Annotated in this window: 54 protein-coding genes (2 of these 54 cut by a window edge); 27 read left to right on the plus strand and 27 right to left on the minus strand. The window is 33.4% G+C overall.

Features of this window, described 5'->3' with window-relative positions:
* Together Q1B37_RS17095 and Q1B37_RS17100 are read left to right on the plus strand one after the other, a co-directional pair.
* On the plus strand, positions 1–664 hold the 3' portion of the coding sequence (locus Q1B37_RS17095; protein ID WP_299900547.1) for a sulfite exporter TauE/SafE family protein. The gene continues 110 nt to the left of window position 1, outside the view; 664 of the gene's 774 nt are visible here — the last part of the coding sequence; the start codon falls outside the window, past its left edge; it ends in the stop codon at positions 662–664.
* A 235-nt stretch (positions 665–899) separates the two neighbouring features.
* Positions 900–2,240, plus strand: a complete 1,341-nt coding sequence (locus tag Q1B37_RS17100) for a T9SS type A sorting domain-containing protein (RefSeq protein ID WP_299900550.1) — start codon at positions 900–902, stop codon at positions 2,238–2,240.
* A gap of 68 nt (positions 2,241–2,308) precedes the next feature.
* Here Q1B37_RS17100 and Q1B37_RS17105 read toward each other — a convergent pair whose 3' ends face one another.
* Positions 2,309–2,818, minus strand: coding sequence for an acyl-CoA thioesterase (locus Q1B37_RS17105; protein ID WP_299900553.1), 510 nt, complete (start codon positions 2,816–2,818; stop codon positions 2,309–2,311).
* 204 nt (positions 2,819–3,022) lie between these two features.
* A complete protein-coding gene (locus tag Q1B37_RS17110) occupies positions 3,023–4,066 on the minus strand; it encodes an SPOR domain-containing protein (protein WP_299900555.1) in 1,044 nt (347 codons plus the stop codon).
* Between the two features lie 197 nt (positions 4,067–4,263).
* Between Q1B37_RS17110 and dprA the strand changes: the two genes are divergently transcribed.
* Positions 4,264–5,367, plus strand: coding sequence for a DNA-processing protein DprA (gene dprA / locus Q1B37_RS17115; protein WP_299900558.1), 1,104 nt, complete (start codon positions 4,264–4,266; stop codon positions 5,365–5,367).
* Positions 5,368–5,382: 15 nt separating this feature from the next.
* On the plus strand, positions 5,383–6,333 hold the full coding sequence (locus Q1B37_RS17120) for a hypothetical protein (RefSeq protein ID WP_299900560.1): 951 nt from the start codon (positions 5,383–5,385) through the stop codon (positions 6,331–6,333).
* Here Q1B37_RS17120 and Q1B37_RS17125 read toward each other — a convergent pair.
* From Q1B37_RS17125 to Q1B37_RS17150, 6 genes are all read right to left on the minus strand, one after another.
* Positions 6,330–7,040: an SGNH/GDSL hydrolase family protein gene (locus tag Q1B37_RS17125; RefSeq protein WP_299900561.1), complete on the minus strand. Its 711-nt coding sequence runs from the start codon at positions 7,038–7,040 to the stop codon at positions 6,330–6,332. The two genes, Q1B37_RS17120 and Q1B37_RS17125, sit on opposite strands and share 4 nt — an antisense overlap.
* A 61-nt stretch (positions 7,041–7,101) precedes the next feature.
* Positions 7,102–7,806, minus strand: a complete 705-nt coding sequence (locus Q1B37_RS17130) for a zinc ribbon domain-containing protein (RefSeq protein WP_299900563.1) — start codon at positions 7,804–7,806, stop codon at positions 7,102–7,104.
* Positions 7,807–7,832: 26 nt separating this feature from the next.
* A complete protein-coding gene (locus Q1B37_RS17135) occupies positions 7,833–8,930 on the minus strand; it encodes a glycoside hydrolase family 3 N-terminal domain-containing protein (protein ID WP_299900566.1) in 1,098 nt (365 codons plus the stop codon).
* A 20-nt stretch (positions 8,931–8,950) separates the two neighbouring features.
* Positions 8,951–9,799, minus strand: coding sequence for a sulfurtransferase (locus Q1B37_RS17140; protein ID WP_299900569.1), 849 nt, complete (start codon positions 9,797–9,799; stop codon positions 8,951–8,953).
* Between the two features lie 3 nt (positions 9,800–9,802).
* Positions 9,803–10,264 (minus strand): nuclear transport factor 2 family protein, encoded by a 462-nt coding sequence (locus Q1B37_RS17145; protein ID WP_299900572.1) that lies wholly within the window; start codon positions 10,262–10,264, stop codon positions 9,803–9,805.
* A gap of 16 nt (positions 10,265–10,280) precedes the next feature.
* Positions 10,281–11,276: an NAD(P)H-dependent glycerol-3-phosphate dehydrogenase gene (locus Q1B37_RS17150; protein WP_299900575.1), complete on the minus strand. Its 996-nt coding sequence runs from the start codon at positions 11,274–11,276 to the stop codon at positions 10,281–10,283.
* Positions 11,277–11,401: 125 nt separating this feature from the next.
* Here Q1B37_RS17150 and Q1B37_RS17155 point away from each other — a divergent pair, with 125 nt between their 5' ends.
* The 7 genes from Q1B37_RS17155 to Q1B37_RS17185 all read left to right on the plus strand — a co-directional run bounded on the left by Q1B37_RS17155 (position 11,402) and on the right by Q1B37_RS17185 (position 20,159).
* Positions 11,402–12,325, plus strand: coding sequence for a nicotinic acid mononucleotide adenyltransferase (locus Q1B37_RS17155; RefSeq protein WP_299900577.1), 924 nt, complete (start codon positions 11,402–11,404; stop codon positions 12,323–12,325).
* Positions 12,326–12,665: 340 nt separating this feature from the next.
* Positions 12,666–12,878 carry a hypothetical protein gene (locus Q1B37_RS17160; RefSeq protein ID WP_299608912.1) on the plus strand — a complete coding sequence of 71 codons (213 nt, stop codon included), beginning with the start codon at positions 12,666–12,668 and terminating at the stop codon, positions 12,876–12,878.
* A 125-nt stretch (positions 12,879–13,003) separates the two neighbouring features.
* Positions 13,004–13,540 carry a 3-hydroxyanthranilate 3,4-dioxygenase gene (locus tag Q1B37_RS17165; protein ID WP_299900580.1) on the plus strand — a complete coding sequence of 179 codons (537 nt, stop codon included), beginning with the start codon at positions 13,004–13,006 and terminating at the stop codon, positions 13,538–13,540.
* A 161-nt stretch (positions 13,541–13,701) separates the two neighbouring features.
* Positions 13,702–15,255 (plus strand): aldehyde dehydrogenase family protein, encoded by a 1,554-nt coding sequence (locus Q1B37_RS17170; protein ID WP_299900583.1) that lies wholly within the window; start codon positions 13,702–13,704, stop codon positions 15,253–15,255.
* Between the two features lie 182 nt (positions 15,256–15,437).
* A complete protein-coding gene (locus Q1B37_RS17175; RefSeq protein WP_299900585.1) occupies positions 15,438–15,812 on the plus strand; it encodes a hypothetical protein in 375 nt (124 codons plus the stop codon).
* An 88-nt stretch (positions 15,813–15,900) separates the two neighbouring features.
* A complete protein-coding gene (locus tag Q1B37_RS17180) occupies positions 15,901–19,587 on the plus strand; it encodes a T9SS type A sorting domain-containing protein (RefSeq protein ID WP_299900588.1) in 3,687 nt (1,228 codons plus the stop codon).
* A gap of 80 nt (positions 19,588–19,667) precedes the next feature.
* Positions 19,668–20,159, plus strand: coding sequence for a hypothetical protein (locus tag Q1B37_RS17185; RefSeq protein WP_299900589.1), 492 nt, complete (start codon positions 19,668–19,670; stop codon positions 20,157–20,159).
* On the opposite strand, the gene Q1B37_RS17190 is transcribed toward Q1B37_RS17185, so the two are convergent.
* From Q1B37_RS17190 to Q1B37_RS17205, 4 genes are all read right to left on the minus strand, one after another.
* A complete protein-coding gene (locus Q1B37_RS17190) occupies positions 20,156–21,283 on the minus strand; it encodes a DNA helicase PriA (RefSeq protein ID WP_299900593.1) in 1,128 nt (375 codons plus the stop codon). The two genes, Q1B37_RS17185 and Q1B37_RS17190, sit on opposite strands and share 4 nt — an antisense overlap.
* Positions 21,284–21,374: 91 nt before the next feature.
* Positions 21,375–22,511: an SPFH domain-containing protein gene (locus tag Q1B37_RS17195; protein ID WP_299900596.1), complete on the minus strand. Its 1,137-nt coding sequence runs from the start codon at positions 22,509–22,511 to the stop codon at positions 21,375–21,377.
* Between the two features lie 179 nt (positions 22,512–22,690).
* Positions 22,691–23,236 carry a hypothetical protein gene (locus tag Q1B37_RS17200; RefSeq protein WP_299900597.1) on the minus strand — a complete coding sequence of 182 codons (546 nt, stop codon included), beginning with the start codon at positions 23,234–23,236 and terminating at the stop codon, positions 22,691–22,693.
* A gap of 82 nt (positions 23,237–23,318) precedes the next feature.
* Positions 23,319–25,007: an ABC transporter ATP-binding protein gene (locus tag Q1B37_RS17205; RefSeq protein ID WP_299900600.1), complete on the minus strand. Its 1,689-nt coding sequence runs from the start codon at positions 25,005–25,007 to the stop codon at positions 23,319–23,321.
* Positions 25,008–25,177: 170 nt separating this feature from the next.
* On the opposite strand from Q1B37_RS17205, the gene Q1B37_RS17210 reads away from it, so the two are divergent.
* From Q1B37_RS17210 to Q1B37_RS17225, 4 genes are read left to right on the plus strand one after another with little or no spacing between them, the layout of a single operon-like run.
* Entirely contained in the window at positions 25,178–26,602 is a 1,425-nt protein-coding gene (locus tag Q1B37_RS17210) for a HAMP domain-containing sensor histidine kinase (protein ID WP_299900602.1), read from the plus strand.
* Between the two features lie 12 nt (positions 26,603–26,614).
* Positions 26,615–26,821: a DUF4177 domain-containing protein gene (locus Q1B37_RS17215; RefSeq protein WP_299900604.1), complete on the plus strand. Its 207-nt coding sequence runs from the start codon at positions 26,615–26,617 to the stop codon at positions 26,819–26,821.
* 15 nt (positions 26,822–26,836) lie between these two features.
* Positions 26,837–27,619 carry an enoyl-CoA hydratase-related protein gene (locus Q1B37_RS17220; protein ID WP_299609190.1) on the plus strand — a complete coding sequence of 261 codons (783 nt, stop codon included), beginning with the start codon at positions 26,837–26,839 and terminating at the stop codon, positions 27,617–27,619.
* A gap of 5 nt (positions 27,620–27,624) precedes the next feature.
* The gene (locus tag Q1B37_RS17225; RefSeq protein ID WP_299900607.1) at positions 27,625–28,182 is read left to right on the plus strand and encodes a hypothetical protein; all 558 of its coding nucleotides are present in this window, start codon (positions 27,625–27,627) and stop codon (positions 28,180–28,182) included.
* Here the strand turns inward: Q1B37_RS17225 and nadD are convergent.
* The 8 genes from nadD to hemH form a co-directional block, all read right to left on the minus strand.
* Positions 28,173–28,754, minus strand: coding sequence for a nicotinate (nicotinamide) nucleotide adenylyltransferase (nadD, locus tag Q1B37_RS17230; protein WP_299900610.1), 582 nt, complete (start codon positions 28,752–28,754; stop codon positions 28,173–28,175). The genes Q1B37_RS17225 and nadD overlap by 10 nt on opposite strands.
* Positions 28,755–28,808: 54 nt before the next feature.
* Entirely contained in the window at positions 28,809–29,381 is a 573-nt protein-coding gene (gmk, locus tag Q1B37_RS17235) for a guanylate kinase (protein WP_299608875.1), read from the minus strand.
* A gap of 76 nt (positions 29,382–29,457) precedes the next feature.
* Entirely contained in the window at positions 29,458–30,318 is an 861-nt protein-coding gene (locus Q1B37_RS17240; RefSeq protein WP_299900612.1) for a YicC/YloC family endoribonuclease, read from the minus strand.
* Between the two features lie 102 nt (positions 30,319–30,420).
* A complete protein-coding gene (locus tag Q1B37_RS17245; protein WP_299900614.1) occupies positions 30,421–30,990 on the minus strand; it encodes a GNAT family protein in 570 nt (189 codons plus the stop codon).
* Positions 30,991–31,542, minus strand: coding sequence for a CopD family protein (locus tag Q1B37_RS17250; protein WP_299900616.1), 552 nt, complete (start codon positions 31,540–31,542; stop codon positions 30,991–30,993).
* Between the two features lie 3 nt (positions 31,543–31,545).
* Positions 31,546–34,653: a glycosyl hydrolase gene (locus Q1B37_RS17255; RefSeq protein WP_299900618.1), complete on the minus strand. Its 3,108-nt coding sequence runs from the start codon at positions 34,651–34,653 to the stop codon at positions 31,546–31,548.
* Positions 34,654–34,811: 158 nt separating this feature from the next.
* Entirely contained in the window at positions 34,812–36,200 is a 1,389-nt protein-coding gene (locus tag Q1B37_RS17260; protein WP_299900621.1) for an MATE family efflux transporter, read from the minus strand.
* Positions 36,201–36,203: 3 nt separating this feature from the next.
* Entirely contained in the window at positions 36,204–37,238 is a 1,035-nt protein-coding gene (gene hemH / locus Q1B37_RS17265) for a ferrochelatase (protein ID WP_299900623.1), read from the minus strand.
* Between the two features lie 227 nt (positions 37,239–37,465).
* Between hemH and Q1B37_RS17270 the strand changes: the two genes are divergently transcribed.
* A complete protein-coding gene (locus tag Q1B37_RS17270; protein WP_299608858.1) occupies positions 37,466–37,639 on the plus strand; it encodes a hypothetical protein in 174 nt (57 codons plus the stop codon).
* A 10-nt stretch (positions 37,640–37,649) separates the two neighbouring features.
* Here Q1B37_RS17270 and Q1B37_RS17275 read toward each other — a convergent pair whose 3' ends face one another.
* Positions 37,650–38,540 (minus strand): AraC family transcriptional regulator, encoded by an 891-nt coding sequence (locus tag Q1B37_RS17275; RefSeq protein ID WP_299900626.1) that lies wholly within the window; start codon positions 38,538–38,540, stop codon positions 37,650–37,652.
* A 199-nt stretch (positions 38,541–38,739) separates the two neighbouring features.
* Between Q1B37_RS17275 and hemA the strand changes: the two genes are divergently transcribed.
* The 10 genes from hemA to Q1B37_RS17325 all read left to right on the plus strand — a co-directional run bounded on the left by hemA (position 38,740) and on the right by Q1B37_RS17325 (position 47,597).
* Entirely contained in the window at positions 38,740–39,990 is a 1,251-nt protein-coding gene (gene hemA / locus Q1B37_RS17280; protein ID WP_299900628.1) for a glutamyl-tRNA reductase, read from the plus strand.
* On the plus strand, positions 39,990–40,904 hold the full coding sequence (hemC, locus tag Q1B37_RS17285) for a hydroxymethylbilane synthase (RefSeq protein WP_299900630.1): 915 nt from the start codon (positions 39,990–39,992) through the stop codon (positions 40,902–40,904). The genes hemA and hemC overlap by 1 nt, the downstream gene beginning before the upstream one ends.
* Entirely contained in the window at positions 40,905–41,567 is a 663-nt protein-coding gene (locus Q1B37_RS17290; protein ID WP_299900637.1) for a uroporphyrinogen-III synthase, read from the plus strand.
* A complete protein-coding gene (gene hemE, locus Q1B37_RS17295; RefSeq protein WP_299900640.1) occupies positions 41,564–42,589 on the plus strand; it encodes a uroporphyrinogen decarboxylase in 1,026 nt (341 codons plus the stop codon). The genes Q1B37_RS17290 and hemE overlap by 4 nt, the downstream gene beginning before the upstream one ends.
* A gap of 2 nt (positions 42,590–42,591) precedes the next feature.
* Positions 42,592–43,083 carry a hypothetical protein gene (locus Q1B37_RS17300; RefSeq protein WP_299900642.1) on the plus strand — a complete coding sequence of 164 codons (492 nt, stop codon included), beginning with the start codon at positions 42,592–42,594 and terminating at the stop codon, positions 43,081–43,083.
* A 34-nt stretch (positions 43,084–43,117) separates the two neighbouring features.
* The gene (locus Q1B37_RS17305; RefSeq protein WP_299900721.1) at positions 43,118–44,473 is read left to right on the plus strand and encodes a potassium transporter TrkG; all 1,356 of its coding nucleotides are present in this window, start codon (positions 43,118–43,120) and stop codon (positions 44,471–44,473) included.
* A 59-nt stretch (positions 44,474–44,532) separates the two neighbouring features.
* Positions 44,533–45,324 (plus strand): EI24 domain-containing protein, encoded by a 792-nt coding sequence (locus tag Q1B37_RS17310; RefSeq protein WP_299900643.1) that lies wholly within the window; start codon positions 44,533–44,535, stop codon positions 45,322–45,324.
* A 92-nt stretch (positions 45,325–45,416) separates the two neighbouring features.
* Complete coding sequence (gene hemF / locus Q1B37_RS17315) at positions 45,417–46,319, plus strand: oxygen-dependent coproporphyrinogen oxidase (protein WP_299900645.1); 903 nt, start codon at positions 45,417–45,419, stop codon at positions 46,317–46,319.
* Positions 46,320–46,480: 161 nt separating this feature from the next.
* Positions 46,481–47,098 (plus strand): hypothetical protein, encoded by a 618-nt coding sequence (locus Q1B37_RS17320; RefSeq protein ID WP_299900647.1) that lies wholly within the window; start codon positions 46,481–46,483, stop codon positions 47,096–47,098.
* 103 nt (positions 47,099–47,201) lie between these two features.
* Positions 47,202–47,597, plus strand: coding sequence for a hypothetical protein (locus Q1B37_RS17325; protein ID WP_299900649.1), 396 nt, complete (start codon positions 47,202–47,204; stop codon positions 47,595–47,597).
* Here the strand turns inward: Q1B37_RS17325 and Q1B37_RS17330 are convergent.
* From Q1B37_RS17330 to Q1B37_RS17355, 6 genes are all read right to left on the minus strand, one after another.
* The gene (locus tag Q1B37_RS17330; protein ID WP_299608830.1) at positions 47,590–48,108 is read right to left on the minus strand and encodes a GNAT family N-acetyltransferase; all 519 of its coding nucleotides are present in this window, start codon (positions 48,106–48,108) and stop codon (positions 47,590–47,592) included. The genes Q1B37_RS17325 and Q1B37_RS17330 overlap by 8 nt on opposite strands.
* Positions 48,109–48,137: 29 nt before the next feature.
* Positions 48,138–49,646 carry a carboxypeptidase-like regulatory domain-containing protein gene (locus tag Q1B37_RS17335; RefSeq protein ID WP_299900651.1) on the minus strand — a complete coding sequence of 503 codons (1,509 nt, stop codon included), beginning with the start codon at positions 49,644–49,646 and terminating at the stop codon, positions 48,138–48,140.
* A 171-nt stretch (positions 49,647–49,817) separates the two neighbouring features.
* Positions 49,818–51,326 carry a carboxypeptidase-like regulatory domain-containing protein gene (locus tag Q1B37_RS17340; protein ID WP_299900653.1) on the minus strand — a complete coding sequence of 503 codons (1,509 nt, stop codon included), beginning with the start codon at positions 51,324–51,326 and terminating at the stop codon, positions 49,818–49,820.
* Positions 51,327–51,523: 197 nt separating this feature from the next.
* Positions 51,524–55,123 carry a M1 family aminopeptidase gene (locus tag Q1B37_RS17345; RefSeq protein ID WP_299900655.1) on the minus strand — a complete coding sequence of 1,200 codons (3,600 nt, stop codon included), beginning with the start codon at positions 55,121–55,123 and terminating at the stop codon, positions 51,524–51,526.
* Positions 55,124–55,125: 2 nt separating this feature from the next.
* Complete coding sequence (locus Q1B37_RS17350; protein ID WP_299608820.1) at positions 55,126–56,007, minus strand: ABC transporter ATP-binding protein; 882 nt, start codon at positions 56,005–56,007, stop codon at positions 55,126–55,128.
* A gap of 77 nt (positions 56,008–56,084) precedes the next feature.
* On the minus strand, positions 56,085–57,173 hold the full coding sequence (locus Q1B37_RS17355; protein WP_299900657.1) for a serine hydrolase: 1,089 nt from the start codon (positions 57,171–57,173) through the stop codon (positions 56,085–56,087).
* 150 nt (positions 57,174–57,323) lie between these two features.
* On the opposite strand from Q1B37_RS17355, the gene hemB reads away from it, so the two are divergent.
* Positions 57,324–57,671: the start of a porphobilinogen synthase gene (gene hemB, locus Q1B37_RS17360; RefSeq protein ID WP_299900659.1), read on the plus strand. It continues 627 nt past the right edge of the window; the window shows 348 of its 975 coding nt (coding positions 1–348); its start codon is at positions 57,324–57,326; the stop codon falls past the right edge of the window.

Consider the following 57,671-nt stretch of genomic DNA (forward strand, 5'->3'; position numbering starts at 1 on the left):
GGTAGAAATTGCCATCGCTTTGACCGGGATAGTACATTTTTTCAATAATGTATTTAAGTTGTTTTTAGTAGGAAAGAATGCCAATAAATCCGTTTTAGTACGTTTTGGAATACCCGCTGTAATAGCGGCATTCATAGGAGCTTGGGTATTGCTTCGAATTCCCGATGTAAAACCTCTTTTTATATATACACTATTTGGGAATACATTTGAAGTGTATCCTGTAAAATTTGTGATTTCCATCTTGCTCATCATTTTTGCTAGTATGGATTTAGTTCCCTTTTTCTCTAAGTTAAAATTTGGTGAGGAGAAATTGCCATTAGGAGGTTTTCTTAGTGGATTTTTTGGAGGCCTTTCTGGAAATCAGGGAGCATTGCGAACTGCCTTTCTCATTAAAGCTGGTCTTTCTAAAGAAGCTTTTATAGGAACAGCTGTAGTAGTTTCTACTTTTGTAGATTTTACTAGGTTGAGTGTATATGCCACTAATGTATCGCAATCTGGTATTAGTGATAATATTCAATTAGTGGTTTGTGCTACGGCATCTGCCATTGCAGGAGCTTTTTTAGGAAATAAACTACTCAAAAAAGTTACCTTAAAATTCTTGCAGGTGGTAGTCGCAGTTATGTTAATCCTAATTTCGGTAGCATTAGGCGCTGGCTTTCTTTAAAAACGATAAAGGTTCATTAGTATCGTTTTCCCTTAATGAATGCTTTAAAATATGATAAATAGTAAGCTAACTTTTAAGAGATTTTGGTATAAAATCAGTGTGAAAATTAAAAAAACGTAAAAAGTACATTTATTTTTTGAATGTGATTGAAAAAATAATTTCTTTTGTACAACTCAAGATTACTTTTTAAATAACAATTACTTATCACACGATGAAAAAGACCCAAATTTATTTTATGATGTTCTTAATTTCTGTGTCTACTGTAGCTCAGGATTGGAACGGTATTGATGTTCCTGCCGATGCAGGAGCTGGTATGGAATGGGAGTTGCAGACAGATGCTTCTGATGACTTCAATTATGTTTTTAATGAAACAAATCAACGTTCTAATTTTGGTAATGATAAATGGTATAATTTTTACCATAATAATTGGGATGGACCTGGAACTACATATTGGAAATACAATCATGTTTCTGTAGATGGAAATGATTTGGTGTTACGTGCTTCAAGATGGGGTCAGAATACTGAAACCGCGCTTCCAAGAACTGGTCTGCCAAATAAGATGGGAAGACCGTCAGATGGAGTAAACGCTGGATGTATTACGTCAAATACCAAAGTAGTGTATCCCGTATTTGTGGAATCCAATGTTAGTGTTGCAGATATCGTTTTGGCATCAGATGTCTGGTTATTAAGCCCAGATGACACACAGGAGATTGATATTATCGAATGTTATGGAGGCGATGAGCAAGGAAATGGTTTTTTTGCGGAGTTCATCCATTTAAGTCATCACTCTTTTATTCGTCAACCTTTCACAGATTACCAGCCTAGAGATTTTAATAGTTGGTGGAGCCGATCAGATGTGTCTGTCTGGGGTGAATATTGTTGGAATGGTGGAAATAGAAGATATGTAAGAATTGGAGTAAATTGGATTAGTCCAGTTCATTTCGAATATTATATAGATGGAGAATTGGTAAGAGTTTTGTATGATAAAGCTTTTGCCACAAAAAGAAATGGTACTTGGACATATACTTATCCTACAATGACCAATGGAAATCTTGACTTTGATACAAATGGATTCCAAACTGCTGTGGAATACGCAAGTGGAAGCGTATATTCTTTTCAAACCTTACAGGAAGCTAGTAATATATCTTCTGTAAGTGTAATAGATCCTTTTAATTACCAAGGAGGAAATGGATTTACAAAGGAAATGGATATTATTATCAATGTAGAATCTCAAAATTGGCATGTCGATGCTAATCGCACACCAACAGATGATCAGCTAAATGATTCAGCAAGAAATACTATGAAGGTAGACTGGATAAGAGTTTATAAACCTGTAGATAGAAGTTTATCTGTGCAAGATATAATATTGGATGATGAAGTTGCTATGTATCCTAACCCGGTAAAAGATGTTTTAACCTTACATGAAAAAATCACTTCCTGGAAGTTATATACAGTAACTGGCTCAATGTTAAAGAAAGGAACAGAATCTGTTGTTAATGTAGCAGACTTACCAAAAGGTGTTTATTTTCTTTTTGCTGAAGAACAATTACAGGCATTCAAGTTTATTAAAAAATAAATAGAAAAATCGTTTTCCCCAGAATGATAATAAGATGCTCTCTAGCTTTTTAGAGAGTGTCTTTTTTATTAAGTAAATAGAGCTTTTAATTCAGTAGCGTCATCAGGTTTCATCTTGCCCGCAAGAACTAAACTAAGCTGTTTACGACGTAGTGCCGCATCGTAACGTTGTTGTTCTAATTCCGTTTCAGGTTTGATGGGAGGGATAGGTACAGGAGCTCCACTTTCATTTACAGCTACAAAAGTATATATCGCTTCATTAGCCTTCGTTTTATCACCACTTTGTCTATCTTCTATCCAAACATCAATAACTACTTCCATAGACGATTTAAAAGCGCGAGAAACTTTTGCTTCCACGGTTACAACACTTCCTAATGGGATGGCCTTACTAAAAGCGACATGATTTACAGACGCGGTTACTACAATTCTTCTAGAATGTCTTCCTGCGGCGATACCTGCAGCGCGATCCATGCGAGCTAGTAATTCTCCTCCAAATAGATTATTTAAAGGATTTGTTTCTCCTGGTAAAACAAGATCAGTTAATACAGTTCGAGATTCTGAAGGATATCTAGCTTCCATGAAATTTGGTAATTTTTGACAAAGATAGCTAGGTAAGATTAACTTATGGTTATATCGATCTATAAAACTAATACTTTGGGATCCTATAAGGATTGACAAAATTTCAAAGTTTTTCTAAAAATAAATATACTTTATAAAAATAATCCGGTATTCAATCGCTATATATGCAATGGATTATTAGGAAAAGTGAAAACTAAAGAAAAATTATAAGTCTTGAACAAGCAACCAGGCACGGCGATCTTCCTGTTTTTTGATGTTTCGAAGGGCTTTTAATGCCTCTAAACGATTTTCGAAGCTATAATACACTACTTGATGAAGACCATACTTGTTTACACCGATCAAACGAGCATCAAAACCTTTTGATTTTAACTTGTTTACCTTTTTAGTAGCATTGGCCTTTATTCTATATGCACCAGCAACAATATGATATTTTGATGAAGAACTCGAAGTAGTTTCTTTAGTAGTTAAATCTTTAACGTCAGTATCTTCTTCAGCTTTTATAATATTTAAATTAATAGCAGGTAGTGGACTAGCAATTTCGAAAGTAGCTTCTTGAATTCTATTTTCAATCTCCTTTTCAGCATTAACAATAACACGATCATTTTCTAAATTGGTCTGGGTGTTAACCTGCTGTAACGCTAAAGAACCGATAACTGCACCAAAAACTAAAATAGCGGCGTATTTTAAATATGGGCGTTGACGTCTTTTTTCTGGTGTAAACGCGATAGGAGTAGTTTCTTCAATAGCTTCAACTTGCTCTTTATAAGTTTCTCTTACAACCTCAATAGTTGATGTTTCAGGAAGCGCAGCCTTGATTTTCTCTTCTCTAATAATCGAAGGAGATATGAAAGAATTTAAACCAAAAGCTTCTGCCAGATAATTTGTTTCTTGTGAAGGCTCAAATTGAACCGTATTTTCTACAGAAGTGTAAAAAGAACCGATTCCTTCTAAATCAATACGATTACCAGCGGACATTTTATCGTTTAACCATAAAACATAACGCTGAATTTTTGCTACAGCATCTGTATAGGATATGTTTTCGGCTGTAGCCATATAATTAGCTAAAAGACCGTCATTATTTCGTAATTGGCTATTAAAAGAAATTATTTTTTGAGGAGGAAAAAAAGCATGAGTAGCTTCTTGTATCATAGCAGGCTGACGCTTTGTTAAAAACGCACCAAAACCTGGTAAGATCACACATTCGTATCTATATAATAATTCACTTATGTATTTTGCCGTATTATTCATTATCCCCTCTCGTAAATGCTATCTATTTATTTTTGATAAATCCTATTCCGAAATTATTAGGAATTGAATCTTCAAAATTTGGTTGTTTTTGAGTATATCAAAATTAAAAAAAATAGACGTTACTAATAAGTAGAAGCTTTGATTTTATTAACATTTTTGATTTTTTTCGTTTCTTGTACTGACTTATAATAAATTAGATGACCGAAGAAAAAATTATTGCCTTATTAACGCTGAAGAAAACACCTAATCTTGGAGATAGTTCGATTAAAAAATTGATTAGAGAGATCGGTTCCGCTGAAGAAGTACTGAAAGAAAAGCGAACTAATTTGTTGAAGATTGATGGTATTGGAAGTGTAAAAATTAAGGAGATAAACAATAAAGAAAATAGAATAGCCGCAGAGAATGAATTACAGTTTATGCTGGATAATGACATTCGATACACCGCTTATGATGAAATTGAATATCCCGAAAAACTGAAGTATTGTTTAGATGGACCAGTAGTGCTTTTTAGCAGAGGTACTATTGATATTAACAATAGAAAAATTATCAGTATTGTCGGAACAAGAAAGGTGACAAGTTATGGAGTTCGTTTTTGTGAGGAGTTAATTGAAACACTCGTTCCGTTAAATCCAGTAATTATATCTGGTTTTGCTTATGGTGTGGATATTACAGCTCATAAGGCAGCGGTAAAGCATGGTTTACAAACAATAGGTTGCCTAGCTCATGGATTAAATCAGATATATCCCAAAGCACATAAAAAGTATGTGAAGCAAGTTGAAGAAAACGGTGGTTTTTATACTGATTTTTGGAGCACAGATACCTTTGACAGAAAGAATTTCTTAGGTCGTAATCGGGTGATAGCGGGTGTAAGTGAAGCTACTATTGTGATCGAAAGTGCTAATAAAGGCGGTTCTTTGGTAACAGCAGAAATTGCTAATTCTTATAATAGAGATGTTTTTGCAGTACCAGGACGAGCGGGAGATCCGTTAAGTGAAGGATGTAATACGCTTATTAAAACACAAAGAGCGCATATGTTAACCAGTGCTGCGGATTTAATTTATATGCTTAATTGGGAATTAGAAGAGAAAGTACAACCAGCTATACAAAGACAATTGTTTGTAGAACTAGAGGAAGATGAAAAGAAAATATATAATCTCTTAAAAAATAATGGGAAAGAGCTATTGGATGTGATTGCGTTACAGTGTGAAATTCCAACGTTTAAAGTAGCTTCTACCTTGTTAAATATGGAACTTAAAGGAGTAATCAGACCATTGCCAGGAAAATTGTTTGAAGCTGTTTGATTAAAATAACAAGAAATGAAGAAAAAATTAAGAGTAAATAAATCGACGATTCTTTATTCTTTGAGATTGATTTGTAGATACTTTGTTGCATTGATGATGTTTTCGTATGCTTCTGCAAAAATCTGGGGAACTCAGTTTTCTTCGGATTTGAGTATAGGAGAGAGTACAGTTGATAGTCTTAATGGATTTAGATTAACTTGGTACTTTTATGGATTTTCTAAAACATATGGAATGCTAATAGCTGCAGCCCAGATTATTGCAGCAATTCTATTGTTATTTAGGAAAACTGTCAGGATGGGAACAGTACTTTTATTGTCATTTATGGTTAATATCCTAATGTTGGATATTTTCTATGGAATAGATGCGGCAACACCGATGGCAATGCTATTAACTGCAATGGGAATATTTCTTTTACTAAGTGATTGGAGGGCTTTTAAGGCCTATTTTCTGAAAGAGGAATTAGAAGTTAATGCCTATAAAGAAGAGCTTCCTAAAAAACTTACAAGAATTCATTGGTTTAAATATATTTTAATCCCGATAATGTTTTTGACTATGTTTTTTGGGATATATGCATTAAAAGAAAACTTCATGAAAAAGAATGAATTTTTTGGAGAATGGAAAGTTGAGCATTCTTGGTCAACTCATAAGATCGACAAAATATATTTTGAATTAAATGATAAACTGGTAGTGGTTGATACATTGGGAAATGTATATAGAGGTAAAATAAATAAAGAAGAGAATGAAATAAACTTAAAGGCAACTCATTATTCTAAATCTCTAAACAATTTTATCAAAAGAAATACTAAGGCTACCAAGAGTAAGGAAGAGAGAATGAGATTAACCAAATTGTTCCATGAATATAACAATACCGAACGTTTCAAGATGAATTTGACGTATCAATTTATTGAAGATACTCTTTACATAAAAAATAAGGACATGAAACTAAAACTAGTTAAAGTTGATTAATTCATTACCAAAATTCCTTGAACTACGGGAAGTATTTCTTCTACCCATAAACGATATTGATTGGCACTTGGGTGCAGATTATCTGTAGCTAAAGCACCTTCAGAATCACCAAGATTTCTAGAAATTGAAGTAACATCTATAAAGGGTATTTCCTGAGCCTCACACTGTTGTTGAATGTATGTATTATAGATATCTATTTCTTCTGCAATGACATCACTATTATTAGATCCAAAAGGTGTTACTCCATAATCTGGTATAGACACAACAAAAACCTTTTTTTTATTTCCATTGGCTAATGAGATAGCTTTATTTAGTAGAAGATTAAATTCTGATTCAAATACAGTAAAGTCTATTCTTTGAAATTGATTATTTACTCCAATAAGTAGGGAAACAATATCATAGTTTCCAGGATCTTGTGTTTCTATAGCGGATAATAAATTACTAGTGGTCCATCCGGTTTGCGCAATAACCTTTACCTCTTCAATTTGTTGGGTTTCTGAAGTAAGAACATTTTGTAACTGAAAAGGCCAACTTTCACTTTCTGTAACTCCTTGTCCGATAGTGTAAGAATCTCCTAGCGCCAAAAATGAAAATCTCTGGATTTCTTCAGGCTGTTCTTCTTCCTCTATTGTAATCTGCAAAGTTTCATCAGAAGAACAACTGAAAATAGACACGAAAAGTAACAAGAAGAGAATATATTTATTCATAGAAAATTACTTTTTACTAAAGTTACCAACTCTCGGGCTCTTTAAGGAACTTTTGAAAATTTTATTTACTTATAAGTACTAGAATAAATGGAACCATGTAGAAAAGAATATACGAAAAAAATACTGAGAAAAACGCCGCTACAAATATCTCAAATCGTTCGCCTTTTTTCTGAAATATCATAAAATTAAGAATGATGAGATAAAGAAAAACAAACGGATCATAAACCACTGGTAATCTAAAAGGGATAAAAGTGAGAATCCCTAATAAAGTAGTGTGGCCATGAATAAAGCAGTTCATAGCTAGATGTTCCAGAAAACTAAACTTTTTAAAAAATAATCTTGAAAATATACTAAGGAACAAAATGTTTAGTAGCCAAAAGAATTTTGTGTAGGTACCAATGATTTTTCCTGCTTCAAAACTATTATTGTACGCAGCTCCTTTAAATTTCTCCAATTCTACTTTTTCTATCCAATGTATTTCGAACTGAGATGTGATTAACAAATACAAGGAGGTAGCAATTAATGCATAGCTTACAGGGTTAAGTACATTTTTTCTTTTACCCAATAAATAATTGAAAATTGTTTTTTTAGGATGTAGAGTGAGATGTTTGAGATTAAACAACATTCCTTTATCAATATCCATAAATCTGGACAGGAAATCATTAATTAAGAAAGGTAGTGTAATTTTATCTACAGTTCCTTTTTGTCCACAGTGCGGACAAAAGTTACCTTCATATTCTGTTCCACAGTTTAAACAACGAATCAATTTTACTTTTTATTTTGAATAATTTATTAAATGATCCCAGCACATACTTTTAAACGCAAAACTTTTTTTATAGATTGTGCGATTTGTTTCTTGTAAGCTGGATCTTCTTTCATGGCTGCAATAATAGCATTTATAGTAGCATTTTCATTTTGAGGCATTAGTATTAAATCACATCCTGCTTTAGAGGCCAAGAGTGGAGCATTGTCTAAAATAGTAACCGCCTTCATGATATTCAATGCATCAGAAATAATAATACCTTTAAAACCCATTTCTTCCTTCAGCAATCCTGTAATTATTTTTCGAGAACAGCTAGAAGGTAAACCGTCCGTTCCGTACTTTTCGTTATTTTGAATAGTAATATGAGCAATCATAATTGATAATACACCATCTTCTATGATCTTTTTGTAATTGGCAACTTCCTGCAATGGTCCATCGATATAAACGCTTTGCTTATGAGTGTCGCCCTTCACTAAACCATGACCAGGAAAATGCTTAGCAGTAGCAATAATTCCACCTTCTTGTGTACATTTAATAAATTGATTGGCTAAAGTGATAACAGAATCTTTATTACTACCATAACTTCTGGATTTTATGGCTTCATTACTAGCGCTAATATCCAAAACAGGAGCATAATTGTGATGCACACCAATGGCTCTAAGTTCGGTATTAATAGTATTTACAACCTTGTCGGATTGTGCTTCAGTTTTAATATCTATCGTTTTTCCAACATCTTTTGCTCCTTTTATTCTGCTAGCAAACAAACTTGGTTCTGCATCCATGCTAAATAACAGTGGAATTGATTTGTTTTTAGTAGAAATTGCATTTAAGGTGTTTATACTTTCGGTATGTGTTTTCTTACTTCCTTTTAGAAACACGACACCTCCTATCGAATTACTTTCGGCAAGTTTCTTAACTGTTGCCATAGGTTTGCCTAATTCTCCTGCCGAAGAAATAATCATTTGCGCTACCTGTTGTCGCTCCGAAAGAGAGCGGTATATAGAATCTACTTTATACTCTAATTCGGAATTATAAGAATAGAAGTCTTGTAGACTAAACTTTTTAGATTGGGCATTTGTTGTATTAAAAAATAATGTAGAAAAAAAGAGTAGGATAAGATATCGCATAGTATAAGTTTGGGTTGTGATTAAAATTCAATAGGAACGTCTGTGAGTTGTCCCCATTCTGTCCAGGAACCGTCATAAATCCATAGATTAGTATACCCAGCTAATTGAGCAGCCAGCAAAATAATACAGGCAGTAATTCCGGAACCGCAGCTAAAAATGAGTTTTTTATTGGCAATATCAAAACCATCAAATATGTTTTTAAGCTGCTCAACTGGAAGCATTTTTTCTTGCTGAAGAACTTTGGTGTATGGTAAGTTCTTTGAATTAGGAATATGACCACCTTTAAGATCAGATCTTGGTTCTGGTTCTATACCTAAATACCTTCCGGAAGAACGCGCATCCAATATCAATGTATCTGGATCGTTCATTTCAGATAGGATTTCTTTTGCGTTAACAGTACATTTGGAACGATCGTTTATTTCGAAATCTCCGATGTTAAACACAGTGTTAGTTGTCTTGTTTTCAGTGGGTAGCTGCTTTTTTTTCCATTCTGGGAAACCACCATTTAAAACTGCAACATTCATGTGACCCATTCTAGAAAACATCCACCAAGCTCTTGGGCTAGAGTAGATACCAATTGTATCATAAATGATGATTTTAGAATTAGCATTGATGCCTAGTTCTTGACAATTTTTTTCAAAAACTTCTGCAGATGGAAGCATATTTGGCAAATGAGAAGCTTGATCAGAAAAAGACTTTTTTATATCAAAGAATCGGGTTCCTGGTATCTGAAGATCCTGCGCTAAAGATTCTTTGGATGAAGTTACTTTTTTAATACTTGCATCCAGAATTACCAAATCAGGATGGTCTAAATGTTCATGTAACCATTCTACAGATACTATGAGTCCAGGAAGTTGTAATGTTTCCATACGTTAAGGTTGAAACTTATCTAATAATTTGTTGGTTTGTTGATGTAGTTTTTTCTTAAAGAAATTGGTACCACCTAACAATTTTCCTTTCCATCCGATAGCTTGTGATGCCCAACGATGCAGATTAAAATCATCAGTATGTTTTACGATTTTACCGTCTTTAAATTCAAATTTAGCATCTATGCTATTATGAACTTTTCTGCCTGTTTGACTAAAGGTATACCATGCTTCCCAATGTGCAGATCCACTTTCGTTATCAACTTGAATATTAGAAAATTCCACTTTTAGATCTTTACCATTCTTGCATAGCATTTGCCACATTTTTTTTGCGCGATCTCCATGAAGTTGTCCAAAACCAGGATCTTCAAAAACAATGTCAGGGTGATAACAAGATACCATCATATCAGCATTTTGCTGACTTAAACCAGTATAAAAAGTTTCAATAAGTTCTTTATAGTCTGCCATTGTTTCTTTAATTTGGTTAATCCAGTTTTTCGGCTAATTTCTTAAATACTTTTTTGGGATTCTTATTCTCATATAAGATTCCATGTACAGCATCAATGATTGGTGTTCGAGTATTTTTATTAGCATCCAGTTCATAGGCAGTTTTTGCAGCATAATATCCTTCGGCAACCATATTCATTTCCATTTGGGCACTTTTTACCGTATAGCCTTTTCCAATCATATTTCCGAACATTCGATTACGAGAAAAAATGGAGTAACCAGTTACTAACAAATCTCCTAAATATGCAGAATCATTGATATTCCGCTTCATCTTGTGAACCTTTTTAATAAATCGCTTCATTTCGCGAATCGCGTTACTCATTAAAACACTCTGAAAATTATCACCATAACCTAATCCATGTGCAATACCTGCAGCAACAGAATAAATATTTTTAAGAACTGCTGCATATTCAGTACCAATAATATCATCACTAACTTTGCATTTGATATATTCACTACTTAGGTTTTTCGCAACAATTTTTGCTTTTTCCTCGTCGTTAGAAGCGATTGTTAAATAAGAAAGTCTTTCCAGTGCTACTTCTTCGGCATGACAAGGTCCTGTAATAACTCCAATATCATCAAATGGGATTTGATATTTATCATGAAAATGTTCTCCTACAATTAATCCAGACTCAGGAACAATTCCTTTAATAGCAGAAAATATGACTTTGCCTTCCAGTGAAACTGTTAGTTTTTGTAATTCTGTATGTAAAAATGCAGAAGGAATAGCAAAAATCAAGTAATCAGCATATGCTACTGCTTCATTTATATCATTGGTAAGTTTAAGTTGATCCAGTTTGAATTCTACAGAACTAAGGTAATTTGGATTGTGTTGTTGGCGTTTTAGATGTTCTAATGCATATACACTTCGCATATACCAACCAACCTGAGGTAAGTTCTCAGTAAGCATTTTTACAATAGCAGTAGCCCAACTACCACCACCGATCACAGCAAATTTTAAATCTTTATCCATGTAAAATGATTGTGAGTTCAAAAATAAGGAAAATACAAGTCAAATTAAATATCTGATAATCAATTACCTGTGTTTTTGGCACATGTTTTGGTTCTATTATTATAGAATTGAAAAAGACATAGCTTATGAAGACTTTAAAATTACTTTCGGTTTTTATGTTAGGTTCCATCCTTCTAACTTCTTGTGTAGCAGAAGTAGTTGTAGAGGAAGATGTTTTTATAGAAGAGCCTACAATCTCATTAAATCAGTTGCTTAATTCTTATGAAATCTGGTATGTAGATATAGAGCGTACACAAGGTAATGGAGAAATCCCGTTTCTTCAAAAGGCTTTTACAGTGTCATTTAAAAATGGAACTTTTTATGCTAATAATAACTTGGTAGGTATAGGAAGTAATGGGAATGGTTTTGGATTAGATGTAGGATTTTATAACACTTTTGGTATGGAGGTAGATGTTAGTCATGATATTGATGGAACTTATAGCCTTGATGTAATACAATTGTCAAATAATGAAATACGATTGTATGATGGTGTAACCAATACGAGTTATTATCTCATCGGATATCAGAGAAGCACTTTTGATTACGATAAAGTGTTTTATGATAACATTCACTACTTTTTACATGAGTATACTGTATGGGAAAAGGTCTATACAAGTGAAATTGGGGCTTTGAATGAGTTTGATAATGAAAATTATCTTCAGTTTTTATACTATGGATCTGGAGATAACTTTAGAAGTTCAGAAGATGTTAATGTGTCTAATATCAACGATATATACTATGATTACAATGGATATTATGCTGTAGATGACGTGCCTAATAATTTCTATATGAAAAATTTAACACTTGATTACGATTATTTGGGCAATGAATATTTCGAATTAACCGTTATAAATGATAGTAGAATAGAATTATTACACCCTTCTTCTGGTACAATTTATGAATTTGTTGGTAGAGGATATCTACAATTTAAATCTTCTAAAGATGGTAAGCCATCGCAGAATGATAAAAAAAGATTAAAGAAAGCTGATTTTATGAAGCTTACAAAATAGAAAAGTCGCACTAGACGATATAAATTTTTTTGGTTGGTTATTTAGTTGGAAATCGTTCTACAAGAGAAATCTTGTCTGGGCGATTTCTTTTTAGTGAGAAAGTATTTTACAATAGCAAAATGCGTAATCGAACTAATCCCGATGTAAATCGGGATCCAATTAGTTTTTAATTCTTTACAAATAGAGGTTATTTCCCCGATTTTACTATTTAATTTATATTTTGTAATCAACTGATAATAAGAACTCAATTTGGATAAAATGAGGTTATATTTTGATAATAAATTGTGGAAAAGAAACAATATTTTCTAAATTTAAATTCAACAAATTAAATTATTTAGGTATGCTTAAGAAAATTTTAGACATTGATAACAGTAAAAAACTGAGTAAAACTGCACAAAAAGCAATACAAGGAGGAGATTTTCCTTTTTTTGATGAATGTTGTGCTTGTGTCTTTAGACCTGCAAATAGACCGTTCCCTATTTTGATTACACAATCTTGTTCTGACCCTTGTCCGGTAGACGGAAGTACCGAATATGAAGATACAGGATGCTAAAACTTACAAAGCGAACTTCGGTTCGCTTTTTTTACGCCAGAGATGGTATTACATAATAGATTTTCTGGTTTTAGAAAAGATATGCCATCATTTCCGTAATTTTATAATCAAAAATTTATTGAAATATGGCAATTCAAAAACCTTTTAATCTTACCCAATGGATAGAAGAAAATCGTAATCTTTTAAAACCTCCTGTAGGCAATAAGAATCTTTACAAAGATGCAGGTGATTATATAGTAATGATTGTTGCTGGGCCAAATGCTAGAAAAGACTATCACTATAACGAAACTGAGGAACTGTTTTACCAGTTAGAAGGAGAAATAGAAGTTCATATACAAGAGGAGGGTAAGAAGAAAACAATGAAATTAGGACCAGGAGATATGTATTTGCACCCCGCTAAAGTTCCGCACTCTCCAGTTAGGCATAAAGACTCAATAGGTCTTGTTATAGAAAGGAAAAGAGCCGACTTAGAAGCAGAAGATGGGTTATTATGGTTCTGCGATAATTGTAATAATAAGTTACACGAGGTATATTTTAAACTAAATAATATTGAGAAGGATTTCTTAAAACATTTTAAAGATTTCTATGGTAGTAAATCGCTAAGAACCTGTAGTAAATGTGGTACAGAGATGGCAGTAGATAAAAGATTTGTCGCTGATTAAGTAAGATCAATTTAGTTTAAAAAAGTTTATGAAAATGTGATTTTGGTTTTTTTGAAAGTAATTTTATGGAATTTTGTTTAAAATTAACAATAAACAGAGTCAAAATTTAATATATTTTCAAAACACAGTATCTTTACAACTTAAAAAATAATTTGTAATACATGGCAACTATAGCAACAGATTTTGGAATAGAAGAAGCCCTAAAGCAATTAGGTGTTTCTGATCTAAATAAAGGAACCTCTACAGGATCAGATTGGTTTTCTAATGGAGAAGAAATTTCATCTTTCTCACCAGTTGATGGTAATTTGATCGGAAAAGTTACTACAACCACGACAGAAGATTATGAGAAAGTAATTACCGCTGCTCAAACTGCATTTAAGTCTTGGAAATTAATGCCTGCTCCTCAACGAGGAGAAATTATGAGACAATTTGGAGAAGAACTAAGACGGTTAAAAGAACCACTCGGTAAATTGGTTTCTTATGAAATGGGTAAGTCGTATCAAGAAGGTTTGGGAGAGGTACAAGAAATGATAGATATCTGTGATTTTGCTGTTGGTTTATCAAGACAATTACACGGACTTACTATGCATTCCGAAAGACCTGGTCATAGAATGTATGAACAGTATCATCCTTTAGGAATCGTTGGAATTATTTCTGCTTTTAATTTTCCGGTTGCGGTTTGGTCGTGGAATACTGCTTTAGCATGGATTTGTGGAGATGTATGTGTTTGGAAACCAAGTGAAAAAACACCACTTTGTGGAGTAGCTTGTCAAAATATTATAGCCAAAGTTTTAAAAGATAATAACCTTCCGGAAGGAATATCTTGTTTAGTTAATGGCGATTATAAGGTAGGAGAGTTTATGACGACGGACAAACGTATTCCATTAATTTCTGCTACAGGATCTACCAGAATGGGTAAAATTGTGGCGGCTACAGTGGGACAACGTTTAGGGAAATCTTTGTTAGAACTGGGAGGTAATAATGCAATTATTGTTACACCTGATGCGGATATTAAAATGACAGTAATTGGAGCGGTTTTTGGAGCTGTAGGTACAGCGGGACAAAGATGTACATCAACCAGAAGATTGATAATACATGAATCAATTTATGATAAAGTAAAAAATGCTGTGGTAGATGCTTATAAACAATTAAGAATTGGAAATCCGTTAGATGAAAATAATCACGTTGGACCGTTAATTGATACTGATGCAGTAAAAGGATATCAGCAAGCGCTAGAAAAAGTAGTGCAGGAAGGCGGTAGTATCGTTGTAGAAGGAGGCGTTCTTTCTGGAGAAGGATATGAAAGTGGATGTTATGTAAAACCTGCAATTGCTGAGGCTGATAACTCTTTCGAAATAGTACAACACGAAACATTTGCACCAGTTTTATATCTATTAAAATATAGTGGAGATGTAGAGAATGCCATTGAAGTACAAAATGGAGTAGCCCAAGGATTATCTTCAGCGATAATGACTAATAATCTTCGTGAAGCTGAACGATTTTTATCGCATGCTGGTTCTGATTGCGGTATAGCGAATGTAAATATCGGTACTTCGGGAGCTGAAATCGGTGGTGCTTTTGGTGGAGAGAAAGAAACTGGAGGAGGAAGAGAATCCGGCTCTGATGCTTGGAAAGTATATATGAGAAGGCAAACTAATACTATAAATTACACAACCGAATTGCCTTTAGCTCAAGGAATTAAATTTGATTTATAAAAAAATTATTTTTTAAAAAAGCACCTAATTTTTAGGTGCTTTTTTGATTAGTGTTAAGTTAATAATCTTTGTTAAGTCACTTATTAAACGTATAAGAATACATTAGAATGTATATCTTCGCAGAAATAAAGACGCAACCATATACTTCTAAGCGCATCTTTATTACAAATATGAAAAGGATTATGAAGAAATTATTACTTATATTTTTAGTTGTCTGTTCTGCTTGTAATCTGGATGAACAAGAAACATTAGATCCAATTTTTTGCACAGATGAACTTAGGCCGGGATTAGAAATTACAGTTTTAAGCTCTGTTGATAATACTATTGTAACCTCTGGAATTACGGTAATTGCGAAGGACGGGGATTATACGGAGACATTAGTTAATTTTAATGAAACAACTAATTTTGTAGGCGCTTTCGAAAGAACAGGAACGTATCTTATAACGATTAGTGGAGAAGCCTTTCAGGAGTTTTCTTCCTCAACTCCAATTATGGTCGATAAAGACATTTGCCACGTAATTACTGAGAGTCGGGAACTAGTAATTCAATCAAATTAACAAGATAGTACCATATTTTGATAATATTTTAACAAATGTTTTGCATACATTAAGTTAGCTTTGGGACTCACACAAAATTAACTTAAATATGAATTCAACTCTACAACACCTCACTCGAGGTATTTGTGCTTGTGGATTAATGTTATCAACACTTACGATAACAGCACAAGTGCAACAACTCAAAACTACTCCAGATGAAAAACCGGCTAAGGGTCATCAGTTGTACAAGCAAACAAAGATGTTTGATAGTAAAAAAGGACCTACGGATCCTAGAACACCTATTCAAAGACAAGCGGATAATGCCATAGAAAGATCTCAATTTGATTTATTGAGATTGCAAGATCCAGCGACAGGAAGAATACCAGAAGGTATTAGAAAAGCCGAATTAAAATACTCAGGAAAGATTAGTCTTAGTGATGATTCACAAAAATCATTACAAACAGCTGCTAAATCAGGAAGGTTTTCTTTTTGGAAAAACAGAGGACCTTTCAATGTTGGTGGTAGAACACGTGCATTAGCGATAGACAGAAGAAACGAGAATGTTATTTTAGCCGGAGGAGTTTCTGGTGGATTATGGAGAACAGAAAATGGAGGAGAAACTTGGAGAAAAATAACAAGATCTTTCCAAAATCCTAGTATTACTGGAATAATTCAAGATCCAAGACCTAGACATAGCTTTACTTGGTATTATATTTCTGGTGAGCGTTGGGGTAACTCTGCTAGTGCTGGAGGAGCATTTTATCAAGGTAGTGGAGTGTATAAATCTAGAGATGGAGGACGTACATTCGAGCAGTTAAGAGCTACTGTAAATCCTAATGTAGGTATATTCAATACTAACGAGCCTTTTGATTTAATCAACTCTATAGCGATCGATCCTAGAAACGGAGATATTTATTTAGGTACAATTACTGGGATACAAAGATCTCAAGATGGTGGAAACTCTTTTACAGAAGTTTTAGCTGGTGGTTTCGATGCGAAAGCTGAGGTAGCGATTACTTCTACTGGACAGATATATGCTACCATAGATTCTGATAATGATCCAACAGCAGGTTTCTTTGCATCTACAGATGGTGATACTTGGACGAATATTACTCCAGAAGGATTTGTACCAGCTTATGGTAGAACTGTGATGGGTATCGATCCTTCAAATGAAAATACGGTGTATTTCTTTACTCAAAATAATAGTGGAGGAACTCCTGCTTTATTAAACCGATATGATGCGACAGCTGGAACTTGGACTGATTTAAGTGTTAATCTACCTTTCGGTATTGGTGGACCAGTAGGAAACTTAAACTTACAAGGAGAATATAACATGGTAGTTAAAGTACACCCTACAAATAGCAATATGGTATTTGTTGGTGGAACTAATATCTACAGATCAATGGATGGATTTACAACACCAACAGGACAAGAAAGTTGGATCGCTGGATATTCTCCAATAAACAACGTAAGCTTATATACTAATCAGCATCCTGATCAGCACGTACTTACATTTTTCCCATCGAATCCTAATAGAGCATTATCAGGAAATGATGGAGGTGTGTATGTAACGGAAGATATTACTGCTACTATTGATGGAGTTGAGCCTGTTGCTTGGACTTCTCTAAACAATGGATACATTACAACACAGCCATATCATGTTGCTTTCGATCCAGAACCAAATACTGATGATCTAGTTGCTGGATTCCAGGATAACGGAACTTGGTTTACTAATTCTACGGACTCTAATGCTATATGGGAATCAGATTTTGGAGGAGATGGTGCGTACAGTGCAATCGCTGATAACGGAAGAACTCGTTATGTTTCTTCGCAAAGAGGAAATGTATTCAGATTCAATTTTGATGAAGAAGGAGTTTTTGAATCTTTCTCCGCTGTAGAGCCAGCAGGTGCTTCAGGTTTTGCTTTTGTGAATCCATTTATTCTGGATCCTAATAATGACAATATTATGTATATGCCAGCAGGAAGCACAATTTGGAGAAATAATGATCTTGATGGTTTACCATTATTTACCAATACAAATGCAACTGAAAACTGGGTTAATTTAACAAATACTGCGACACCAGACGGATCTACAATTACAGCGCTAGAAGCTTCTACATTCCCAGTAGCAAATAGATTATACTACGGTACTAATTCTGGAATAATTTTCAGAATGGATAACGCAAATATTGACAATCAGACAGTAGTAGATATTTCTACTGGTAAAGGTTTACCTGTAGGTTTTGTAAATGATATTAATATCGATCCATCTAATGCAGATCGAGTGATTGCAACATTTTCAAATTACGGAATACCAAGTGTTTTCATTACTGAAGATGGTGGAGATACATGGACTAACATTAGTGGTAATTTAGAAGAAAATGCTGATGGTACAGGAAATGGACCTTCAGTAAGAAGTACTGCATTCTTAGGAAGTAGTTCAGGTAGATTTGGAGCACGTTTACAAAGAGTATTTGCTGCTACTAGTACAGGTTTATACTCTACTAGAAGACTTAATGGTCAAAATACTGTTTGGAGAAAAGAAAACTTTGCTATCGGTAATTCTGTTGCTGATGAGGTAGTTACTAGAAAAGATGGGTTTATCGCGGTAGCAGCTCACGGAAGCGGTTTATTTAGTGCACGTTTCCCAATCACAGCAAATCCATTACCAGAAGCTACGCTAACAACAGCGTTTTTACTTGAAGATTTCGGAGTAAGTGAGAACAGTGAAGACACTACTATAGATATCGCCGGATTGTTTGTACAATCACAAGGATTACCAATTGATATTGAATTAACGAATTCTAATCCAGAGTTAGTGACAGCAGTGTTAACAGGAAATACCTTAACGTTATCGTATGCTCCAGATAGTCTTGGATCAGCATCAATCGGACTGATTGCTACTTCTGGTGATGAGCAGGTGGCAGAAGGTTTTACAGTTACTGTTTCAGAGCCAACTATTTATGAGCAAACAAATACTCAGGTGTCTACAATACCATCACAAAACTTTTTAGATTTTGGTGGATTAGCACAAGCTGCTGATGATTTTACGGTTCCTAGTGGTACTTCTTGGAATATAGATAGAATTGTTGCTTTTGGTGCTGTGAATGGAAGCCCAGCACTTACTAATGTAAGTATTGTGATTTATGAGAACGAAGGTGGAGTTCCAGGAGCAGAAGTATATAATAGCGGTGATATTACACCAATTTCAGATCCTAATATTTCTAATTTGAATATTGCCCTTCCAGAAGTAGTTACTTTAGAAAGCGGTGAATATTGGATTTCAGTTTATACTAATTTAGCATTTAATGGAGGAAATCAGTGGTTCTGGGCATCTCAAGAAAATGTGGTAGGAGAAGTAACTCAATTTAGAGATCCAGTAAATCTTTTTGGAACTGGAGCAATAGATTGGACAGCTACTACAGTGGCATTAGGAAGAGATCCTTTGGATCAGATTTTCCAAATTTATGGAGATATCATTAGTTCTGGTGATGGACCAGTAGAACCAGAAGTGGAGACTCCTTTGGTAACATTAGATTTAGTAAATGAGATTGCGGTATATCCTAACCCATCAAACAATACTTTCTTTTTTAACTTCGGTGATACTATTGCTAAATCAAGCAGCAAAGTAAATATTGATATTTTTAATAGTACAGGAAACCTTGTACATACGATGTCTGATGTGAATTCAAATGCAAGTGTAAATTGGGATGCTTCTCGTTTAGCTTCTGGTTTGTATTATGCAAAGATTTCTGGTATAGGAACAAGTAAAGTAGTTAAGTTACTTAAGAAATAGTCATAATTTGACTTTTAAATAACAATTAATTATGAAAAGGGGAGTTGATATAATCAACTCCTTTTTTTATTTTCAACATTATGAATAAGTTAGTATATATAATATTATTTGCAATTTTAGTTTCTTGTAAATCTACTAGTATTGCTCAGGAAAATGACAAGAAAAGTAGCAACCCTGAAAATAAGGTAAAAGTTCAGAAACCCCGATTTGGAGATTCTAACAATGGAACGGTAAGACCGAATGCAGTCACACAAAGTCAAATTACTCCAAATACAATACATCTTAAAGTAGTTGTGTTAGAAGTTTCGGGAAACAATAATATTTGTGATAAGCCCTATAATAATACAGGTAGGATGCTAGTAAAAAAGATTAAAGGTTATGGATCTGGAATTGTAAATATGATTTCACAAAATCAGGAATTAATCATTGCATTACGCAAGGGAATTGCCAAAGACATTTCTAGTTTACAGAAGAATATAGACAAAGAAATTTCTATAGTGGTACGAGAAAAACCATGTGCAGATTTTAATCAAACTATGTATGAAATAGTTACTATTTCTAATATAGATTAGATATTTCCCTGTTGATTTTGATAAGTATCTACCAACCAAAGAATCAATACAATTACAGCAATACTCAATACAACTGTGAAGAATATTTTCCAAAACGAATAAGGTCTTTTTCCAGATATTCGACCGGTTTGACCATTCACAAAGAAATTATATTTTTTGCCATTATATTGATAGGCACTTATATAAACTGGAAGTAAAATATGTTTAAAGGTTTCTTCAGATAAGCTCATATTAATAGAATGTACTCTTTGCGTATCTCCACCAATATCATGTCTAGACCATGATCGAGCAATTTTTTCTGCTTCTTTCGTAGACTCTAAATGACCGTCTTTTAGAGGAATCGTATATTTTTCTGTTACAAATCCTGCCAAAAAACTAGTATTAAATGGAACCAAAGCTTTTAGATTCCAGTGAGCTATTTTATTTGGGATAGTATTTTTTCGTTGATGAGAAGCCTTTATTAAAGTGTCATCGACAAAACCACTTACATTTCCACTGGCAGGTGTCCAACGCGTTCTGCGTTCTTGTCTCGTTCTTTGAACTGTTTTCCCATTTACAGTAGTAGTGTATGGAACGCTTACATAGTAATAATCTCCTCTTTGTCCTGTATAGGTAGCATACAATTGAGCATCGAATGTCCAATAGGGTAAGTACAAACCTTTTGTATATTGAGGATCTAAAGCTGCTTTTTTAAGATTATTAGGAGCAAACCATAATCCTTGTACCCATTTAGAAAATATTTGATGCGATTTTTTCTGATCAAATTGAAAAGGTAAAACGGCACCAGGAAGAATCCAATCTTCTTTATAAGCATCTTCTATGATCAGAGGCATCGTACAATATACACAATGCAATGATTTGTAATTCTCTTCGATATGCTGATTTGCGCCACAATTTTTACATTGCAGCATTAGTATCTCCTCAGAATGAGAAAGTGATCCCATCTCTTCCAAGTAGGGTTTTAGCTCCAGCTCTTTAAATCCATCTTCATTCTGAACAATTGTTTCTTCATGACCACAGTAATCACATTTAATTTCTGTAGTTCCTGGTTTATATGTCAATTCTGCACCACAATTGACACACGATTTTTTTTGTTCAGAAAATGCTCTTTTTTCTTCTTCCATTGAGGAGTTACAATACTAAAGGTTGTACAAAATAGATGCCTTCTTCCATAGGTAAAATGGAAGAAGGATAAATTTATGTTATAAATTGTTTTTATGCACCAGGTAATGGAGGAGGAGTGCTACCACCTAAAAAAGGTTTTAGCTCTTCTACATCTTTTATTGCAGTCCAGTTGGCCATTCCTTGCTTCCAAACTAGAGAATCTTTATTTACAGTTCTATTCGCAAATAGTGCTTTGAGCTGATCAAAAGATACAGGTCCAGCTTGCTGTCCATTAACTGCGTAATAGTACTGAACTTGCACAGGCATCGGTGGTGGAGCCACAGGAGATGTTTGTTGTGGTTGTGCTTGTTGTTGGTTGCTCATTGGGTTCATCATACCGCCCATTTGTTGAGCAAGCACAAATCCCATTCCCATTCCCATTCCTGCACCAGCAGTACCACCTTCATTGGCAGCGGCAGCTTCTATAGCTTTTGCAGTTTTGAATTTAGCTAATTTGTCAAGATCTAGCTTGTCAATTCTACTATACTCGAAGATTTCTTTTTTAAGATCCTCAGGCATGGAAACATTCTCAATAAAGAATTTTTCTAATGAGATACCTACTGAGTTAAACTCAGGTTGCATCACTTCTTTACATGTTTCCGATAATTCTGTAGTATTTGCAGCATATAATTCTATTGGAAAATTAGCTTCTCCTACAGTATCTGTAAAACGGGTTGAAATTAAACTTTTTAGATGTTCATTTATCTCAAAACTAGTAAAGTTAGCATCTGTACCTACAATATCAACAATAAACTTACCTGGATCATTAATTTTAAAAGCATACGTTCCGAAAGCTCTAATCTCTACTAAACCAAAACGATCATCATTTAAAGTGATAGGGTTTTTAGTTCCCCATTTTTCATCCGTAAAAAGTCGGGTATTTACAAAATATACCTCTGCTTTAAACGGGCTATTAAAACCATATTTCCAACCTTTTAATGTAGTAAGAATAGGAAGATTTTGAGTGTTTAAGGTATACGTTCCTGGCTCAAATACATCTGCGAGTTGACCTTCATTTACAAAAACTGCAGTTTGCCCTTCTCTTACAATAAGTTGAGCACCATTTTTTATTTCGTTTTGATATCTTTCGAAGCGATGAACAATCGTGTCCTGTGTATTGTCTAACCATTCTACGATATCTATAAATTCATTACTTAGCTTTTTCTTTATTTCGTCAAAAATTCCCATCGGTGAGTTGATTTAAAATTCGTGTTCTAAAACTACGAAATAGGATGGTTGTGTAAAAATTAATTTTCATTTAATTCCTGTTTAAAAACCCCAATATCATGGATATATCAGGGTTTTAATGCATAATTAAGGGGTAGTCGGATAATCAGAGGGTAAAAATTCTGATGTTACCTAATTACTCATAAAGGAACTACTTCTGTATTTTGATTGTCAATATAAATATTCAAAGATTTGGTAATTGTATTAGCAGAGCTATCCAATCCTCCATAATCGCGAACTAAAAAAGAGAAAGATATACTTACAGCATTTCCATTGGTTACTATTTTTCCAGCTACTATATTTCCTGTTAACGGATTCGTTTCATTTCCATCCCAATAAACTAGACTACTAAGAAAAGAGATAGATGTAGTTTCCCAAGGTGATGGGATTTCTGTAGAAAACTCTATATAATCATGTGGATATTGCCATGAAATTCGCTCTACACCACCGCTATCGGCTCCAGAAAAGATAAAATCATAGGTAGTATCAGATCGTAAATTTAGTTGTAAGCTTGTAAAATCGTCATCTTGTGTAAAGGTGCGATTAAAGCCATCTCCAGAAATATTAAAGGAAAATGTTGGAGCAGTGTTATCTGTTTCAGGAATTTCCGTTTCACAAGAAATCAGAAAGGATATAATGACTATTGAAACTATTCTTTGGGTATTTTTTAAAAAGTCTGTTTTCATCACATTAAGTTTTACTATTTAAACTTAGTGTAAATAAAAGTATTTAGGTAAACATCGAGATGGAATGTTGATATTCAGTTTTTTATAACCCCTTAGGGATTGCATCGATCAGTTTTTGAGTATATGATTTCTCAGGATTTTCATAAATGAAATCGGCATCTCCTTTTTCTTCAATTTTACCATTATTCATTACTAATAACTGATCGGACATATATTTAACTACTGCAAGATCATGAGAAATGAAGATATAAGTAAATCCAAATTTTTCTTTTAGTTCGTTTAACAAGTTTAATACTTGCGCCTGAACTGAAATATCTAAAGCACTCACGGATTCATCACAAATGATTAGTTTAGGTTGGAGTGCTATTGTTCTTGCAATTCCAATTCTCTGTCGTTGACCTCCACTAAATTCATGAGGGTATCTATTAAAATAAGATGGGTTCAATCCTACTCGTTCTAAAAGGCTCAGTACTTTTTCTTTTCGCTCCGTATCGTTATCGTACAGTTTATGAGCTTTCATAGGCTCTAGAATAGCTTTGCCAACGGTTAATCTAGGGTTTAGGGAAGCAAAAGGATCCTGAAATATTAATTGTATTTCCTTTCGTAAATTTCGAATTTGAGAAGATGAAACTTTAGTTAAATCCTGACCGCGATATAGAATTTCTCCTTGGTTAGCTTTTTGTAATTGTAATATTGTATTTCCCAAGGTAGATTTTCCACAGCCAGATTCTCCAACAAGTCCCAAGGTTTCTCCTTCGAATAACTGAAAGCTAACATCATCAACAGCTTTGAATTCTTTCTTACCAAATAACCCTATTTTGGTGAAAAAAGATTTTTCTACATTTTTTACTTCTAATAAAGGAGGTTTACTATATAGTTTTTTGTGTAGTTGTTCGCGATCTTCTTTACTAATTAACTGTATTTTCTTCTTCTCTTTACTAAGATAATCGGTTATGGTAGGTAATTCTTTAAATCGCACATCTAGCGACGGTCTGGCCGAAATCAAAGCTTTGGTATAGTCTTGTTGAGGATTCTTAAATATTTCTTGAGTTGCACCATATTCTACCATTTTTCCTTGGTATACAACTAATACGTTATCTGCTATTTCGGAAACTAATGACAAATCATGAGAAATAAACAGAATGCTCATTTCAAATTCCTTTTGGAGTTCTTTGAGTAACGCAATGATTTCTTTTTGTACGGTTACATCTAAAGCTGTAGTCGGTTCGTCTGCAATTAGTAATTTGGGCTTGCAGGCAATAGCCATGGCAATCATGATACGCTGTTTCTGACCGCCACTAAGTTCATGAGGATATGAATTATAGGCTCTAGAAATATCAGGAAGTTTTACTTTTTCGAATAAAGAAAGTACTTCGTTTTTTGCCTCAGATTTTGATATTTTAGTATGCTGTAAAAGAATTTCAATTACCTGTTTCCCACATTTCATAGAAGGATTTAAAGAACTCATAGGTTCTTGAAAAATCATAGCAATTTCATTACCACGAAGAGATCGAAGTTTTGATGGATCTAAATCTAGTAAGGATTCATTCTTGTATAAAATAGTCCCAGAAACAGAAGCAATTTTAGCAGGAAGTAAACCCATAATGGCTAATGAGGTAACTGATTTTCCGCTTCCAGATTCCCCTACAACTCCTAAAATCTCATTAGATTTGATATCAAACGAAAGATCATATAATACCTGAGTTTCATTTTTTTGATTAGAAAAAGAAACATTGAGATTTTTAATAGAGAGTATTGAGGAAGTATCCATAAATTCAAAGCTAAGTAAATTTAGTTAATTCTTAGAATTAAAAGCAAGTTGTTATGAAAGCAAACCAATACTGAAGCTGCAGTTTTTGGTGTGATATTTGCTATCTTTACGATTCAAAGAATACTATGAAGCTTACCAAACTATCCCTTAGAACAAGGATTTTTATTTCAATGACAGTGCTAGTTCTGTTGGCTTCGGTTTTGGTAGCCGCCATTACAGTGTATCAATACAAAGAAGAGGCAGAAGAATACCATCGCGAACGACTAGAAAGAAAGGAAGAGCGGATAAAAATAGCTATCAATAATGTGTTGCTTAGTACTACATACCCTGTTCTTGAAGAGAATATTGCTTTAATTTTTAGAGAGAAAAAGAAGATTAACCAAATCTCATATGAACATGCATTACCAATAAATATTTATGATTTATCTGGTAAGTTGTTAGTGAAATCAGAAGAAACTTTCGTTAATGATACCGTAGATCGAGTTTTAGACAAGCGTATTATCGATACTTTGGGAAACGGATATGAAAGAAGGTATTTAGGTGTTTCTGAAAAAAATGGAGAACATTTTCTATCCTCATATACATACATCAAAGACAATAAATCAAAACCTTTAGCCATACTTAATTTACCGTATTTGGAAGATGACAATTTTTTTTCTAGAGAATTATGGGAATCTTTAAAAAGACTTGGGCAGGTATATTTATTGATGTTGTTGATTGCTATTATTTTAGCATACTTTCTCTCCAAATACATTACACGTTCTCTAAAAACAATTTCTGATACTATTGATCAAACACGATTGGATAAACGAAACAAACGAATACGTATTGGTGATTCTAGTGATGAGATTTATTCATTGGTAAATGCCTACAACAGTATGATTGATGAGTTGGAGGAAAGTGCTGCAATGTTGGCAAAGAGTGAGCGAGAGGCTGCTTGGAGAGAGATGGCAAAGCAAGTAGCGCACGAAATTAAAAACCCACTAACACCCATGCGTTTAACTGTACAGAGTTTTGAGCGAAAATTTAATCCAAGTGATCCTAATATTGAGCAAAAAGTAAAGGAATATAGTGATACGTTGATTCAACAGATAGATACTATGAGTTCTATAGCTTCTGCCTTTTCTAACTTTGCGCAAATGCCAGCACAGAAGAGTGAGACATTGAACGTGGTAAAGATTGTGGGACTTGCGTTGGATATATTTAATGAAGGATATATAGTTTTTCCTTCAGAAAAAGAAGAGATTATTGCAAAGTTTGATAGAACACAACTAATCCGAGTGGTTACAAATTTGGTGAAAAACGCCATACAGGCAATATCCGAAGATCAAACACCTAAAATTATTGTGAATGTCTTTACAGAAAAAGATGATGTAGTAATTACTGTGGCTGATAACGGAGTAGGTATTTCTGAGGAAAATAAGAAGAAAATCTTTGAGCCAAAATTTACTACTAAAAATAGTGGTATGGGATTGGGGCTAGGAATGGTAAAAAATATTGTGGAAACCTATAACGGAAGTATTACCTTTACATCACAAGAAGGAAAAGGAACTGTTTTTAAGGTGAAGTTTCCAAAAATAAAGTCAGATCTATAAAAGACTAAACCTGTGAAAGAGTATAAGCTAGAATCATTGATTTATTATTCTAAACTAACTAGAGATAAAGAGCATATCCTAAAAGCATCTTCAAAGGATATTCAAGAAAAATTAGATGAGTATTCTAAAGAGGGATGGAGATTGGTGTCTACTGATGTAGAAGATTTTGGGATCGGAATGTATTTTTACTTATACTTCGAGAGAGATCGAAAATACTAAACAAACAATAGAAATATAATGTATACTAACATTCTCACATCTTATAATGAAGGTGTAACTACAATTACAATCAATCGACCATCAAAACTTAATGCATTAAACAAAGAAACTATTCAGGAATTGCACGATGCTTTTGATGCTGCAAATAAAGATGCCAAAACTAAAGTAATTATTGTTACTGGAAGCGGTGAAAAAGCCTTTGTAGCTGGTGCTGATATTAGTGAATTTGCGAATTTTTCGGTGGAACAAGGAGGTCAATTGGCAGCTAAGGGACAAGAATTATTATTTGATTTTGTAGCTAATCTTTCTACACCTGTAATTGCAGCTGTTAATGGATTCGCACTTGGCGGTGGGTTAGAATTAGCAATGGCAGCACATTTTAGAGTTGCTAGTGATAATGCCAAAATGGGATTGCCAGAAGTATCACTTGGTGTGATACCAGGATATGGAGGGACTCAAAGATTACCACAATTAATTGGTAAAGGAAGAGCTATGGAAATGATTATGACAGCAGGGATGGTGGATGCTAATCAAGCATTAAATTATGGTTTAGTGAATCATGTAGTTTCTCAGGAAGAATTAATTCCTCTTGCCGAAAAATTAGCCAGTAAAATTATGAGAAATTCTTCGGTAGCAATAGGAGCAGCAATACATGCTGTAAATGCTGCTTATGAAGATGGTGTAAATGGTTTTACAACAGAAATTCAAGAGTTTGGAAAATGTTTTGGAACCTTGGACTTTAAAGAAGGAACAACGGCATTCTTGGAAAAGAGAAAAGCTGATTTTCCCGGTAAATAAAAGAGGTGATACATCATACCTTATATTTCGTTTTCTCCATTTTGTTTTTGGTTTTACCCAGTTATGGACAAGATGAAAATAATATACCTACAAATCCTCAAGATTCGATATCGAATCTTGAGGGTGTTAAAGCTAGAGGATATTCCAGTACTTACAAAAGATTCTCGATTAGAGCAGGAGCTGGTTTTCAAGACTCTTTTTATTCAGAAATAGGGATAGCGCGTCATAGATGTACCTATAGTGATGTTGGGTTTTTTGCGAATGATTATTATCTTTCTTTCGCTTGGAATTTATCTTCAAACGATGATATTTTTAGTTTAAAAACAGGTTATCAAATCAATATAATACCGTTGTTGGCATTGGGACTAGAAACTAAATATCAAACAAATTTTAGTGAAAATGATCTTGTAATTACTCCAAAAATCGGTTTAGGTATTTTTGGTGATATTTATTTATTTTATGGATATAATATATCCACTAATAATTATCCTTTTCCAGATATTGGGAAGCATCAATTTTCTGTTATTTTAAATATACATAAGAACTTTTTACGTTATTTATAAAAGTTCATTTCATCGATATATTCCCATACCTCTTTTGGTAGTAATGGTCTTATATTTTTGGCTTCTGGAATTGCTTTACGTATAAAAGTGGAAGATATCTCCATAATAGGAGCATTAATTCTATGAATTTTTGGGTGATCTTTGAATTGATGTTCTGTCACTCCTTCAGAAATTCGAGGGTACACATATAGATGATGATTCTCTAGAATCACCTCGTAATTTTTCCACTTATGAAAACTTTTAAGGTTATCTTCTCCCATAATCAAATGAAATATATCATTGGGATACTTTTCCTGAAGATGTGCAAGGGTATGAACCGTATAATTAGGCTGAGGTAATTTAAACTCAATATCACTGGGACGTAATTTAGGATAAGATTCTGTGGCGCGATAGACCATCTCTAAACGATGATTATTATCTAATAGTGAGTTTTTCTTTTTAAATGGATTATGAGGAGTAACTACCATCCAAATTTCATCCAGATCAGAATATTCAGCCATATGATTAGCAATTGCTAAATGACCAATATGGATAGGATTAAATGTTCCGAAGTATAAACCTATTTGTTTCATGAAAAATGATAATTTTTCATTCCCTTGAAGAAGGGAATATATTCATTATAAGTTTTATCCTAAAATAAATTTTTTAACCAAATGCAGCACTTCTTCCTTGGCTTTTTCTAAATCATCATTAGTTACGATAGCGTCAAATTGAGGCGCAGTAGCCATTTCTGTAGAGGCTTTGGCCACACGCATATTGATTTTATCTTCTGATTCTGTTTTACGTTTTTTTAAACGAATTTTTAATTCTTCAATACTCGGAGGTTTTATAAAAATAGCCAATGTGCGATCTGGATAAATTCTTTTAATATCTAATCCACCAACAACATCAATATCAAAAATTACATGTTTTCCTTTGTCCCAGATGCGTTGTACTTCCGTTTTTAGTGTTCCGTAAAAATTGTCTCGATATACTTCTTCCCACTCTAAAAACTCATCTGCTTTAATCTTGTCTTTAAACTCTCTTAGTGATAAAAAATAATAATCTTTTCCATGTATTTCTCCTCCACGAGGTTCTCGAGAAGCAGCAGATATAGAGAAATCAAGATTTAATTCCTCTTTATGAAGTAAATATTTAACTAATGTAGTTTTACCACTACCGGAAGGAGCAGATAGTACGATAAGTTTTCCTTGTTTCATTTATATAAATTTTACCAATAGGGTAAAGAATTCGTTTATTTATCGATTTGTTGATTAGAATATGATAAACAAATACTTATAAAATATTGAGCAATTGTTCTTTAATCTTCTCTAATTCGTCTTTCATCTGTACCACCAATTGTTGCATTGGTGCATAATTAGATTTACTACCAATTGTATTGATTTCTCTTCCGATTTCTTGAGTTATGAAACCTAATTTCTTACCATTAGAATCTTTTGTATTTATGGTAGTTGTAAAATATTCCAGATGATTTGCTAGTCTTACCTTTTCTTCGGTGATATCAAATTTTTCTAGATAATATACAAGTTCTTGCTCAAATCGATTTTCATCTACTTGTTCCTTTAACTCGGATACCGCTTTATGTAATCGTTCTCTAACAGATTCCATGCGTTCAGGGTCTATTTTGATTACTTTTTGTAATAGCTCTCCAATATTTTCGATCCTAATCTTGAAGTCTTTTTCTAGTGCTTTTCCTTCATCATTTCGATAACTCTCTATAGCATCTAGTGCATCGTTTAGACCTTTTGTTATAGCAACAAATTCTTCTTCATCAATCTCAGCACGTTCTGTTTTTAAAGCATCAGGCATGCGTACAGCCATTTTTATGATTTCTAGCCTATCACCTGGGTTATGAATAGATTCTAATTGCTTAACATAATCCATTAAAATATCTTTGTTGATTTTAGTGGAATTTTCTTCACCGGTTACCTCTACGTATAAGCTAAAATCTACTTTTCCTCTTACCAATGTTTTGGCGATGGTCTTGCGCATTTCTAACTCTTTTTCTCGGTATTGAGAAGGTATCCTAGCATTTAAATCTAGATTTTTACTGTTAAGAGATTTTACTTCTATTGTGATTTTCTTTGTGGGTAGTTGAAGGATCGACTTCCCAAAACCTGTCATGGATTTAATCATATGCTTATATCGGTACTCGGTTAAAAAATTACACGAAGATACGAACTAATTGTGAATGAAGAATTAGGAATATAAATAGATAAGTGTAAACACTATAAAATCTTATATTTTATGTAAAGAATCTTCAGAAACTTCCTTGTTCATGATGATTTTGTCAATATATTTTCCCTTTTCTAGGAAAAAATTAGGCATTCGTCCAACTTCTGTAAATCCTATTTTAGTATATAAAACTATTCCAGAAATATTAGAAGCGTATACTTCTAACCAAATCAAACGTAGGACTGGATTTTTGATAGCCCAATCCAAAACATTCTGCAAGAGTAATGTCCCAATTCCTTGATTTTGCCATTTAGTATGAATTCCCATACCAATCATAGCAGTATGTTCCATTTTTTTTCTCCAACTACCAGTAAGATCAATATTGCCTACCATATTATTATTTATCATGGCTACAAGAATAATGCTATTCTTTTCTGATAGATACTTTTTGATCATTTCTTTCTCCTGATCTGTGTCATTAGGATATTCGTTTTCGAATAACGGCAGGGTCTCTGTGTTTTTTAAATATTGTAGTTTGAGATGTAATAGTTCTTGAGCATCATCAGGTGTGGCTTGCCTAATGGTAATTTGATCATTGCTTTTAGTGGTATATGTTTTTGAAGCGAAACTCAATTAAGCATTTGGATTTTTATCTCTGACTCTTTTGTAAAATTTGATCCCTAACATTAAAAGAACGGCTAATAATAATATTCCGATAACCCCATAAATCCAATTAACGGCATCTCTTACAATAACCAAAAATATTACTGCAAAAAGAATAATAGTAGCACCTTCATTCCATAATCTCATCTGGTTAGAGGACCATTTTACGATTCCATTTTGTAGTTGTTTAAAAATCTGATGACTTTTTAGGTGGTATAACCAAAGTAAAACAACGAATCCTAATTTTACATGCATCCAGGATTCTTGTAACCATTCGGGGATAAGTATTAACAGCCAAATAGCGAATCCTGTTGCTAAAATAGCAGATGGCCAAGTAATAATATACCAAAGGCGCTTAGCCATTAGTTTTAGTTGGTTTCCTAATATTTCTTTATCTGGAGAAGGTTTTTCGGACGCCTCGATTTGATAAATAAAGATTCGTGGAATATAAAAGAGCCCTGCGAACCAGGTAATCACAAAGATTAAGTGCAGGGCTTTTATATAGTTATAATATTCTAGCATAAATTATTCTACAAATAGATAATTAAGCTGCAAGGTATTGAATTCTGTATTAAAGCTTTTTATTTCTTCAGAAATTAATTTGTCAAATAGTGTCAATTGAGTTTCTATCTCTTTAGTTAATTCATTTTTTACAGCAATATCTTGTGCTGTCGGACCAAAATCTCCCATTCCTACCAGAGAGTTTAGATGACCAAGCTTGTTAGTTAATTTTATTGGGAAATTCAATGGATCTTGACCACTTCTATTTTTAGTTTGGTATAGTGCTTTTTCAATTTCTCCAAATTGTTTTTGTAGATCTTTAGCTTTAGTTACCAAATCTTTTGTTTTCTCATCATCTTTATATTGTTTGGAGAATGATTTAAGCTGAGTGTTGATCTTTCTAATCTTTTTAATAGATTGATGTGCTTTATCCACGGTTTTATTTACATCTGTAATAAAATCAAACTGTTGTTGCATTTGCTGTGGTGTAGCTTCTGCTCTAGGATCTGCTAAAATGGTAAAGGGTTGCGAATTCTCTTTTCCATTAACATTTAGGCTTACCTTATAGGTTCCGGGGACAGCTTTTGGACCGTCTAGACTTGCCCACCATAAGATCATCCCTTTCAACTTTTCTGCTCCTTTACCGCGCATATTCCAGTTAAATTGATTAGCTCCTTTTTCTAAATCTTTTAACTGGTGCTTTTTCTCTTTGGCACTAGTACTAAACGAAGCGATAGTATCTCCTTTGGTATTAAAATAAGTTAATGAAACCGTGTCTTTCTTCTTATCAAACTTTTTCAGGTTGAAATAGGTGATAACTCCACTAGGATGATTGGTTCCTTCGGTTTTAGAATCTTTGAAACTACCACCACGCATTCTGTAGGTGTCTTTTGGTTTAAATAAAGTGTAGTTTTCCGTTGCTATGGTATTATTTAATTGATGAAGAACTGTTAAATCATCAATAATCCAAAGGCTTCTTCCTTGGGTAGCTACTACCAAGTTATTGTCTTTTATGGCTAAATCAGTTATAGGAACAATAGGAAGGTTTAGTTGAAAAGATTTCCAGTTAGCTCCGTCATTGAATGAAATATACATTCCAGTCTCTGTACCTGCATATAATAATCCTTTTCTTTTTGGATCTGCTCGGAGTACTCTGGTAAAATGTTCACTAGGAATTCCTGTTGTGATTTTTGTCCATGATTGTCCATAATTTGTTGTTTTATATAAATATGGAGCAAAGTCACCAGACTTATATCGTGTACCTGCAATGTAGCAAGTGCCTTCATCAAAAGCACTAGGTTCAATACTATTGATCATCATCCATTCTGGCATTCCTTTCGGAGTTACGTTACTCCAGTTCTTTCCTCCATCTTTACTTACATGAACTAATCCGTCATCACTACCTGTCCATAACAATCCTTCTTTCAAAGGACTTTCTGCGGCAGCAAAAATAGTACAGTAGTATTCCACCGAAGTGTTATCTTGTGTAATAGGACCTCCAGAAGACTTCAGTTTACTAGGGTCATTTCTTGTAAGGTCTGGACTGATAACTTCCCAACTTTGTCCTTCGTTTTCAGTGACATGAACCTGATTAGAGAAGGTATACAATCTATTTGGGTTGTGTTTTGAGAACATAATAGGGAAATTCCATTGAAAACGATATTTCATATCTTCTGCTCCATGTCCCATAGGGTTATCCGGCCATACACTGATGGATCGTACAGTTTCGGTTTTGTGATTTACTCTGGTAAGGAATCCATCATAGCTACCGCCATAAACGATATCATTATTCTTTGGATCTACAGCAATATGCGCGGATTCTCCACCAGCAGTGGACTCCCAATCATCTTCTGAAATGGACCATCCTGTACTTCTGTGATTAATTCGTATAGTGGAATTGTCTTGTTGTGCAGCGTATATTCGATATGGGAAACTATTATCTGTAGTTACTCTATAGAATTGTGATGTTGGTTGATTATGATAAGTACTCCAGGTTTCTCCACCATCATAAGTAATCTGGGCACCACCATCATCACCTATGACCATTCGTTTAGGGTTTTCTGGAGCTATCCAAAGATCATGGTGATCTCCATGTGGAGCTCTAAAACTACTGAAGTTTTTACCGCCATCTTTACTTTTGTGATAAGAAACATTTACCACATATACTACATCTTTATCTTTAGGATCTGCATAAATCCTAGTGTAATACCAAGCACGCTGACGAAGACTACGATCGCTATTTAAAAGGTTCCAGGTTTCACCACCGTCATCACTTCTATACACTCCACCCTTTTCTTTATTTTCTACAATGGCCCAAACTCTTTCGCTGTTCACTGGAGAAACAGTAACACCAATAATACCAAGAGTGTCTTTAGCAAAACCTTTATTTTTCGAAATTTCCTTCCATGTTTTACCGCTATCTGTACTTTTCCATAAGGCAGATCCATCTCCACCAGAACTTAAACTGTAAGGTGTTCTTCTGGCGTTCCAAGTAGAAGCATATAAGATTCTAGGGTTGTTAGGGTCTAAAGTTAAATCAACCGCACCAGCATCTTGATTCGAAAAAAGTACTTTGTTCCATGTTTTACCACCATCTATACTTTTGTAAACACCTCGATTTTGTGTTGGTTTGTAGATGTTTCCTAAAACACCCGCGTATACAATATCTGGATTGGTTGGATGAATAGCAATTCTAGGAATATGTCTACTTTTTGGCAAACCTGATTGAGTCCATGTTTTACCAGCATCAACACTTTTCCATACACCATATCCTGAAGATACATTTCCTCTAAGTGTTTTTTCGCCACCACCGACGTAGATTACATTTGGGTCACTTTTAGATACTGAAATAGAACCAACAGAACCTCCAAAAAAGCCATCAGATATATTTTCCCAGGTTCTTCCACCATCGGTAGTTTTCCAAACACCACCTCCAGTGGCGCCAAAATAAAATAAATTAGGTTTTCCAGGAACTCCTGTTACTGCAGCACTTCTACCTCCTCGAAAAGGCCCTACTAATCGATATTCTAAGGCGTCATAAAGTTCTTCTTTATACGTTTGTGCATTTACCAATGAAAAATTGCCTATTACAAAAAATGTAATAAGAGTGAGTTTGATGATTCTTGAGTACATTCAGTTGAGTTTATAGTTTACGCCTAGATGTTGATTGATCACAGTGTAGATTTGATGGTCTACTAAAATCAGGAATAAAAGCGTATTGAAAAAGATTTTCACGTAATTTTAACCTTAGTCTACTGGTTAAGATGAAATCGTGTTACAAGAATAATAGACTATGCGCCTTTTGGAAGAACTAGTGTTTTTCTAACTTCTCTGTTTAGATAATAACCGGTAAGTATAGTGGATAATACATCCGCAATTGGAAAAGCAATCCATACACCTAGAACACCAAGAAAAGGAGGTAGCATTAAGATAAGTGGGATCAGAAAAAAACCTTGTTTTGTTAAGCTCAACAATAAAGCAGGAACTACTTTTCCAATAGATTGGAAATAAGCGGAACCAATTAACTGTACAATAATCACAGGTGTAGCCAAAAACACAATTCTTAGGGCTGACGGCGTTCGCTGAAGAATTTCCTTGTTATTAGCAAGTGTTTCAGGATCCAAAGAAGTTTTAGTACTTACGAAAATAGAAATGAATTGGTGTGGAAACACCATTATTATTAGAAATATTATGATAGCTAATATTCCTCCATACGTAATAGATGTATTGATAGATTCTCGAACTCTCTGAAACTTTTCTGCACCATAATTGTATCCGGCAATAGGCATAAAACCTTGATTTACTCCAATAACTGGAAAAAGTGCAAACATCAATACTGTTCTTATGATACCGTAAGAAGCAATGTCTAATTCATCACCATAATTTCCTAAAACGTTATTAAGTAAAATCCCTAATACCGCAATAGTACCTTGTCTGGCGAGGGTAACAAAACTAAGTCCACTAATTTCGTTTACAATAGATTTTTTTAGCTTAATACATTCTGCATTAAGAGGCAATTCACTTTTTACGATAAAAAACCACAAAATGAAACCAAAGCAAATCGCATAGCTTATAAAAGTAGCCCAAGCTGCACCTTCCATTCCGTATCCCATAACATTAATGAGAATGTAGTCTAGAAAAATATTACCAATAGCGGGTAATATCATTGCTACCATTGCAAATGTAGGTTTTCCTTCTGCTCGGATTACATTATTACCCATCATCGACATAGAAAGCATTACAATGCCATAGAGTACTATTCTGTAATAAATAAGTGCATAATCTTTAAAGGATTCTTCTGCGCCCAAAAAACCTATAAAAAAATCTTGAAAAATTAATCCAATTAAAGCTAATGAACCAGATATTAAAAAAGTTAAGGTGGTTTGATTTCCAAAGACACGTAGCGCTTTATCTCTGTCTCCAGACCCTAATGCTCTTGATAAGACTGAACTCCCCCCAATTCCAATAGCTAATCCAATAGCACCAATAAAAAAGGTAAAAGGAATAACCACTTGAACAGCAGAAATTGCAAGACCACCAATCCAGTTACCTAAAAAAGCAGTGTCTACAATCATATTTAAAGACATTACCAGTATCCCAATAGAGGCTGGTACTGCCTGCTGAATAAGAAGTTTTCCAATGGGTTTAGTTCCTAAAGCTTCAGAGCTTATTCTCGCCATTCTTTATACAGGAATTTTTTCTCCAATCCATTCGTTCACCCAATTTCCAAGTACATCTGCCCAATCGTCTCGATCATTTAAACAAGGAATTGTGGTAAATTCTTTTCCGCCAACTTCATGGAAAATTTCTTCTCCTTCCATGGCAATTTCTTCTAATGTTTCCAGACAATCCGATACGAAAGCAGGAGTAACAATAGCCATTTTTTTAAGACCTTCTTTCCCCATTCTTTCTATGGTTCTATCTGTATACGGTTGTAACCAGGGATCAAAACCTAATCTGGATTGAAATGTAGTAGAGTAGGTGCCATTTTTTAATCCTAATTTTTTAGCAACCTGAACCGTAGTCATTTCACATTGATGACGGTAACAGAATTCATGTTGTACAGACCCCTTCTTAAAACAACATTTGCCATCCATTTTACAATTTCCGTTGCTAATATCGCTTTTTCGGATATGTCTTTCTGGAACACCATGATAACTAAATAAAAGGTGGTCATATTCAACACCTTCTAAATGTTCTGAAATACTGTTTGATAGTACATCTATATATTCCTTTTTATCATAAAAAGCAGGAATATCAGATATTTTCATATGAGGAAAATGCTCTTTTCTTAATTCTTCGGCAAGTACCAAAATTGTTTCTGTAGTTGCCATTGCAAATTGAGGATATAACGGTACAATAAGTACTTCATCGACACCTTTATCATGTAATTCTTGTAATCCTTTATGGATGCTCATGGAACCATATCGCATTGCCAATCCAACGGGGACATTGGTTCTTTCGGCTACTTTTTTCTGTAATCTTTCAGAAAGAACTATTAGAGGAGAACCCTCTTCCCACCATATTTTTTTGTAAGCAGCTGCGGATTTTTTAGGACGTGTATTTAGAATAATACCTTTTACCAATAATGTTCTAGCCCATAAAGGAACGTCAATAACTCTAGGATCCATCAAAAATTCTCCAAGATATTTCTTTACATCCTTGGGATCTGTACTGTCAGGAGATCCTAAATTAACAAGAAGTACACCTTTGCTCATAGTTTATCTTTTTCGAAACGTAAAAATACAAACTATTCAATGGATAGATCATAAAATTATAATAAGACTTAGTGATCTAATAATTGATAATAACAATTTTATTAATAATTCTTGGAATTCGTTTTTAGATTAGTTCTTAAAACAATATACAGACAAGTTAAAATGTTTTAAACTAAAAGTTCTCAGATAATATTTTCTTATTTTTATAAGATCAAAAAAGCATTGAAATGAAACGTATTATTGTAGACGTAGAAAACGAAAAGTTACCTTTTATTATAGAATTGTTAGAACATTTTGAATTTGTTTCTGTTTTAGCTGATCCAGATGGAGATGATAGAGGAATGTATGACTCTATTGTTTCTTTACAGAAAGGGGAAGGAATTCCAATGAAAGAATCTTAAAATTCTGTATTTAGCTTAGATTCATCACGTACTTTTTAGGAGTGGTGCCAAATTTCTTTTTAAAAGCTGCTATAAAATGGCTTGCCGTGCTATATCCTACCTTTAGGCCAACTTCATTTACATTATGACTTCCAGTTGCTAATAACTGGCGAGCTACCTCCATTTTATAATCGAAAAGAAAGGTATATACTGGTTCACCATAGATTTGCTTAAAACCATCTTTGAGCTTACCCAATGGTAGTCCAATTTCTTTTGATAATTCTTGAAGAGTTGGTGGCTCAGCCATTCTGGAAATAATTATTTCTTTAGCCTGTTTTATTTTAAGCACATTTTCTTCATCCACTAGAAAAGGACACTGGTCAATATCTGCATCTTCAGGTTTGTTGAAATAAAGGCTCAGTAATTCATACGATTTTCCTTTAAAATATAGGAGTTTAATAGAACGGTGTAGATTGTAATTTAGAATTTGATTTAAAATAACGGTCATAGAAGGAGAAATATCGGCATCCGTGTAGTATTTTTTATCACGATTACCTTCTCCTAAAAATGGAATATAATCTGCTTCTTTAGAAAAGAGAGAATGAAATTTTTTAATTGAAATTAATAATGAAATAAGAGATGAATCCTTTTCCATTTCCAGATTCATAGGCAAGTCTCTCTGCGGATTATATAATAGGAGCGATTTTTTATCTGGTAAAGGTATCGAATAGCTCCCGTTATTAAAGTTAAACTTGGTGTTACCTTTTACACAGAAGTGAAATTGAATGTAGCTACTATTAATATCTCGTATAATCCTTTGACTATCATTAGTTTCGTTTTGGAACTTAAGTATAAAGAAACCATCCTCGATCATGGTTTCTTCCATTATGCCTGGAGCGTTATTTTTTAACTGTATTTCCATCTTCTATGTGGTATTTATTTAGAATAAATCTAAATTGATATTTTTGAAATCTATGGTAGCTATACAAAAATAAGTGTTTTTACGTGATTTTGACTATTTAAAGAGATAAACAACGCATTTCGATACTTTAAAACCTTTAAGCGTTATTTTTTAAACTAGATGTGGGATATTTTTGCTACGGAAAAATTGAGACGGCCCAATGGAACCTCACCTACGTACAAAAGGATCACATTTTTATGCAATTGGTCTCAGCTATAAAAAGGCTGATGCTGAGGTGCGTGGTCATTTTAGTCTTAATGATGAGGCAAAAAGTCTAGTTCTTCAAGAAGCAAAAGACCACGGTATCGAAGGTCTTTTGGTAATGTCTACTTGTAATCGTACAGAGCTGTATGGTTTTGCACAACATCCTTTTCAGTTAATAAAGCTTTTATGTAAACATACTGTTGGAACTGTAGAAGAGTTTGAACAGGTTGCTTATGTTCATAAAAATAGCAAAGCTGTACATCATCTTTTTAGAGTAGGAACAGGTTTGGATAGCCAGATTTTAGGTGATTTTGAAATTATCGGACAATTAAAATCCGGATTTCGAACATCTAAAAGGATACAGATGATTAATCCGTTTTTAGAGCGTTTGACCAATGCGGTAATTCAAGCAAGTAAAAGGATTAAAAATGAAACTGAAATATCCAGTGGCGCTACTTCTGTAAGTTTTGCAGCAGTACAATATATTTTAGCTAGAGTTCCTTATGTCTCTGACAAAAACATATTACTTTTTGGAACAGGAAAAATAGGAAGAAACACTTGTGAAAATTTAGTAAAACATACTAAAAATGATCACATTGTATTGATAAATAGAACAAGGGACAAAGCCGAAAAAGTAGCAGGAAAATTTAATCTTATTGTAAAAGATTATGAAACACTCAAAGATGAGGTGAACAAAGCGGATGTTCTAATTGTGGCTACTGGAGCTCAGCAACCTACGATTACCAAGGAAATTATTAACACGGATAAGCCTTTGTTGATTTTAGACTTATCAGTTCCAAAAAATGTTCATTCTAACGTATCTGAATTTCCAAATGTTACTTTAGTGCACATGGATGATTTATCGAAAATCACAGATGATACCTTACAGCGAAGAAGAGTTCATATACCGAAAGCAGAGGTTATTATAGAAGAAGTAAAGTCGGAATTTGATAGTTGGTTAGAAACTAGAAAATTTGCTCCTACTATTAAAGCCTTAAGAAATAAACTAGCCTCATTTAAGGATGCTGAAATCAATTTACAGCGTAAAAAAATGGCAGATTTTAACGAAGAGCAAGCAACGATCATTAGTGATCGCATCATACAAAAAATAACGAATCATTTTGCTAGTCATCTCAAAGATGAAAACACTGCTTCTGAGGAAAGTATTGAATTGATTCAGAAAGTATTCCAAATACAAAATAAATAGTGACACATAAGAAAATCCGAATTGGAACAAGAGATAGTGAATTAGCACTTTGGCAAGCAAAAACAGTTCAGAATAAATTAGAAAAGCTTGGACACGAGACGATCTTGATTCCTGTGAAGTCTACTGGAGATATTATTTTGGATAAACCTTTATATGAATTAGGGATCACTGGCATTTTTACCAAAACATTGGATGTCGCTATGATTAATAACGATATTGATATTGCCGTACATTCTATGAAAGATGTTCCCACGGCCTTACCCAAAGGTATTGTAGAGGCTGCGATTTTGGAACGTGCAAATTCAAATGATATTTTAGTACATAAAGGTGTTGATTTTTTAAATACTAATGGAACAATTGCTACAGGAAGTTTGCGTAGAAAAGCACAATGGTTACATAAATATCCTAAACATTCTGTTGTAGATCTTAGAGGAAATGTAAATACCAGAATGCAAAAGTTACAAGATAGTGATTGGAACGGAGCTATTTTTGCAGCCGCAGGACTAGAAAGAATCGACTTAAAACCTAAGGAATATATCGATCTTGACTGGATGATTCCAGCTCCTGCTCAAGGAGCTATGTTGGTAGTAGCCAAAGAAGATGATACTTATTGTCTAGAAGCACTCGAAAAACTAGATCATGAGCATTCTAAAATATGTGTTCATGTAGAAAGAGAATTTCTAAGAAAATTAGAAGGTGGTTGTACAGCACCAATTGGAGCTTTGGCAACTATAGAAGAAGATGAACTTCATTTTACTGGAGCATTATTTAGCTTAGATGGTAAGGAGAAGATTGAAGTTGCAGAGACTATTAAATTAGAGGATGTAAATGAATTTGGAATCCGTTGTGCTGAAAGGGTATTGGATAATGGAGGTAAGGAGTTAATGCAAAAAATTAAAGCAGTCTTACAATAATTGAAAGTAGAGCCTACCATATTATCCACAAAAAAATTATCCTATTCGCAAAAAGAATTGTTGTTAAACTCGGGAATCGGATTTGTGGAATATGATGCGATCGAGATTGAATTTTTGAATGTAACCATTGATCAACTCATACAAAATGCAATATTTACCAGCAAGAACGCGGTAAAAGTAATGCTAAATTCTGGAGTTACGATCCAACGATGCTTTTGTGTTGGAGATAATACGAAAAAGCTATTGCAGCAAGGAGGTATCAAGGTGATTGAAACAGCCCAGAACGCGAAAGATCTTGCCGAAATTATTGTTAAGAATTATCAACAAGAGAAATTTCACTTTTTTTGCGGAAACCTTAGAAGGGATGAACTACCATCTATTCTTTCTCAGAATAAAATAAGTTTAGAAGAAATAGTAGTCTATAAAACGCTAAAGAAGTCTACAAAAATTGATAGAGTTTTTGATGGAATACTGTTCTTTAGCCCTTCGGGAGTAGAAAGTTATACTTCTACGAATGAGATTAAAGAGAGTATGGTTTTTTGTATCGGAAGTACAACCGCCTCTGACGCAAAAGCACATACAGATAATATTATTATTGCCAATAAACCAACCGTAGAGAACGTGATTGTTCAGGCGGTCAAATACTTTGATAAAAGGATATGATAAAAAATGATTTATTTCTTAAAGCTTTAAAAGGAGAAACTGTGGAACGTCCACCTGTTTGGATGATGCGTCAGGCAGGAAGATATTTACCAGAGTTTATGGCTTTGAAGAAAAAATATGACTTCTTTACACGATGTAGAACGCCAGAATTGGCTTCTGAAATTACTGTACAGCCCATTGATATTATAGGTCCAGATGCAGCAATACTATTTAGTGATATCTTGGTGATTCCGCAAGCAATGAATATCGAAGTACAGATGAAAGATGGAATTGGTCCTTGGTTACCAAATCCAATTCGAACTCAGGCGGATGTTGATCAAGTGGTAGTTCCAGATGTCGATGAAGAGTTAGGATATGTAATGGACGCTATTACGCTTACGAAAGAGAAATTAGATAATAGAGTGCCCCTTATTGGTTTTGCGGGTTCTCCTTGGACGATACTATGTTATGCAGTGCAAGGACAAGGTTCTAAGAATTTTGATAAGGCTAAAGGATTTTGTTTCACTCAACCTGAAGCTGCTCATCAGTTACTGCAGAAAATTACAGACACTACGATTGCTTATTTGAAGAAAAAAGTGGCTACTGGTGTTAATGCAGTGCAAGTTTTTGATAGTTGGGGAGGCATGCTTTCACCTGTAGATTATCAGGAGTTTTCTTGGAAATATATTCAGCAGATAGTAGACGCTTTAAAAGGTGAAACGGAAGTAATCGTTTTTGGAAAAGGTTGTTGGTTTGCTTTGGGTGAGATGGCAAAATCAGGAGCATCAGCATTGGGTGTAGATTGGACTTGCTCTGCAAGAAATGCAAGATATCTTACAGGAGGAAATATAACATTACAAGGTAATTTTGATCCTTCTAGACTGTTATCACCGCCGTCGGATATTAAGAAGATGGTCAAACAAATGATCGATGAGTTTGGTAAAGATAAATATGTTGTGAATCTAGGACATGGAATTTTACCAAATATTCCAGTGGATAATGCGAAGGCATTTGTAGACGCAGTAAAAGAGTACAAAGGGTAATAATGACAATAGTAAGCCTAATCAAACGTCTTAATATTAGGCAATTGTTTAAGGTAATAGGCTTGGGTTTACAAAAACCGTTGTATATTATTCCGACATTTATTGCTACCAAAAGAACCTTAGCTATCTGTGATTCTTTATACGAAGGTGAACATCATTTTCATGGAAAAGCAAATGCGTTTAGACACTGCTTATGGAATGTGCTCATCTGTCAAAGAGTTTTGAAAGTTTCGGGAGATGCTACTAAATCTGAATTTTGGGCAAAAAGAATAACTGATTTGCATGAAAAATTAGCTCCAAATGAACCTTTGGAGCAAGCTATGGATTTACACAACAACGAGCTTGGCAGGATATATTTCAAAAAATTAAAGGATGCTACAGAAGGAGAAATTATTAGTTTTTTAGAATTAAAAATTAAAAATGCCAAAAAAGTGTTAGAGGTATCTAAATTTCATAACTATTCGAACGATTTGGTTTATATTGAGGAGGGTTAAGGTATTATTATGAAAGTATAGTAGTCTACAGATGATGAAGAATAAACTTAAACTTTTTTACAAGAAGTACTTGAGTCTCAAGAAAAGCTGGTCTCCACAACAAAATTTACTATACGGCTTTTTTACTTATGTTCTGGTTGGTTTTTGTTTGCTTTGTTTTCCGTTATTTCAAAAAGTATCTATACCTGTTCTTGATAACCTTTTCATGGCTACATCTGCAGTTTCTACAACAGGTTTAATTACAGTTGGTATTGCTGATAGTTATAATTTTTTTGGTCAATTCATTATATTGATTCTTTTTCAATTAGGAGGTATTGGTTATTTAACTTTTACAACATTTATGATTCTTTCAACAACCAGAAAGATAACGCATTGGCATAAAACACTATTAACTTCCGAGTTTACCTTACCTCAAACAATAAGGATAAAAGACTTCTTAAAATCTGTTATTTTCTTTACTTTTTTTATGGAGATTTTGGGAAGTATTCTGTTTTTTATTGCTTTTAAAATAGAAGGAATGTCTACAGGAATAGCATTGTGGAATGCAGTTTTTCATAGTGTAAGTGCTTTTTGTACAGCTGGGTTTAGTCTGTTTAATACTGGATTTACGGAATATGTTGATAATACTTTTATGAATGCCATTATTGCTTTTTTAGCTATTTCGGGATCTTTAGGTTTTATTGTGGCCACAGATTTTACTCTTAGACTAAAAAAAAAGTCACATAGGATTAGTTTTACTACTAAAATAGTATTGATAGGTTTCATTATCTTATTAAGTTTTGGTTTTGTGTTTTTCTATTTTTTTGAGCCAGAGATATATGGACTTCCAATAAAAGAGAGAGTATTAGCATCTTTCTTTCAAGTTATGAGTGCTATGACTACTGTTGGTTTTAATACAGTTGATTTCGGGGCTTTTGTCTTACCAATGTTGTTGGTTACTACGATATTGATGTATATTGGAGCTTCTCCTTCAGGAACAGCCGGAGGAATGAAAATAACTACATTAACAGCAGTTTTTTCAATAATGAAAAGTAGATTGAAAGGAAGAAAAAGGATCACTTTTTTAGGACGAACAATTCCTTTTGAAAGATTGTACATAGCAACTTCATCCTTTATTTTTTATACAACCTTAATATTTCTCGGAACATTTATTTTATCTTTTACAGAATCTTTTAGTTTTGAACAAATATTGTTTGAAGTTGCATCAGCGCTTGGAACAGTCGGATTAAGTACTGGGATTACCTCAGAACTAAGTGAAATAGGGAAATTGATCATTATAATTTTAATGTTTATAGGTCGATTGGGAGTTCTTACTTTTGGATTAGCAATATGGTCTAAAAGTGTTGTAAATGGAGAAGATCAGGTGCCAGAGGAAGATATTGCTGTATAAATTTTGAAACAAATTTGTTTAAAACACTACTTATAAGGAGTTAACCAATTTGTAGTATCATGATTAAAAATATAATAAACGGTATTAAAGCGTATTTGGACAGTTTTGGATTGATTTCTAAATTAGGCTTATGGAAGTATTTTGCGATCCCGATTTTGATCAGTTTTCTAACAGGAATCTTGTTTTTTGCGCTTTCGTGGTTTTTGTCTGATCCGCTAGGAGGATTTATTGCAAAAGCATGGGTATGGGATTGGGGTTCTGAAACTTTTGCAGTTATTAGTAAATATTTTGGCATTCTGTTGATATTAGCTTTAGGACTGGTCTTATACAAACATATTGTAATGGCATTATCAGCACCTTTTATGAGTCCTGTTTCTGAAAAGGTGGAAGCACATATCTTAGGAGATCGGCATAAACATCATGCGCACCGTAATACTTCGTTTAGAGAACAGTTGATACGTGGTATACGTATTAATGTTAGAAATTTATTTAGAGAATTATTATTTATCATACCATTGCTTGTCCTAAGTTTAATTCCTGGAGTTGGAATAATAACGACCATTTTGATATTTGCAATTCAAGCTTATTATATTGGTTTTGGTAACATGGATTATACTATGGAACGTCATTTTAAATATAAAGATAGTATTGAATTTGTTCGTAAAAACAGAGGCACTGCTATTGGAAATGGAATTGTATTTATGTTAATGTTGTTCATTCCAATAGTAGGATTTATCATCACATTACCTATATCTGTAGTGGCTGCTTCTACAGAAACAGTGACAATATTAGATAAAAAGGGTTTGATTCTTAAGGAAGCTTCTGAAGAAGTTTCAAAAATTGAAGCATAGAAAAGTAAATGAAACAAGTTATAACAGATTTGATGTACATCAGAATTAGTAATGATGAGTTTCATTTGGCTTTTAGAATAATATAAAAATACATGAAAGAAAAATTTTATCAGTATATCCAGGATTTACAAGATACTATTACTACAACACTTGAGAAAATAGATGGAGAGGCAACTTTTAAAGAGGATATCTGGAAAAGAGAAGAAGGTGGTGGTGGAAGAACTCGAGTGATTGAGAATGGAGCTGTCTTTGCAAAAGGAGGAGTAAATATTTCAGGAGTTCATGGTAAACTGCCAAAAGCAATGCAAAGTTACTTTAATGTTGGAGATGTCGATTTTTTTGCTTGTGGTTTATCACTGGTTTTACATCCAAAAAGTCCAATGGTACCAACAGTTCATGCGAATTGGAGGTATTTTGAGATGTATGATGAAGAAGGTACCATAGTAGATAGTTGGTTTGGTGGGGGACAAGATCTTACTCCATATTATTTGTTTGATGAAGATGCCAAACATTTTCATCAGGTTTGTAAATCAGCATGCGATAAACATGATTTAGATTTTTACCCATTATATAAAAAGAAGTGCGATGAATACTTCTACAACGCGCACAGAGGAGAAGGAAGAGGAGTAGGAGGCTTGTTTTTTGATTATTGTAAAAAAACGGATAATATAAATATGTCTCAGTGGTATGAGTTTGTAACTGAGGTTGGAAACAGTTTTCTAGAGGCTTATGTTCCTATTGTAGAGAAAAGAAAGGAAATATCCTACACAACTGACCAAAAAGATTGGCAAGAGATTCGCAGAGGAAGATACGTAGAGTTTAATTTAGTGCATGATAAGGGAACATTATTTGGATTAAAAACAAATGGAAGAATTGAAAGTATATTAATGAGCTTACCACCTCAGGTACAGTGGAAATATGATCATCATCCTGCTAAAGGAAGCGAAGAGGCGCGTTTACTGGAAGTGTTAAAAAATCCTATTGAGTGGGTGTAATCTTACGAAAAAGGAGGTGAAAAACGGTAATTATTAAAAATTCACTCGTTAAAGTGCTTAAAAATTAGGATAAAGTGTTGATTATAAGGATTTTTTTATTACCTTGCGTCAACTAATGTGGCTTAATGTATAATTATTAACCGATTAATACCCAAATTTGTATGAAAAAAATTCTACTATTGTTATTAACTGTCATCTGTATTACGGGATGTGAATATTTTTCCGGCGGTGGTAGTTCGAAACCCAAATTTGCCAAATTTTCAAAAAATACCATAACGTTTCGTAAGAATACTATTATGCTTACGAAAGGGTACGAGAAAACAACTCCTGAGGAATTTAAAGCTAGACTAGATTCGTTAGAAGATAGTCCTAAGTTTAAAAAGATTGCCTTAGAAGAATTAAAGAAGATCGAAAACAAGAACGTTGATTTCCAATTATTCGTTGATGAAAGAAATGTAGAAAATTACGTTTTTATCTACGCTTGCGATTATTATCAATTAGATGAGCACAGAGCGGCTACAGTAGTAGAAGCTTTAAGCAGACAACTAAAAGATGAGGCTCAAAGTCAAGATGTACGCTACAAAAGAATACACGGAAGATTTTTCTTTACCCCAACTTCAAAAATCGTGAAGTTAAAGTATCTGAAAGGATATAAAATGGAAAAGAAATATCAAGCAGAATATATTGTTGCTTCCAGATCAGGAGGAATTGGATTACTTATTAGTAACCTTGAAAACGTAGATTTTGAAAGTTCCATTAAACGACTTGCTTCAAAATAATAAGAAGAAGAATTTAATTGGGTTTTAATACAACTTATAAAAAAGGTATTGATTTTTATCAGTACCTTTTTTAATTATTAGAGAATTACTAAAATTCAAACATGTGAAAAGATTTATTTTATTAATGATATGTATTGGTTTTATGAGTTGTGCTAAAGAAGTAGAACCAACTCCTGATAATATCAATAAAATATTTGCTTCGCAGGATTTTACATTTGAGTTTCATCAATCTGGTGAGTCCAAAAAATCTATTAGTTTTAGAAATGACTATCTGGTTTATAAAAGTGATGCGCCAACATTTAGGAGAGAGATTACCTATGATGAGGTGCTGCTAATAAATGATTTTATACAGAATATTGTAAATCTGCACCAAAATGATGTAGACGAAGCATCTTCTTTCTACGTAGTTAAAAATACTGCTTATACCACTACCATTTTTCCTAAACAGGAGGACTTATATTTCGAAGCACTATTAAAAACACTAAAACTAGTTAAGTAATAACTTTCTGCATTACTTTGTTTTCATAGCTATGCATTTCCATATCAAAGAATGCATTACCAATGACAACGAACTGTTGTTTTTCGTAAAAGGAAATAGCTCTATTATTTTTTATATACACCCAAAGCCAGTACTCATTGTGGCCTTTGTTCTTCAGTTCTGTTTCAACAGACGCAATCAATCCGTTGCCTATTCCTTTTCCGAAGAACCAATCTAGAACATATAACTTCCCTAATTCTGGAGAAACGATATTTCTTATTGGGCATGTACTATCATATACAATTTCTGCTACTCCCACTGGATTATCTTTATAAGTAGCAACGATCATTGAGTTCTCTTTTTCAATAGTATTTTTAATTGCTTCAACAGAGAATTTTTGTGATACAAAATTAGCAAACTCGTGGGTGATTCCTTCTACAGCATAGGTTTTCATATACACTTGCTTAAAAAGAATAGAAAGTTGTAATGCATCTTCTTTTTTAGCTTTTCTGAAAAGTATTTCAGACTTCATATTAGGATAAGATTTTATGAATTGGAGTATTATTCTTCGATTTCATCATCGATAGCCTTAAACTGCTTTATAGCTGTGTTAGGTTCGATAATGTTGTATCCTTTCCAGAAATCAGGATTGTATTTGGATAAATAGGTAGATTGTACGTTTTTATTTTCTTTACTGCTTTTATATTCGCTTTCGGTAATTGTTTTAGCATCAAATACAATAACTTCATATTTGTTTTTCGCGTAGCTAATTACATCTAGATGTAACGATACCTGATTTTGCTTGTTTCTCCCTTTTACATACTTATTTTTTTCGATAATACTTAAAGGTCTATCAACTCCGAATTTGTTTTCTGTTACTTTTTCGATAAACTTTACATCATACTTGCCATCACTTCCTTTTTTAAATATAGTAGTACCACTGTATCCATTTTCCTGAAAACTAAGTCCAAGTAGGTTAAAGCTTCTTAACCGTTTTACGTTTTGATAATCAATTCGGATTATTGCAAAATCTTCGGTATTTACATATAAAGTACCTTTAAAATCACCTCTTCTTTTGGGAGTAAACTTAATAACATATACTCCAACATCATCCAAGATGGTATAATCCACGCGTTCGAACTCGTATCGCCCCGAATTTTTAATCACGTTTAGCTTGGTGTCAGATTGATAAAAAGTCTGATTAAAAAGGTTTTTAAGGTTCATTTTTCTGGATTTGAAAAACAAATTTTCCTTTGGATTGTCAATGCCATCAGCAATATCCTTTGCGTCTTGATTGTTTTTTAAAATAGAATCTACCTGAACCTTTTGGCTGAACAATCCAGATCTAATTTTGATATATGAATTGGGTTTTACATTGTCTTTAAAAATTTTCTCCATCTTTTTGAAAATCCCCTCTATAGAACCATTATTATTTTTGTCATACAAGCGAGCTCCTTTAATTACTCTTAGTTTTTGTTTGTCTTCATTTCCATAAAAATCACATAAGGCTTCTGCATAAAAAACAGAATTCTTAGGAATCACTTTAGAGATGCTATCTATCAACTTTTCATCAATCTCTTCAATCGTAGATTTTTTGAACTCAAGATCCATTTTTTTAATGAAGTTGGTATTGGTTTCTCGAAAGAAGAGTCGTTTTTTAGATAAGTCAGAGCGATAATTGTCTTCCATATTATCGTCTACATTATCAATGATATCATCAATATCCAGATTTTTGTTGGATATAAATACACTTTTAAGCTCTATAGCTTTTGGTTCTATATAAATGATACTATCAGTGATGCTTTGCACGGATACACCTACAGTTGCATATCCCATGGAAGAAATGTAAATAGAGTCTATTTTTTTAGATTGAATATCATCCAGCGTAATATTGAAGCTTCCTTCTTCATTGGTAACCACACCTTCATTTTCTCCAATCTGTATGGTTGCATAAGGGATTGGTTGATTGGTTTTTTTATCCACTACTTTAGAGCGTATCGTTTGCCCAGTTGCGGTAGAAAAAATGAACCCTAAACCAATAAGTAATAATGTAATCTTATTCTTTTTCATAAATCAGTAGATTCGTAAAATTACAGGATAAAAGTCTAACTTCTATTGTATCTATTACATAGTTACAACTAAAAACTATACCAATATGGTAATTTATTCTTAAAATAAGACGAATATCTTATTGGTTCAAAGGTCTGGATAGTATAGAAACCAACTAAAGTTGGTCTACTTCTAGGACTCTCCTTCGATAGCTGTAAATTGTTTGATCGCTGTATTAGGTTCTATGATATTATAACCTTTCCAAAATTCTGGATCATACTTAGACATATATTGCGGTTTAATGCTTTTATTTTCTTTACTGTTTTGATATTCAGCTTCTGTAATAGGTTTGGTGTCGAAAACAACTACTTCGTATTTGCTGATCTCACCAGCACCAATATCTAAGCCTAAGGATAGTTCGTTTTGTTTGCGTCTTCCTTTTACAAACTTATTTTTTTCGATGATCTTTAGTGGTCGATCGATTCCGAATACATTTCCTCTCGTTTTTTCTATATAACGCACACCATATTTACCATCTTCACCTTTTGCAAAAATTGTTTTTCCTTTATACATAGTATCGTGAAAACTGATTCCCAATAATCCGAAATTTCGCAAGTTTTTTACATTTTCATAATCCACTCTCATGATCGCAAAATCTTCGGTGTTTACGTACATGGTGCCTTTAAAATCAGCTCCTCGTTTTGGCTCAAAATTGATAATATATACGCTGCTGTCATCCATAGTAGTATAATCGATTAACTCGAATCGATATCTTCCGGATTTATCAATAAAATTCAGCTGAGAGTCTTCCTGAAAGAACATACTAGATAACAAACTTTTTAAGGAAGATTTTCGGTAGTTTAAGAAGTAATTTTCTTCATTTTTATTAGGTTTTTCGATCTCTTCTTTAACTTCTGCAGCTTCTTCGTTAGCATCAAAAATAGAATCCATTTGTACTTTTGTACCCAGAATCCAACCTGATTTAATCTTTAGGTACGAATTAGGTTTTACATTCTTTTTCAGGATATCCTCGAGTTTATCCGAGAGCGCTTCCATAGAACCATCATTACTCTTGTCATATAACTCCGCTCCTTTAATGATATTCAGTTTTTGTTTATCATAATCACCATATAAGTCACATAATGCTTCCGTATAATACGCAGATTTTCTAGGAATGATAGAGATAACGCTATCGATAAATTTCTTATTAAATTCTTTAATCGTAGATTTTTTAAATTTCACATTGATTTTATGTAAATCACTAAAATCGGATTGTCGGTAGAATAGTTTTTTATGAGATAAATCAGTGCTGTAGTTTTGTGCTAGATTATCTTTTACATTATCGATAATCTCATCGATAGTTAGGTTTTTATTAGAGATAAAAACACCGCTAAGTTCAATAGCTTTAGGTTCTATATATATAATGCTGTCAGAAATTGCATTTAATGCAATTCCAACTTTTTGATATCCCATAGAAGAGATATAGATAGAATCTATTTGAGCAAGTTTTTCATCTAACGCGATGCTGAATTTTCCTTCTTCGTTTGTAATGACACCTCTATTTTTTGCTAATTCTATAGTAGCGTATGGAATGGGCTCATTAGTCTTTTTATCAACTACGGTAGAACTTATGGTTTGTGCCGATAGCATAAAACCTGATAATAAGGAAATAGAAAATACTGTAAGTTTTTTGGTATTCATGATTTGATGATTTCGTTTTTTGATCTATATGTATAGACGCAGAAATGTCTATAAGAGTTGCTTGGTTTATTACTATATGAAGAAGACGAATGGTAGAATTAATTGTTACAGAATGCGATATAAAAAGAAAATCACAATAGAAACAGATGTTTCATATCGTGATTTTCAGCATTTAACTAACTAAAATCGTATAAGATCTATTCTTCTACTCCTAATAGATTATCATTAGAATTTCGATCTATTAATTTATTATATGGATCAATTCCTGCTTTTTCTGGTTTTTGATCCGTGGTAATCGTAAAGGTATTTTCGCCAGGTTTTAACCACTTTCTTTCTAGATAGTATGGGTTTTTAAGAGGAACGTCTTGTTCATCGATAATATCCTCTCCAAACAGACCAATTTCGATATAATTGGTTTTATCATCGGTACGTTCTTCTTTTCCTTCATCATCGTAGTAGATTTTTTTAGAATCTACAGTAAAGGTAGTTTCGTATTTTCCGTTATCTAGTTTTTTTGTCTGCGCTTGTTTAACACGGTTTTCATACAACACAATTTTTTTAAAACCATCTTCTACGGAATATTTAAGAGAATCTGGTGCTATTTTATAAATCGCATCATATAAATTTTCTGAAGTAGGATAGACTCCTTTTTCATAATTTTTATATTCATTTAAGAACCCTTTTAAGGCGGTATTGATTTTTTCTTCGCCAATAATATCTTGTAATTCATACATAACCATAGATCCTTTTCGATACCAGATATAACCTCCGGTTTCAACATTGATTAAAGATCTTTCGGGTTTAAAACTAAAGGCACGACCTCGTAAGTATGTGTCCAGAGAGTACTTAAGAAAGTTTTTAATACCGTTTTCTCCATATTCCTTTTTCATCGTCATTAGAGAAGAGTATTCTGCTAAGGTCTCTGAAATAATATTAGCTCCAGAAGTTTTACTTGGAGTAACAATATGTCCCCACCATTGGTGTGCAACCTCATGAGCTGTAACACGAAATGCATAGTTAAAATCTTCTGCTTTTTCGAAATCCGCTACAAATCCAAAATCTTCAGAATATGGAATCGTAGTTACAAATGATTGTGCAAACGTAGAATGAGCTGGAAACTCTACAACTCTTATTACAGAATTCGGATATTCATAAAAGTTTCTAGAACAATATTCTAAAGCTACTTTAGTACCATCTATAAAATGTTGTAGATTCTTTTTGTGTTTTGGAGAATGATAAATCTCTATATCTACCTTTTTGCCACTAGGAGCTGTCCATGTGGATTTTTCTACATCATATCGCGCAGAGACCACATTAAAGAAAAGATCTGTTTGGGATTCTAGTTTATAATGAAAGTAAGCTCTTTCACCTTCTTTCCATTCTTTTACCAACTTACCTGGTGCAATAGCAATCTGATCAGAAGAAGTACTAACAACAGCTTCGAAATTTATGTAATTAGCATCTTCGTTAAATAAATTCTTCTTAAGCGCTGTAGAATCAGTTCTCGGTGGATATAGATAATCTAATTTTTCTAAGTCATATTTTTTACGAACTCCATTATCCGAAAGGGTTCGATCGTAATGAAAACTAGGAAAAATAGAATTATCGAAAAAAGTACCATTGTTTAAAACTTTTGTTTCCATACTATTAGAAAATCCTTTGGTTTCTGCAGACATAGCAATAGACAACTCAGCAGTCCCTTTAGGTTGCAGGGTATTTGGTAACTTATAAAAATACATTCTAGTTACAGAATCGGAAATAACAGGTTTTATTTTTTCGCCGTTATAAGTTACTTCTTCTAATTGTGTATGCAGCGCTGGGTATTGTACTCTTAGCAATAAGGTATCGATAGGAGTATTGTAGTTATTGATGATACTAAACTCTCCTATAGCTTTTAATCCTCTTTCATTAGGATATACATCTATATAAGCTTTTAGATCTGTTACTTGTGGATGTGCCTGATTGATCAATCGACCATATTTTTTCTCCGCATTGGCAGCAATTTCATTAATATAATCACCATCTTCAATACGATTCAGTACCTTCAGGTTATAGTAGCTGTAACCCGCCACCGATGAGAATGCAATTACTACTAAGAGGAAAGCACCTACCAGTTTAAAATTAAGTCTCCTTTTAGCGAGTGTAAATCGCTCTTTTGCCGAAGAGAAAAACCCTCGATTCCAGAATAAGGTTCCAATAACCAATAGAATACCCATCATTAAAATCCAGTACATGCTAAGGGTAAAAGCACCATGCATATAATGACCAAATCCATTAAGATCACTTAAGAAAAGTGGTGTGGTTCCTGAAAATATGAACAAAGGATTACTACTTTTAAAAGCTAGCCCTACCAAAAGAGGAAGCCCGATATATATTAGAATAATGATAAAATGACCTAAAAACTTATTATTTACTAAAACATGTACAAAAAAGCATAAGAAAATTGTGGCAATAAAATTTGGAAGAATTAGCGCGAAGTTATACAAGACAGCCATTCCTAATTCATAACCAAAATAGCCATTAAAAGTTTGGAATAAAATACCAATGATAATATTTACCAACGCCAATACTACAGCTATTCCTACTAAAGAAAGCACTTTAGAAAAGTATAAACTGGTATTGTTTATTGGCAGCGCATCATAAAATACAAAGGTTTTGTTTTTGCGAGTTCTATGTACAGCTTCACCAGAATAGATAATTAAAATCACTATTGACAAAAGAGAGATTCCTCCAGAGATAAAGGTCACTATAAATCTTGTTACTGGAGAGTTGGGAGTACCATAGGTTTCATTGGCATTAAAAATGGTAATCAAGGATATGATAATACCAATGATGATTAATATGATAAAAACTGGGTCTCTTACGATCGATAAAAACTCAATCTTACTAAGTGATAAAAGATTTCCTCGTTCTGTTTTTTTATCAAATATCTGAGAAATAACACCTACAAAAGATGGTGTTTCCTGATCGCTTTTACTTTTCTTTTCTTTCTTACCAGAAATTAGGAATTTTTTATAATCAAACTTAAACAAAGTCAATAGAAAAAAGAACATCCCAAGAGCAAACCATATCATTCTATTAAGTAGAAACTTACCGTAGATTGGTAATTGGTTTGTGTTTAATTCGTTGATGGACCAATATTTTTTTACATAAGAAAATACTCTGCCACCAAAAGGATCTAGATAAACCGTTAACCACTGATTATCTAAATTGGATAATAAATTTCCAGAGATACTATAAAGCAAGAATAAAAAGATACCTCCTAGATAAATGATTGGCATTTTTTTGAAAAAAGCCATCAAACAGAAGAATAGAGATCCAATTAAAAATGCATTTATTTCTAAAATAAATATAAATGGTAGTATGTAGGACGCCAAGTTAAAAGAGTCATAGCTACCATAATCTGGTCGATCCAAATACATTCCTGTTGTAAAGCCGATAATGGCTCCAATAACAATAAATAAGTTTAGGAAAGTTACTATGGCAAAACTTCCAAAAAACCTTCCTAAAACATACGATTTTTGTGTAATCGGAAAGGTAAAATACGTTTGTGCAGTTTTATGATCCTGATCTCTAAAAATAGGAACTCCCATAATTGCCGCATAAAAGAAAATGGAAATAACAGAAATAGGAGCAATAACATCAATAATATTATTAGGACTATTAACAAACTGAGCAGTAATTGATTTTTGAAATACTGCTACTAATAGCGCCATAGCTAAACCTAAACCAGCATAAATCCAGGTAGCTGGTCTACGAAAGCGATATTGTAATTCGAATAAAAATATTTCTTTCATAATTATACTGGTTGCTTTTGGTTTTTATTGATACTAAAGAAGTAAAATTCTTCTAAGCCATTTTCCATCTGCTCAAAACCTTCTTCAGGAGTTGTCTCACTATAGATATTGATAAAGAACTGACCACCTCTTAGGTAATTAGAGAGTACAGTATAGTTGTTTTGGTAATGCTCTAATTGAGATTTTTCAATTTGTTTTTTAAATATTTTACCATTAAGTGTAGCAGACAATTCTTGAGGGTTTCCTTGCGCAAGGATAGTTCCTTCATTAAACACTGCCATATGCTTACATAGATTGGTAACATCGTCTACAATATGTGTAGACAGAATTACAACCGCATTTTCTCCTAGTTCACTTAATAAATTATGAAAACGATTACGTTCTAAAGGGTCTAAGCCAGCAGTAGGTTCATCAACGATGATAAGTTTTGGATTTCCCAGTAATGCCTGTGCAATACCAAAACGTTGTCGCATTCCACCAGAGAAATCGCCAAGATTACGATCTCTAAACTTATATAGATTTACTTTGTTTAATAGATCAGCAACATATCCTTTTCGTTCAGCACTGTTGGTAATTCCTTTTACTTTTGCTATATGATTAAGCATCATTTCTGCAGAAACCTTTGGATATACACCAAAATCCTGTGGTAAATATCCTAATATCTTTCTTAATTCTTCTGGCTGTTTAAATACATCAATTCCATCGAAATTAATAGATCCAGTATCTGCCAATTGCAACGTAGCAATGGTTCTCATTAATGTTGATTTACCAGCACCGTTAGGTCCTAATAAGCCAAACATTCCTTTTTCTAAGGTAAGATTTACATCATTAAGAGCTTTGGTTCCATTTGGATATGTTTTGCTTAAATTTTTTATCGTGAGCATAAGTAATTATCATTTATTAAGTTTAGTAATTCGTACAAATTTCTATATTGTACTATTATATAAGTTATTGTTTGTAATTATTTATTATTTAATGTCTTAGCAAGTTTATCACGGAATTCTTTATCCGTTAAAATCTTGAGTTCAAATTGATTCATGCTTGCTCGAAGCTTTTTGCTTTCCATAATTCCTAAATCGTTTAGAAAATAAGCCAACTCTGTAGTATTGCCTTTTTTGTCAGTAGCATAAAGTGCTTTGGTAAGAACAAATGCAGTAGATCCTCCTTTCATACCAGCATGGGTGAACCATTTTTGATTTCCTGCACTTTCCATTAGCCCTTCCATCACTTCATCCAAATACTCATAAGTTTTTGAATCGAAATATGACTTAGAATTTAGTTTTTTCATTAATTGAGTATATTCATTTACAGTAGATGCAGGTAAATTATCTGACCATATTCTTTGAATATTCATTCCTAGATCTCCAATGCCGGCCTTATACATAGTGTCCTTTACTAATTTTGAATGGATCGTATTGGTAGTTTCTCTATATTCTTCGATACTTAGATCTCTAAGTTTGTTTTCTAAATCTTTACCCTTGCTACCTGGAAACTTTTCTTTCCCAACAAATAAGGAAGATGCAAGATAGTATATGTCTGTATGATCAGTTATACCTAAGCTATCTATTCTTTGATTAATTTTTTCCAAACCTAACTTTCTACTTAACCATTCGGTATTAGCATTCGAGCTATATCGAATCATTCCTTTAGCAATTTCTCTAATAGATATGCTGTTATTTGTAATTTTTGATTCTACTGATGTTAACCATTGTGGGTGCGCACCACCATCGGTATTAGGAATGTAAAACTTTTCTAGTTCTTCGATTGGAATAGCTTCTTCTGGATTTAATCCTCCACTAGAGGATTGGATGGCATATTCAATAGCAAGAATTATTTTAACAGTGCTTGCCAAAGGCATCTCCTTATCAACGTTTTTTTCAGCGATTATAGAACCATTACGTATAAGTTTTATTGCAGCTTTATCAGGATTTTTCTTTATAAAGTCCAAAACGAAATGTTCATTCGGTTGAGTGTAGTATATGCCTGCTGCGCCAAGTAATATGACAATACCAATGATAATTCCGATAACAATTATGATTTTCTTTATCATTTTTCTTTTTTTAAAATGGACTTCAATGAAATTAGTAGGGAATGTGAATAGATTGTTACAAATTAGGTTCAATTTTATGAAAATCTTGAGTGAGGAATTAAGGGATAAGTTGGTATATTTACCATTCTTATTAATTACTAGCACATTGTAATGCATCAACTACGCAGAAATAGAAGATTACGAACTACAGAAGCTATTAGATCTTTGGTTCGAGAACATACTATAACACCCAATGATTTTTTAGTGCCACTTTTTGTGGTTGAAGGAACGAATGTAAAGCAAGAGATACTTTCGATGCCTGGATACTATCGATATAGCTTGGATTTATTAAAAAATGAAGTCAAAGAGTTGTGGGCAATGGGGCTAAAAGCAGTATTACTCTTTGTAAAAGTACCCGATAATTTAAAAGATAATCAAGGAACCGAAGCACTCAATGCGGATGGTCTTATGCAGCGTGCTATAAAAACAGTAAAAGAAGTAGCTCCAGAAATGCTGGTA

The organism is uncultured Aquimarina sp. (assembly GCF_947492965.1).
Taxonomy (GTDB): Bacteria; Bacteroidota; Bacteroidia; order Flavobacteriales; family Flavobacteriaceae; genus Aquimarina.

What these genes read in the sequence shown, in the direction of transcription:
- Q1B37_RS17190 (WP_299900593.1), bottom strand. Translation starts at nt 21,283, where the DNA reads ATGGAAGAAGAAAAAAGAGCATTTTCTGAACAAAAAAAATCGTGTGTC.
- Q1B37_RS17185 (WP_299900589.1), top strand. Translation starts at nt 19,668, where the DNA reads ATGAATAAGTTAGTATATATAATATTATTTGCAATTTTAGTTTCTTGT.
- Q1B37_RS17160 (WP_299608912.1), top strand. Translation starts at nt 12,666, where the DNA reads ATGCTTAAGAAAATTTTAGACATTGATAACAGTAAAAAACTGAGTAAA.
- Q1B37_RS17330 (WP_299608830.1), bottom strand. Translation starts at nt 48,108, where the DNA reads ATGAAGTCTGAAATACTTTTCAGAAAAGCTAAAAAAGAAGATGCATTA.
- Q1B37_RS17200 (WP_299900597.1), bottom strand. Translation starts at nt 23,236, where the DNA reads ATGAAAACAGACTTTTTAAAAAATACCCAAAGAATAGTTTCAATAGTC.
- Q1B37_RS17175 (WP_299900585.1), top strand. Translation starts at nt 15,438, where the DNA reads ATGAAGAAATTATTACTTATATTTTTAGTTGTCTGTTCTGCTTGTAAT.
- Q1B37_RS17210 (WP_299900602.1), top strand. Translation starts at nt 25,178, where the DNA reads ATGACAGTGCTAGTTCTGTTGGCTTCGGTTTTGGTAGCCGCCATTACA.
- Q1B37_RS17170 (WP_299900583.1), top strand. Translation starts at nt 13,702, where the DNA reads ATGGCAACTATAGCAACAGATTTTGGAATAGAAGAAGCCCTAAAGCAA.
- nadD (WP_299900610.1), bottom strand. Translation starts at nt 28,754, where the DNA reads ATGAAACAAATAGGTTTATACTTCGGAACATTTAATCCTATCCATATT.
- Q1B37_RS17275 (WP_299900626.1), bottom strand. Translation starts at nt 38,540, where the DNA reads ATGGAAATACAGTTAAAAAATAACGCTCCAGGCATAATGGAAGAAACC.
- hemE (WP_299900640.1), top strand. Translation starts at nt 41,564, where the DNA reads ATGATAAAAAATGATTTATTTCTTAAAGCTTTAAAAGGAGAAACTGTG.
- Q1B37_RS17305 (WP_299900721.1), top strand. Translation starts at nt 43,118, where the DNA reads ATGAAGAATAAACTTAAACTTTTTTACAAGAAGTACTTGAGTCTCAAG.
- Q1B37_RS17240 (WP_299900612.1), bottom strand. Translation starts at nt 30,318, where the DNA reads ATGATTAAATCCATGACAGGTTTTGGGAAGTCGATCCTTCAACTACCC.
- Q1B37_RS17340 (WP_299900653.1), bottom strand. Translation starts at nt 51,326, where the DNA reads ATGAATACCAAAAAACTTACAGTATTTTCTATTTCCTTATTATCAGGT.
- Q1B37_RS17195 (WP_299900596.1), bottom strand. Translation starts at nt 22,511, where the DNA reads ATGGGAATTTTTGACGAAATAAAGAAAAAGCTAAGTAATGAATTTATA.
- Q1B37_RS17120 (WP_299900560.1), top strand. Translation starts at nt 5,383, where the DNA reads ATGAAGAAAAAATTAAGAGTAAATAAATCGACGATTCTTTATTCTTTG.
- hemH (WP_299900623.1), bottom strand. Translation starts at nt 37,238, where the DNA reads ATGAGCAAAGGTGTACTTCTTGTTAATTTAGGATCTCCTGACAGTACA.
- Q1B37_RS17270 (WP_299608858.1), top strand. Translation starts at nt 37,466, where the DNA reads ATGAAACGTATTATTGTAGACGTAGAAAACGAAAAGTTACCTTTTATT.
- Q1B37_RS17335 (WP_299900651.1), bottom strand. Translation starts at nt 49,646, where the DNA reads ATGAAAAAGAATAAGATTACATTATTACTTATTGGTTTAGGGTTCATT.
- Q1B37_RS17125 (WP_299900561.1), bottom strand. Translation starts at nt 7,040, where the DNA reads ATGAATAAATATATTCTCTTCTTGTTACTTTTCGTGTCTATTTTCAGT.
- Q1B37_RS17350 (WP_299608820.1), bottom strand. Translation starts at nt 56,007, where the DNA reads ATGCTCACGATAAAAAATTTAAGCAAAACATATCCAAATGGAACCAAA.
- Q1B37_RS17345 (WP_299900655.1), bottom strand. Translation starts at nt 55,123, where the DNA reads ATGAAAGAAATATTTTTATTCGAATTACAATATCGCTTTCGTAGACCA.
- hemF (WP_299900645.1), top strand. Translation starts at nt 45,417, where the DNA reads ATGAAAGAAAAATTTTATCAGTATATCCAGGATTTACAAGATACTATT.
- hemA (WP_299900628.1), top strand. Translation starts at nt 38,740, where the DNA reads ATGGAACCTCACCTACGTACAAAAGGATCACATTTTTATGCAATTGGT.
- Q1B37_RS17320 (WP_299900647.1), top strand. Translation starts at nt 46,481, where the DNA reads ATGAAAAAAATTCTACTATTGTTATTAACTGTCATCTGTATTACGGGA.
- Q1B37_RS17100 (WP_299900550.1), top strand. Translation starts at nt 900, where the DNA reads ATGATGTTCTTAATTTCTGTGTCTACTGTAGCTCAGGATTGGAACGGT.
- Q1B37_RS17300 (WP_299900642.1), top strand. Translation starts at nt 42,592, where the DNA reads ATGACAATAGTAAGCCTAATCAAACGTCTTAATATTAGGCAATTGTTT.
- Q1B37_RS17105 (WP_299900553.1), bottom strand. Translation starts at nt 2,818, where the DNA reads ATGGAAGCTAGATATCCTTCAGAATCTCGAACTGTATTAACTGATCTT.
- Q1B37_RS17135 (WP_299900566.1), bottom strand. Translation starts at nt 8,930, where the DNA reads ATGCGATATCTTATCCTACTCTTTTTTTCTACATTATTTTTTAATACA.
- Q1B37_RS17145 (WP_299900572.1), bottom strand. Translation starts at nt 10,264, where the DNA reads ATGGCAGACTATAAAGAACTTATTGAAACTTTTTATACTGGTTTAAGT.
- Q1B37_RS17250 (WP_299900616.1), bottom strand. Translation starts at nt 31,542, where the DNA reads ATGCTAGAATATTATAACTATATAAAAGCCCTGCACTTAATCTTTGTG.
- Q1B37_RS17355 (WP_299900657.1), bottom strand. Translation starts at nt 57,173, where the DNA reads ATGATAAAGAAAATCATAATTGTTATCGGAATTATCATTGGTATTGTC.
- Q1B37_RS17180 (WP_299900588.1), top strand. Translation starts at nt 15,901, where the DNA reads ATGAATTCAACTCTACAACACCTCACTCGAGGTATTTGTGCTTGTGGA.
- Q1B37_RS17110 (WP_299900555.1), bottom strand. Translation starts at nt 4,066, where the DNA reads ATGAATAATACGGCAAAATACATAAGTGAATTATTATATAGATACGAA.
- gmk (WP_299608875.1), bottom strand. Translation starts at nt 29,381, where the DNA reads ATGAAACAAGGAAAACTTATCGTACTATCTGCTCCTTCCGGTAGTGGT.
- Q1B37_RS17155 (WP_299900577.1), top strand. Translation starts at nt 11,402, where the DNA reads ATGAAGACTTTAAAATTACTTTCGGTTTTTATGTTAGGTTCCATCCTT.
- Q1B37_RS17205 (WP_299900600.1), bottom strand. Translation starts at nt 25,007, where the DNA reads ATGGATACTTCCTCAATACTCTCTATTAAAAATCTCAATGTTTCTTTT.
- Q1B37_RS17310 (WP_299900643.1), top strand. Translation starts at nt 44,533, where the DNA reads ATGATTAAAAATATAATAAACGGTATTAAAGCGTATTTGGACAGTTTT.
- Q1B37_RS17165 (WP_299900580.1), top strand. Translation starts at nt 13,004, where the DNA reads ATGGCAATTCAAAAACCTTTTAATCTTACCCAATGGATAGAAGAAAAT.
- Q1B37_RS17140 (WP_299900569.1), bottom strand. Translation starts at nt 9,799, where the DNA reads ATGGAAACATTACAACTTCCTGGACTCATAGTATCTGTAGAATGGTTA.
- Q1B37_RS17255 (WP_299900618.1), bottom strand. Translation starts at nt 34,653, where the DNA reads ATGTACTCAAGAATCATCAAACTCACTCTTATTACATTTTTTGTAATA.
- dprA (WP_299900558.1), top strand. Translation starts at nt 4,264, where the DNA reads ATGACCGAAGAAAAAATTATTGCCTTATTAACGCTGAAGAAAACACCT.
- Q1B37_RS17150 (WP_299900575.1), bottom strand. Translation starts at nt 11,276, where the DNA reads ATGGATAAAGATTTAAAATTTGCTGTGATCGGTGGTGGTAGTTGGGCT.
- Q1B37_RS17260 (WP_299900621.1), bottom strand. Translation starts at nt 36,200, where the DNA reads ATGGCGAGAATAAGCTCTGAAGCTTTAGGAACTAAACCCATTGGAAAA.